Source organism: Actinoplanes sp. HUAS TT8 (assembly GCF_051380535.1).
Lineage (GTDB): Bacteria > Actinomycetota > Actinomycetes > Mycobacteriales > Micromonosporaceae > Actinoplanes.
Window position 1 is genome coordinate 10,920,506 of the sequence record NZ_CP195646.1, and the last position, 56,390, is coordinate 10,976,895.

The following is a 56,390-nucleotide window of genomic DNA, read 5'->3' on the forward strand; positions in this document are numbered from 1 at the left end:
CGACCGCGGCTTCCGGACGGGGCACGAAGTTCAGGGCAAGACCGCTGACCACGGCGTCGAAACGGGCATCGGCCAGCGGCAACCCGGCCGCGTCCCCGACCAGCCCCCACCGCCCACCGCCCTGCACCCGGCGCCCATCGGCCTGCACCTCGGGTGAGCCGGCCCGCGCCGGGGCCGGGCCGGCCTGCACCGGGGCTGGGCCGGCCTGCGCCGGGGCTGGGCCGGCCTGCGTTCGGGCGGTGTCGCGCCGTGATTGGTGTTTGTCGGCGGGCGGGCGGGATCCGCCCTGCCACGCCGAGAGGAAGCCGTGTGACCTGTCCACGCCCACGATCAGGGCCGGCTCCGGGATCTGCGCGGAGAGCGCCCCGGTCCCGCACCCCACGTCAAGCCACCGCCGTCCGCCCGGAACGCCGAGCCAGGCGACGAAAAGTTGCGCGACGTGGCGACTCCAGCGACCCATGTAGGCCTCGTACGCGTCGCCGGCCTGCCACGGAATGTCCGCCATCCCGTGAGCATAGGTCCGAGCCGCACCCGAGCTCAGATCTGGCGGTCGCGACCGGCGAAGTAGCCGGCGATGATCTGCGGAACCATCAGTCCGATCATGATGGCCAGCGGCGCCTTCCACCCGTCGGTCGCGTCGTGCAGCGCGCCGATCAGGATGGGCCCGGGGATGGCGATCAGGTAGCCGACCCCTTGGGCGAAGGCGGACAGCCGGACGACGGTTGCCGGCGTTCGCCCGCGGAGCGCGATCATGGTCAGGACCAGCGGGAATGCCGTGTTCACGATGCCCAGCAGGATGGCCCACAGCCAGGGCGCGGCGGCCGGATCAGCCCACAGACCGGAATAACCGGCAATACCGAAAAGCCCGAGACCGACGGCAATGCCGCTCTGGGACCGGACCCGACCGGCCAGTGCGGAGAGCGCCAGCCCGAGCGGCACCCCGAGCAGCGAGGTCGTCGCGAACAGCACGCCGGCGAGCTCGGCCGACAGCCCGGCGTCGCGGTAGATCTGCGGCAGCCAGCCGATGATCACGTACGCCGAAGTGGATTGCATGCCGAAGTAGACGGCCAGGGCCCAGGCGATGGGCTGCCGGATCACCCGGACCGGCGGGGCGGTCGTGACCGTGGTGCCGCGGGAGCCGCGTTCGCGGGCCAGCAGCAGCCACGGCGGCAGCGCGACCACGGCGGCCAGGGCCCAGCAGGCCAGGCCGAGACGCCAGTCCCCGAACTCGTCGGTGAGCGGCACGGTTGCCGCGGCGGCCACGGTCGCGCCGAGGTTCAGCGCCACCGTGTAGATGCCGGTGACCGGGCCGACCTGGTCCGGGAAACGGTCCTTGACGATCGACGGCAGCAGCACGTTGACCAGCGCGATGCCGGCCAGCGCGATCGCGCTGAGCAGCAGGAACACGGCCGAGTTGGGGGCGAACGCGCGGGTCGCGAGCCCGGCCGTGAGCAGGACGAGCCCGCCGGCGATCACCGGGGTGGTGCCGATGCGGCGGGCGATGCGCGGGGCGAGCAGGCCGACCGAGGCGAAGCAGAGCACCGGCACCGAGGTGAGCAGGCCGGCCACGGTCGCGCTCATGTGCAGGCCGCCGCGGATCTCGGTGAGCACGGGGCCGACGCTGGTCACCGCGAGACGCAGGTTCACCGCGGCCAGCACGAGCGCGACGAGGGTGAAGGCCCGCCCGCGGCGCGATGGGTTCAGTTGTTTCTCGAGCACGGCCACGGCACCATCATGGTCCCGGCGGCACATGAACGCGAACCGGGGTACACGTTCCGCCACCTGCGAAGAAGCCGGAGGGGGCATATGTCCCATCCGGCTTCCGGTCGTTACACGGGCCGCGTCGAGGCCCGCGCGAACGATCGAGCCGAGGCGATCAGGCCGGCGTGGCGGTCGGCTCCTGTTCCCGTTCGACCTGCTCGTTCCACTCCCGCTTGCTCGACTGCCAGCCGTCCTCGTTGAGGCCGTTCCGCCAGTACCCCGAGATCGACAACTGGTCCATGCCCAGCCCGAGGTCGACCCGCAGGAACGCCCGCAACGCCTTCACGAACCCGGCCTCGCCGTGCACGAACGCCTGGACCCGCCCGGCCGGGAACTCCAGCGTCCGGACCGCGTCGACCAGCGCCTCGCCGACCGGGCGGGCGCCCCGGTGCAGCCAGGTGATCTCGGCGTCGGCCGGCGCGTCCAGCTTCTGCTCCTCGTCCGGGCCTTCGACCTCGATGAACGCCCGCACCGGCGCGCCCTCGGGCATCGCGGCGAGAGCGGCGCCGATGGCCGGCAGTGCGCTCTCGTCCCCGGCCAGCAGGTGCCAGCCGGCGTCGGCGTCGGGCGTGTAGCCGCCGCCCGGACCCATGAACCGGAACACGTCGCCGGGCTTGGCCCGCGCGGCCCACGGCCCCGCGATGCCCTCGTCCCCGTGCACCACGAAGTCGACCCACATCTCCGGGATCTCGGGCAGCCACTTGCGAACCGTGTAGGTCCGCACGACCGGCCACGTCTCGCGCGGCATGCTCTCCCGGATCTTGCCCATGTCGAACGGCTCCGGGTAAGCCACGCCGGCCTGGGGGAAGAGCACCTTGATGTAGTGATCGGTGAAGCGGCCCGCATCGATCCGGGCGATGGCGTCGCCGCCGATCACCACCCGCACCATGTGCGGCGTGAGCTGCTCCACCCGGGTGACCACGCCTTCGTGGGCAGGTCGCGCCGGTCTGTTCGCCATGTCTGCACCTCACTGCCGGTGGGAGGATCTTCGGCAAGTAAGGCTACCCTTATTCCTGGCGTTCATCCGTCCCCGTCTCGCGGTTCCGGAATTCCCGACCAGGTTGCCAAGATCGCGCCAAGCGCTCCGCCGCGACTATATCCCCGCTGCTCAGAGCACCTCTGGTCAGAGTCCCGTCGCCCATCCGAAACGGCCGCCCGGACGACCCAGAACCATCCAAAAGATTAGAAACCCCAACCCCAAATTTCCCCGTACGGCCGGAGCCCCGCCCCCTCGCAGCTCCCGCCCACCCAGCCCAGCCGCCGAGCTCCCGCCCGCCGAGCTCCGCTCGACCGCAAGGCGCCCGCCGGCGCGAGGCACCCGTGCGCGCAGGGTGGGGGTGGCCGGGAACGGGAGCGGCGCCCCGGCCGTACGCGAAATGGTTCTTCGCGTTTGGCCGGGGCGCCGCCCTCGGAGCCTGTCGGTCAGTAGCGGCGGGGCCGCGACCGGGTGAAGGCGAAGCCGATGATGGCCAGCAGGACGATGACCGCGCCGCCGCCGAAGATCGCCGGGTGTTCGCTGACCAGCGTGAACGGGCCGCCCGTGGAGCTTGCCGGGGGTTCGGCCAGCTGGTCGCCGGTGGTGCTGGTCGGGGCCGCGTTGTCGGGCGCGCCGACGTCGACGCCGTAGTCGGCCGCGGCCTGGGCCTGCGGCGAGTCGGTGGTCTGGGGTTCCGGCGTGGCCTCGGTCGGGGTGTCGCCGGAGGACGACGAGGTGTCCGAGTCCGAGTTGGTGGCGGTGCCGGAGTTGGTGGTCGACTTGGTCGACTTCGTGGTGGCCGGCTTGGTGGTGGTCGTGGTCGCCGGCTGCGTCGTGGTCGTGGTGGCGGGCTTGGTGGTGCTCTTCGTGGTCGTCTCGGAGCCCGACTCGCCGCCGTTGGCGCCGACGGTGGTGCTGGGCTTGACCGTCGACTTCACGGTGGCGGTGGCCTTGGGCGTGGCGGTCACGGTCCCGGCGTTGGTGTTGTTGCCGGTGTTGCCGCCGTTGTTGTTGCCCCCGGTGTTGTTGTTACCACCGGTGTTGTTGTTGCCGCCCTGGTTGCCGTTGTTGTTCCCGCCGGTGTTGTTGCCACCGTTGTTACCGGTGTTGCCGCCGGTGTTCCCACCGTTGTTGCCCTGGTTGCCGTTGTTGCCCTGGTTGCCGCCGCCGTTGTTGTTGCCGCCCTGGTTGCCACCGTTGTTGCCGCCACCGGCGGCGCGGACGGTGATCCGCACGGCGTCGATCGCCGGCGTCTGGTTGGCCCGCTCCATCATCGGCGTACGGTGCGAGCCGTCACCGGCCCACGACGCGCACTGCGCGGTGCCCTCGGTCGGCAGCCCCGGCACCTGGATGGTCACCGAGTCGGGCGTCTTGCCGCCCTTGCTGTCCTCGGTGGCCACGAAGAACGCGGGAACCGGCGCCGGGTCGGGCGCCTCCTTGGTGCTGGCGAGCATCCGGCAGGCGGTGTGGAAGTGACCGCGGACGATGCCGTTCTGCAGGACGCTGGACTCCACGTAGTACCCACCCTGGCCGGCCGCGAGGAAGCGGTCGCGGATCAGGTTGCGGGTGCCGACCTTGAGCGTGAACGGCGTGTTGGGCGCGACGTCGGTCGGCGCCTCGAGGATCAGCAGGGACGCGTCGTTGGCGGCCGAGGCCACCTCACCGAACTCGGTGGAGACGCAACGGTCGCCCTTCTGGAAGCCGTCGTGCGCGGGCAGCTTGCTGTCGATGCAGGTGTCGGTGAGGATCGCCTGCCCGTTGACGATCTTGCCGGCGCCGCTCTGGCCGGCGGCCTTCGTCTGCGGCGTCTCGTCGGCGTGCGACAGCTGGGCGAACCCGATCGCCCCGCCGGCAGCGAGGACCACGGCCCCGACGGCCAGCAGCCGGCCGCGCTTCGATCCGGCGGCTGCGGGGCCGGAACGACGGTGACCCGTGCTCTCCATGGCGTGCCTTTCGACTTCTGTGTTCGCCATTGTGTGGCGCCGACGCCCAGACGTTAGGAGCAGCTCTCACAGAAATCAATTCCGGAACCACATTTAAGGTTTTTGGAATCAAAACTTAAAGAAAAAATATGCGAGGGTACGTGACCCCCTGGCATCAGCCGAACGGATGATGTCCCCGGTTCAACGATCTTCGTCGAAATTTCGCTGACCTGGACTAACTCAACCATAGCCCTCGCTCAGAGTAAACGTCCCGCAACACCTCGACGCGGTCGGTCATGATGCCGTCCACGCCCATGTCCAGCAACCTGCGCATTTCCGCGGGATCGTCGATCGTCCAGACGTGAATCTCCCGGCCGATTCTGCGGACATATTTCAGAAAGCGCGAAGTGAGCACGGTGACCGGGCCGTGGCGGACCGGGATCTGTACGGCGGCCACCGATTCGGGCAGGCGCAGCGGCACCCCGGCGATCGAGGCCAGGCGCAGCCGGGCCACGCCGCGCAGGCCGAGCGAGGTCGCCACCCGGGGGCCGGCCAGGGCCCGGACCCGGGTCAGCCGGGCGTCGCTGAACGAGGCGAGCAGCACCCGGTCACCGGCACCGGCCCGCCGGATCGCCGTGACGGCCGGCTCGACCACCGGGTCGGACTTCACGTCGATGTTGAACCGGATCTGCGGCCAGGCGTCCAGGACCTCGTCCAGGCGCGGGACCGCGGACTCGCCGCCGACCCGGATCGTGGCCAGGTCGGCCCAGGTCAGGTCGGCGACCAGGCCGGGCCGGCCGGCCAGGCGGTCCAGCCGGGCGTCGTGGATGACGACCGGGACGCCGTCGGCGGTGGCGTGCACGTCGGTCTCGACGTACCGATAGCCCATCGCGACCGCGCGCTCGAACGCGGCGGCGGTGTTCTCGTCGCCCTCCGCGGCCCCGCCGCGGTGGGCGAACGCGCGGGGTCGCGGCCCGTCCAGAAATGCAAGATCCACATGGGCAGTATGCCGGGGTTGTTGCACAGACGTAAAAGAAACCTCACCCCATTGACCGCCGACATTGCCATGATGATCATTGGTCGACGGCACGGTGGAGGGCGGCGCGAACTGGAAACGCTCGAGTACGACGTGGTGATCGTCGGTGGCGGCACGGCCGGTTCGGTGGTGGCGTCGCGTCTGTCCGCAGACCCGCAGCTCAGCGTGTGTGTGCTGGAGGGCGGACCGTCCGATGTGGGCGATGAGCGAGTTTTGCGTCTCCGGAACTGGATCAATCTGCTGGAGACCGAATTCGATTACGACTATCCGACCGTTCCGCAGCCGCGCGGCAACTCGCACATCCGGCACTCGCGGGCCCGGGTGCTCGGCGGATGCTCCTCGCACAACACCATGATCAGTTTTCGGCCGCCGGCCGAGGACTTCGACGACTGGGTGGCGGCCGGGGCGCAGGGATGGTCGTCCGAGGCGCTGGCCCCGTACTGGCAGCGGCTGGAGATCACCATCACGCGGGTCGCCGACAAGGACCGCAACCCGCTGGCCGAGGACTTCGTGACCGCCTGCCACACCGCGCTCGGCGTGCCCGTGCTCGACGACTTCAACGCGGGCCCGTTCACCGACGGCACCGGCTTCCTGCCGGTCGGCTACGACCCGGAGACCGGGTACCGATCGTCGGCGTCGGTCGCCTACCTCCACCCGCACCTGGACCGGCCGAACCTGACGATCATGACCGAGACCTGGGCCTACCACCTGGACCCGGAGCGCGGCGTCACCGTGCGGACGGCCGACGGGGACCGGTTGATCAAGGCGCGGCACGAGTACGTCCTCTGCGCCGGCGCCGTCGACACGCCGCGCCTGCTGCTGCTCTCCGGCATCGGGCCGGCCGACGACCTGAAGCGGCTCGGTCTGCCGGTGCGCCTGGACCTGCCCGGGGTCGGCGAGAACCTGCTCGACCACCCGGAGTCGCTGATCCTCTGGGAGGCCAGCCGCCCGCTGCCACCGATGTCGGTGATGGACGCGGACGCCGGGCTCTTCATCCGCCGGGATCCGGGCGCGACCCGGCCCGACCTGATGTTCCACCTTTACCAGATCCCGTTCACGTTCAACACCGAGCGACTCGGGTACGACGTGCCCGAACACGGCTTCGGGATGACCCCGAACGTGCCGCGCCCGCGCAGCGTCGGGCGTCTCACGCTGGCCGATTCTGATCCGTCGACCAAGCCGCTGCTGGACTTCCGGTACTTCACCGACCCGGACGGCTACGACGAGCGGACCATCGTGGACGGGCTGCGGCTGGCCCGCGAGGTGGCGGCGACCGAACCCTTCGCGTCGTGGATCGGGCGCGAGATCGCCCCCGGACCGCTGCTGCGCACCGACGAGGAACTCTCCGCGTACGGCCGAGCGGCGCACCACACCGTTTACCACCCCGCCGGCACGTGCCGGATGGGCGCCGCCGACGACCCGGGCGCCGTGGTCGGCCCCGACCTGCGGTTGCGCGGCTTCGACAACGTACGCGTCGCGGACGCCTCGATCTTCCCCACCATGCCCACGGTCAACCCGATGGTGATGGTGCTGATGATCGGCGAGCGGGCCGCCGACCTGATCCGGCCGAGGTGACCCGATGATCGCCGTGCGCCATCTGTGGAAAGTTTTCGGCCCACGCCCCGAGCGGGTCCCCGGGTCGCCCCTGGCCGAGCTGCCCCGGGCCGAACTGCGTGAGCGGACCGGCTGCGTGGCCGCGGTCCGCGACGTCAGCTTCGAGGTCGAGCGCAACGAGATCTTCGTGGTCATGGGACTTTCCGGCAGCGGGAAGTCCACCCTGGTCCGCTGCCTGACCCGGCTGATCGAGCCGACCGGCGGCGAGATCGAGATCGACGGCGAGGCGGTCCGGGCGATGAACGCCAAGCGGCTGCGCGAGCTGCGCCGGCATCGGGTCGCCATGGTGTTCCAGCACTTCGGGCTGCTGCCGCACCGATCGGTCCTGGACAACGCGGCATACGGCCTGGAGATCCAGGGCGTGGCCCGCGCCGAGCGGCACCGGCGGGCCGCCGACGTGCTGGAACTCGTCGGGCTGACCGGGCACGAGCAGCAGCTGCCCGAGGAGCTCTCGGGCGGCATGCAGCAGCGCGTCGGCCTGGCCCGGGCGCTCGCCACCGACCCCGAGGTGCTGCTCTTCGATGAACCGTTCAGCGCGCTCGACCCGCTGATCCGCCGGGACATGCAGGCCGAGGTGCGCCGGCTGCACGCCGAGGTGGGCAAGACGCTCGTCTTCATCACCCACGACCTGGCCGAGGCGCTGACCCTGGGTGACCGGATCGCGGTGCTGCGCGACGGCGAGCTGGTGCAGGTCGGCACGCCCGAGGAGCTGGTGGGGGCGCCGGCCGACTCCTACGTCGAGGACTTCGTCCGGGACGTACCGCGGGCCGACGTGCTCACCCTGCGCTGGATCATGCGCCCGGCCGAGGACGGCGAGGAGTGCGAGGACATGCCGCTCCCGCAGGACACGGTGATCCGGGACGCGGTGCCGCGGGTGCTGCGGGCCGGCCGCCCGGTCCCGGTCGTCGACGGCACGAAGCGGGTCGGCGTGGTCGACGCCGAACGCCTGCTCCCGGCCCTGCTCGGCCACCGCCGCCAGGTCCCGGCATGACCGCCCGCCCCGAGCGGCTGTCCGGCCCCGAGCGGCTGTCCGGCCCCGAGCGGCGGCGTCGCACGTGGGGGCCGGACGGGCCGGCCGAGGAGGGCTCACCATGACCGCGGTCGTCGCCCGGGTGGCGGAGGCGGCGGCCGGGGCGAGCGAACCCGAGCCAGGGCGGCGCCGTGCCGGCGGGACGCTTCAACGCCGTACCGTAATCGCGGTTTTGATCGTGGCGACCGTGGCCGCCTATCTCAGCTTCCGCACGACGGCGGCCGCGGACGACGCCGACGCGGCGGCCTTCCGGGTCCTCGGCGACGTGCGCGACTGGGTCGACGCGAACCGGGACACGCATCCGGTCTTCCTTTACGGCGTCAATTACCTCCGCCTCGGCATCCGGGTCCTCGTCGACACGATCCAGGCCGGCCTGACCGGCCTCGGGCTCGCCGGGCTGGTCGCGGTGGCCGGCGCGATCGCGTTCGTGCTCGGCGGCTGGCGCCCGGCGCTGCTGGCGGTCGCCGGCTTCCTCGGTTTCGGCGTGCTCGGGCTCTGGGACGAGAGTGTCGACACGCTCGCGCTCACGCTGACCGCGGTGCTGATCTCGGTGCTGATCGGGGTGCCGCTCGGCATCCTGGCCGCCCGGGTGCGCTGGGTGGGCGCGGTGCTGCGGCCGGTGCTCGACGTCATGCAGATCCTGCCGACCTTCGCCTACCTCGCGCCGATGACGCTGCTCTTCCTGATCGGCTCGCCGGCCGCGGTGGTGGCCACGCTGATCTACGCCGTGCCGGTGACCATCCGGATCACCGAGCTGGGTGTGGCCGGCGTGGCGCCGGGCGCGGTCGAGGCGGCGACCGCGCAGGGCTCGACCCCGTGGCAGCTGCTGGCCAAGGTCCGGCTGCCGATGGCCCGGCCGACCCTGGTCCTCGCGGTCAACCAGACGATCATGATGGCGCTCTCGATGGTCGTGGTGACCGCGCTCATCGATGCGCCCGGTCTGGGTGTGAACATCCTGCGGGCGCTGGAACGGGTGAACGTGGGCGCCGCCTTCGACGCCGGGCTGGCCATCGTGATCATGGCGATCGTGCTGGACCGGGTCACCACGGCCGCGGCCCGGCGACGTCACCGGGACTGGCGGATCGCCGCCCTGGTGCTGGTGGCGGGCGCGGCGGTCGCGGTCGTGAGACCAGGGCTGGAGCTGCCGGGCCTCTCCTTCGCCGAACCGGTCAACGACGCCACCGGCTGGATGGAACTGCACTGGTACGACGCGACCGAGTGGCTGAAGAACACGGCCAGCACGGTGCTGCTCAACCCCCTCGAAACCCTCCTGACGACCACGCCGTGGTGGCTTTTCACCCTGGTCGTGCTCGCCTTCGGCCTGCTGCTCGCGGGCTGGCGGGCGGCCCTGATCGCCGGTGCCGCCGCGGCCGGGCTGACCGGGCTGGGGCTTTACCAGCACTCGATGCAGACGCTGGCCACCGTGCTGGTCGCGACCGTGCTGACCATGCTGCTCGGGATCGCCGCGGGTGTCCTCTGCGCCCGGCACGACCGGCTGGCCGCGGTCACCCGGCCGGTACTGGACGCCGCGCAGACCATGCCCTCGTTCGTCTACCTGCTGCCGGCCGTGGCGCTCTTCGGCGCCAGCCGCTTCACCGCGATCGTGGCGGCGGTCATCTACGCCGTCCCGCCGGTGGTCCGGCTGGTCGAGCGCGGGATCCGGGACGTGCCGGCCACCGTCGTCGAGGCGGCGCTCTCGGCCGGGTCGACCCCGGGGCAGCTGCTCTGGAAAGTGCAACTCCCGATGGCCCGGGCCGGCCTGCTGCTCGCCGCCAACCAGGGGATCGTGATGGTCCTCGCGATGGTGGTGGTGGGCGGCCTGGTCGGGGCCGGCGCGCTCGGATACGACGTGGTCGCCGGGTTCTCCCAGCGCGAGGACTTCGGCCGGGGCCTGGCCGCCGGCTTCGCCATCGTGCTGCTCGGCGTCCTGCTCGACCGCCTCACTCAAGGGTTCCATCGCAAGAAGGGTCCTTCCTCATGAGAACCAAACCCCTTTCCCTCACTGTTGTCGTCGCGTTGCTGCTCGCAGGTTGCAGCGGCGCCAAATCCGATGCGGGCGGCACCGCGCCCGCGGCCGGAAGCAAGGGCACGGTCAACCTCGCGGTCAACCCGTGGGTCGGTTACGAGGCGAACGCCGACGTCATCGCCTACCTCCTCGAGAAGAAGCTCGGTTACACCGTGACCAAGAAGAACCTGAAGGAGGAGATCTCCTGGCAGGGCTTCGAGACCGGTGAGGTGGACGCGGTCGTGGAGAACTGGGGCCACGACGACCTGAAGAAGACCTACATCGACGAGAAGAAGGTCGCGGTGAGCGCCGGGCCGACCGGCAACACCGGGGTGATCGGCTGGTACGTCCCGCAGTGGATGGTCGACAAGTATCCCGACATCACCGACTGGAACAACCTCGGCAAGTACGCCGACCTGTTCAAGACCTCCGAGTCCGGCGGCAAGGGCCAGCTGCTCGACGGTGACCCGTCCTATGTCACCAACGACGAGGCGCTGGTGGCCAACCTGAAGCTGAACTACAAGGTCGTCTACTCGGGCAGCGAAGCGGCGCTGATCAAGGCGGCCCAGCAGGCCACCGCGCAGAAGAAGCCGCTGCTCTTCTACTTCTACGAGCCGCAGTGGTTGTTCGCCAAGGAGAAGTACGTCCGGGTCAAGCTGCCCGCGTACACCGCCGGGTGCGACGCCGACCCCAAGAAGATCGCCTGCGACTACCCCGATTACCAGCTGGACAAGATCGTCAGCAAGAAGTTCGCCGACACCAACAGCACCGCTTACCAGCTGATCAAGAACTTCAGCTGGACCAACGACGACCAGAACCTGGTCTCCGATTACCTCACCAACCAGGGCATGGACGCCGACGCCGCGGCCAAGAAGTGGGTCGACGAGCACGAGTCCACCTGGAAGGCGTGGATTCCGGCCGGGAGCTGAACGATGACCGGGCCGAAAGTCGTGATCATCGGGGCCGGCATCGTCGGCTGCGCCCTGGCCGACGAGCTGACCGCGCGCGGCTGGACCGACGTCACGGTCCTGGAACGCGGGCCGCTCTTCGTCACCGGCGGGTCCAGCTCGCACGCCCCGGGGCTGGTCTTCCAGACCAACCCGTCGCGGACGATGGCACGGATGGCCCGGTACACCGTGGAGAAATATGTCGCACTGGACTGCTTCCGTCCGGTCGGGAGCCTGGAGGTGGCGACGACCCCGGAACGGCTGGCCGAGCTGCATCGGCGTTTCGGCTTCGGCCAGTCGTGGGGGATCGCGTCGACGATCCTCGACCCGGCCACCACCGCCGGGATGTTCCCGCTGGTGGACAAGGACCGGATCCTCGGCGGGCTGCACGTGCCGAGTGACGGGCTGGCCCTGGCCGTGGCCGCCGGCCAGGCGCAGGCGGCCCGGGCGATCGAGCGGGGTGCCCGGTTCATCCCGCACGAGGAGGTCATCGAGATCTCGCCCGGCCGCGTGCGGACGACGAACGACGTCTACCGATCCGACGTCGTCGTCAGCTGCGCGGGTTTCTGGGGGCCGCGGATCGGCGAGCTGGCCGGGGTCACCATCCCGCTGCTCCCGATGGCCCACCAGTACGTCCGCACCAACGACACCGGCGCTCATGACAACCTCCCCATCCTCCGCCACCAGGACCGTGACCTCTACTTCCGGGCGCACGGCGAAGCGCTCGGCATCGGCTCCTACCTGCACGAACCCATGCCGGTGGACCTCGCCGACCTGCCCGGCGGTGACCACCCGTCGATGATGCCCTTCACCCCCGACAAGTTTCTGGAGTCGTGGGCCGCCGCCACCGATCTGCTGCCCGGGCTGGCCGATGCGGAGATCGTGGACGGTTTCAACGGGGTCTTCTCGTTCACCGCGGACGGGTTCCCGCTGCTCGGGGAGTCCCGGGAGGTGCCCGGGTTCTGGACCGCGGAGGCGATCTGGGTGACCCATTCGGCCGGAGCCGCCCGGGCCCTGGCCGAGTGGATGGTCACCGGGCGACCCGCGCTCGACCTGCACGAATGCGACCTCAACCGGTTCGATCGGGCGCAGTTGGCGCCCGCGTACGTACGGGAAAGGTCGGTTCGAAGTTTTGTCGAGGTTTATGACATCGTGCATCCACTGGACCCGCCGTCGGTGCGGAACGTGCGGGTGAGCCCGTTCCATGCCCGGCAGGTCGAGCTCGGTGCGGTCTTCGGCGAGACGGCGGCCTCCGGTTGGGAACGACCACTCTGGTACGCGACCAACCCGCCCCCGCAAGCACCCCGCCCGCGCGACGAGTGGTCGTCCCGGCACTGGTCCCCGATCGCCGAGACCGAGGCCCGGATCACCCGCGAGCGCGTCGCGATGTATGACATGACCCCGCTCACCCGCCTCGAAGTCACCGGCCCGGTCTCCTTCCTCCAGGGTCTGACCAGCGGAAACGTCGATCGCAAGGTCGGCCGCGTGGTCTACACGCTGATGCTCGACCAGGCCGGCGGTGTCCGCAGCGACATCACCGTGGCCCGGCTGGCCGAGGACCGCTGGCAGGTCGGCGTCAACGGCCCGCTGGACCTGGACTGGCTGCTGCGTCACGCCCCGGACGACGTCCGGGTCACCGACATCACCGGCGGCACCTGCGGCATCGGGCTGTGGGGACCGCTGGCCCGGGACGTGGTGGCCCCGCTGACCGACATCGACGTGTCGCCCGAGGCGTTCCGCTACTTCCAGTGCCGTCAGGGGTTCATCGGCACGGTCCCGGTGACCATGCTGCGGCTCTCCTACGTCGGCGAGCTGGGCTGGGAGATCTATGCCCGCGCCGATCACGGCCTCAAGCTGTGGGACACGCTCTGGGCGGCCGGTCGCGGGCCCGGCATGATCGCCGCCGGCCGGGCCGCGTTCCAGAGTCTGCGCCTGGAGAAGGGCTACCGGGCCTGGGGCGTGGACATGACCGCCGAGGACGACCCCTACCAGGCCGGGCTGGCGACCGGGCCGGAGCCCGACCGGCGGCTGACCTGCCTGGTGCTGGCCGACGTGGGCGCGGTGCCGGTGGGCCGGGAGCCGGTCTACGCCGACGGCACCGCGGTCGGGCACGTGACCAGCGCGGCGTTCGGGCACACGGTCGGGGCGCCGATCGCGTACGCCTGGTTGCCCGCCGGTCTTTCCGTGCCCGGCACCGAGGTGGAGATCGGATACTTCGATCGGCGGCTGACCGCCACGGTGGCGGCCGAGCCACTGTTCGATCCGTTGCACGAACGGTTGAGGAGCTGAGCATGCCCGCCTTCGATGTGATCGTTGCCGGACTCGGGGGCATGGGCAGTGCCACCGTCCACCACCTGGCCGCCCGCGGACTGCGGGTGCTGGGCCTGGAGAAGTACGGGCCGGGCCACGACCACGGAGCCAGCCACGGCGGTTCCCGGATCACCCGGCAGTCCTACTTCGAGGGCCCGGAGTACGTGCCGCTGCTGCTGCGCGCCTACGAGCTGTACGACCGCCTGGCCACCGACTCCGAGCGCGACGTGATCACGCTCACCGGCGGGATCATGGCCGGCCTCCCGGACAGCCGCACGGTCGCCGGGGCCCGCGCGAGCGCCGAGCAGTGGGGGCTCGAACACGAGCTGCTGGACGCCACCGACCTGCGCAAACGCTTCCCGACCACGAATCCGCACCCGGACGAGGTGGCGCTCTACGAGGCCAAGGCCGGCTTCGTGCGCCCCGAGCGCACCGTCCTGGCCCAGCTCGAACTGGCCGACCGGCACGGCGCCGAGCTCCGCTTCCACGAGCCGATGCTGTCCTGGGAGCCGGCCGGCGACGGCGTCCGGGTGATCACCGGCAGCGGCGTCTACTCGGCCGGGCAGCTCGTGATCACGCCCGGCCCGTGGGCCCCGGAGCTGCTGGCCGACCTGGGCGTCCCGTTCACTATTGAGCGGCAGGTGCAGCACTGGTTCCAGCCGCGCGGCGGCGTCGACGCGTTCCGGCCCGAGCGGCACCCGATCTACATCTGGGAGGACGCGTCCGGGGTGCAGGTCTACGGCTTCCCGGCGATCGACGGGCCGGACGGCGGCGCCAAGATCGCGTTCTTCCGGAAGGGCACCCCGACCACGCCGGACACCCTGGACACCGGGGTGCACGCGGGCGAGATCGCCGAGATGGCCGCGGCGGCCGGCCGGGTGCTGCCCGACCTGCCCGGCGAGCACCTGCGCGGGGAACCGTGCATGTACAGCACCACCCCGGACGAGCACTTCGTGATCAGCCGGCACCCGGCGCACGAGGCGGTGACCGTGGGCTGCGGGTTCTCCGGGCACGGATTCAAGTTCGTACCGGTAGTGGGGGAGATCCTGGCCGATCTGGCCACCACCGGCACGACCGCGCACGACATCGGCCTCTTCGACCCCGGGCGGTTCTCATGACGTCGCTGCTTCCGACCTTGGCCGGCCGCTACTACACCGACCCTTCGATCTTCGCGGCCGAGCAGGAGCTGATCCTCGAACGGATGTGGTTCTGCGCCGCTCACGGCTCGGACGTCGCTAATCCCGGCCAATTCCGTACGGTGACCGTCGGCCGGGAGAGCATCCTGGTCACCCGGGGGAGCGACGGCGCCGCCCGGGCCTTCCTGAACGTGTGCCGGCACCGCGGCGCGCAGCTGTGCGCGGAGGAGTCCGGCTCGGTCAAGCGCACGTTCCGCTGCATGTACCACGCGTGGGCCTACGACACCGACGGCAAGCTGGTGGCCGCGCCCAACCTGGTCAAGATGCCGGACGTGGACCGGGTGGAGTACGGCCTGCGCAAGGTCCACGTCCGGGAGTGGCTCGGCTACGTCTGGGTGTGTCTGGCCGACCAGCCGCCGTCGTTCGAGGACGACGTCATGGGCGCGTGCGTCGAGCGCCTGGGCGATCTGGCCTCGATCGACAACTACCAGCTGCCGGCCCTGGCCGTGGCGAAAAGGATCCGGTACGACGTCCAGGCCAACTGGAAGCTGATCATCGAGAACTTCATGGAGTGCTACCACTGCTCGACGATCCACCCCGAGCTGGTGCACGTGCTCCCGGAGTTCGCCGGCGGCTACGCGGCGCAGTACTACGTCGGGCACGGCGCCGAGTTCGGCCCGGACATCGCCGGGTTCACGGTCGACGGCAGTGCGGGCGCGGCGGCCATCGAGACGCTCGCCCCGGAGCAGGATCGCCGCTACTACGCGATCACCATTCGTCCGCAGGTCTTCGTCAATCTGGTACCCGACCACGCGATCGTGCATAGGATGTATCCGCTGGCCGCGGACCGTACGGTCGTCGAGTGCGACTGGCTGTTCCGCCCGGATGTGGTCGCTTCGGGCGTCGACCTGGATCCGTCGGTCGAGCTGTTCGATCGGGTGAATCGTCAGGATTTCGACGCCTGCGAGCGATGCCAGCCGGGAATGTCGTCTCGGGCTTACGTGGACGGCGGCGTGCTGGTTCCGAGCGAGCACCATATCGCGAACTTCCACCAGTGGGTTCGGGATCGGCTCAAAGGGAAGAAATAACCACAACTCGCACACGTGGCTCCAAAGACTGTCCTAGCTTAGGCCAGGTCTTAGTCGGGCAAATCGACTGAAATGGAGCATGTCGTGCGTCTCTCTGGTCGCTCGAGAATGGCGCGGGGTGGCCTGGTGGCCTCCGCCGTGCTGTCCATACTCGCCTCGGCGTTGTCCACCGGCGCGGCCGCCGCGCCCCGAGCTCCGCACCCGACCCATCCGATCACCGACGGGCGCGGGGACAACCTCGAGCTCAACGGCACCGCCTCGATGACCACCCGGACCAGCACCGGCAAGCGCGTCATTCAGCTGACCACCGGGGGCTACAAGCAGATCGGGTCGGCCTGGTCCGCCGACCGGATCGGCCTCGACCGCTCGTTCGAGACCTCGTTCAAGGCGTTCCTGCACCACAACCGGCCGGGCGGGGACGGCATCGCGTTCCTGGCCCAGGGGTACGGCCCGCGCGCGCTCGGCGGCTGGGGCGGCGGCCTCGGCTACCGCGGCCTGCGCCGGAGCGTGGCCGTCGAGTTCGACACGTACCAGAACTCGCCCGACCCGAACAGCAACCACCTCGCGGTGGTCCTCGGCGGCAACCCGGACCGGCACCACAAGACGGCGACCGCGTCGATCCCGCTCTACGGCAAGCCGTTCGCGGCGCGGATCAGCTACGACGCCGGCACCCACCGGCTGCGCGTCTACGTTCGCGGGCTCTACCGGACCGCGAAGGAGAAGCTGATGCTCGACGACCAGGTCGACGTCGCGCACTGGGCCGGCATCCGGGACGGCTGGATCGGTTTCACCGGTGCGACCGGTGACCGGGTCTCGCACCAGGACGTCTACGACTGGACGGTCGACGCGCCGAAGGCGTGACGCCTCCGCCGGCGCCGTTCACCGCGGCGCCGGCTGCCCCTCTCCCGGGCGATCGCCCGGAATCTTGTGCGACCCGCACCCATGCGCCCGGCCCGCCGAGGCCGCCTCCACCCTGTTCGATCGGAGACACCCATGCCCACGGTCGACCGTGTGCTCCCCACCGAGACCGGCACCGAACAGATCACCGTCGTGCCGCCGGTTCAACCCGAGTCCGAGCCCGAGCCGATCGTGAGCGTCGTCGTACCGGCGCTCAACGAGGCTCGCAACCTGCCGCACGTCTTCGAACGACTTCCGCAGGTGGACGAGGTGATTCTGGTCGACGGAGGTTCCATCGACGACACCGTGGCCGTGGCGCGGCGCCTGCGCCCGGACATCCGCGTCGTCACCCAGAACCGCAAAGGCAAGGGCAACGCCCTGGCCTGCGGATTCGCCGCGTGCACCGGCGACATCATCGTGATGATCGACGCCGACGGGTCGACCGACCCGGGCGAGATCCCCAGCTTCATCGCGGCGCTGCGCGCCGGCGCCGACTTCGCCAAGGGCTCGCGCTTCCGCCCGGGCGGCGGCAGCGCCGACATCACCCGGTTGCGCCGGGCCGGCAACAAGATGCTCAGCGTCCTGGTCAACATGCTTTTCGGTACGAGGTACAGCGACCTCTGCTACGGCTACAACGCGTTCTGGTCGTGTCATCTGGACGTCTTCGACCTGGACAGCACCTCGCCCTTGCCGGCCGGCGGTGACGGGCGGCTGTGGGGTGACGGGTTCGAGATCGAGACGCTGCTGAACCTGCGGGCCGCGCGGGCCCGCCTGGCCATCGAGGAGGTGTCCAGCTTCGAGCACAACCGGATCCACGGGGTGAGCAACCTGAACGCGTTCACCGACGGCATCCGGGTGCTGCGGACCATCGCCCGGGAGTGGCCGCGAGGATTCAAGCGTGGCTCCCGGCAGGTCGCCGGGCGGTCCGCACGATGAGGATCGGCGTCGTCAGCAACGCCTACCACCCCGACATCGGCGGGGTGGAGACGCACGTCCGGCGCCTGTGCGACGGGCTGGTCGCGGCCGGCGACGACGTCGAGGTGCTCACCCAGCACGCCACCAGGCCCACCGGGACCGAGGCCGGCGTGCTGGTCCGGCGTTTCCCGCTGACCGTGCCGGCCAGCAACTACCGGGTCTCGCTGCCGCTGTGGCGATGGGTCCGCGACCACGCGGTGGAGTACGACGTCCTGCACACGCACAGCTATCACGCGCTGGTGTCGCTGGGCGCCGCCCTGGTCCGGCACCCGACGCCGCTGGTCTTCACCCCGCACTATCACGGAACCGGGCATACCCGTATTAGAGCCGCATTACACCCAGCGTACCGTCCGATCGGCCGGCGGATCATGAGCCGGGCCGGCCGGATCATCTGCGTCACCGCCGCCGAACGTGACCTGGTCCTGCGCGACTTCCCGGAAGCGCACGGCCGGGTCATGGTCATCCCGAACGGGACCGACCCGCGCCCGGTGGTCCCGGGCAAGCGGGCCGGGGTGCGCGGCATCCTCTGCGTCGGCCGGTTGGAGCACTACAAGCGGATCGACCGGGTGATCCGGGCGATGGCACCGCTCGGACCGTCATACCGCCTGGACATCGTCGGCGACGGGCCGGCCGCCTCCTCGCTCCGGCAGCTCGCCGGCCGCCTCGGGGTGGCCGGCCGGGTCGTCTTCCACGGGCGGCTCGACGACGCCGCGTTCGCCGGCTGCCTGGCCCGGGCGTCGGCCGCGGTCTCGGCCTCGGCGCACGAGGCGTTCGGGATGACCGTCGCCGACGCGCTCGCCGCCGGCATCCCCACCGTCGCCGCGCCGATCCCGGCCCACCGGGAACTGGCCGCGATGGCCGGCAGCTCGGCCTGGGTGCGGCTGGCCGACCCGGAGGACGGGCCGGCCCTGGCCGACGCGCTGCGCGACGCGGTCGCGGCCGGTCGCTCGGCCACCCCGGCACCGCTGCCGACCTGGGACGACGTGGTCACGGCGACCCGGGAGGTGTACTCGGCGATCACCGGGATGCCGACCATCCGCGCGGGAGCGGGAGGCCGGTGAGCGCGGTCACCGCCCGGCCGGCGCCGGGACTCACCGGGTCGTGGCGCGGCGACTCGCGCGTACGCCTGGCCGAAGCGGCCTGGTGCGCGACCACCCTGACCGCCGCGGGGGCGGCCGGGGCGGCGGCGATCGTGATCGCCTACCAGCGGGCCGAGTGGGGCCGGAGCGGGCAGTTCGGCTGGTTCTGGGCGGGGATGCTGCTGTTCACGCTCCCGGCCGGGTACTGGGCGCTGCGCCGCGGCACCTCGGCCCGGCTGCGGCTGGCCGTGCTGATCGGCTACGGCGCCTTCACGTACCTGCCGAAGATGCTGCGCCACCCGAGCGGCCCGCTCTACCACGACGAGTACGCCCACTGGGGTCAGAGCCACAGCATCCTGGTCGACGGCCGGCTCTTCGAGATGAACCCGATCGTCCGGGTCATCGGCGACTACCCCGGCCTGCACGCCTGCGTCGCGTCGCTGGCCCTGCTCACCGGACTGAGCATCTGGCAGGCGGCGCTGTTCGTGCTGACCACCGCGCACGTGCTGCTCACCCTCGGGGTGGCGGTGCTGGCCGGGCAGCTGCGGCCGGACCCGCGGATCGCCGCCGCGGCCGCCATCGGCTACAGCCTGAACAGCTCGTTCCTGTTCTTCGACACCCAGCTCGGCTACGAGTCGCTGGCCATCGGCATCCTGGTCTGGGCGCTGGCCGCCGCGGTCCGCGCGCTGCGGGCCACCACCGTGCCGGCCCGCCTCGGCTGGTCCGCGCTCACCCTGCTGCTGGCCGTCGCGACCACCGCCACGCACCACCTCACCGCACTCTGGCTGACCGGCGTGATCGGCCTGTTCGCGCTGGTCTGCACGATCCACTCGATCGCCACGCGGGAACTGATCACCCCGGCCCGGGCCGCCTGGGCGCTGACCTCGGGCACGGCGCTGATCGTGGCCGGCTGGCTCGGCCTGGTCGCGCCGCGGACCAGTGACTACCTGGATCCGTACCTGGGAAGGGCTCTTGACCAGATCAGCGGCCTGGCCGGGGGCGACGACGGCGGCCGGGAGCTGTTCAGCAAGTCGGTGCTGCCCTGGTGGGAGCAGACCGCGGCCTACATCGCCCCGGGCCTCGCCCTGATCGCGATGGTCGCCGCGATCATCCTGTGGTGGCGCCGCCGCCACACCGACGAGCCGGTCACGCACGCCGCGACCACCGCGATGCTGATGGTGGCCGCGCTCTACTTCCCGGCGACGCTGCTGATCCTCACCCCGGCCGGGGCCGAGGGCGCGCGTCGCTCCTGGGCGTTCAGCTACCTGGGCCTGGCCATCGCCGCCGCGCCGGTGGCGGTGGCGCTGATCGACCGGGTGAGCCGGCTGCGGCCCCGGATGTCGACGGCCGGGATGGCCGCGGCCGGGACCGGGCTGGCCGCGATCTGCTCGGTGCTGCTGGTCGGCAACAACGCGGCCGGGATGAACCCGTCCTACCGCTTCCCCGGGCCGCCGGTCTACGGCTCGGACACCCGGGCGGCCACGCCGGAGGTGCTGGCCGCCGCGCACTGGCTGCTCGACACCCAGGGCCGCGGGATCCGCCTGGTGGCCGACCGTTATTCCGGGCTCATCCTCGGCTCTTTCGGGGAGCAGCAGCCGACCACCGGATCGGAGAGCTTCCCGGCGTACGACCTCTACCGCGCTCAGCCCGGCAAGCCGATCTCGCCCGAGCTGCTCGCCCAGCTGCGCGACTGGCGTTTCGAGTTCCTGGTCGTGGACCGCCGGATGGCCGAACAGGTGCCGGACATCAACATCTACTTCGAGACGAACGAGCCGCTGCGCCACGACGGGGTGCCCGCCTTCGACCGCGCGCAGCTGACCAAGTTCGACACCATGCCCTGGCTGATCAAGGTCTACGACGGTCCGCACCTGGCGATCTACCGGTTCGACTTCGGCCGCCTGGAGCAGCCGGCCCCGGGGGGAGCCCGATGATGAGGACGATCCTGCGGCCGCTCGTGACCGCGTACGCGAGCCTCTCGGTCCTTCTCCCGGCGGCCGGGCTGCCCTGGCCGTTGCTGTTGCCGGCCTGCCTGATCGGCCTGCTCGCGGTCGGTGAGCTCTGGGTCCGCGCGGTCACCGGCCGCCCGGCCGAGTCCGGCATCCCGGCCGTCCGGGCCGGTCTGGTCGTGCTCACCGGCCTGCTCACGCTGCCCGCGGTGGCGCTGCTGCTGCACCCGCTCGGCGCGCGGGTCGAACCGGTCCCGCTGATCGCCGGAACCGCGCTGCTGGCCACCGTGCTGGCGGCGATCGGTCTGCTCCGGCTCTACGTCAGCCGCCGGGCCGATCGCGGTGAGGCGGACGACGAGCCCGGCGTCCCGGCCCAGCGCGTGGCCGGGCCGCGGCCGGAGGCGACCGGGACGCGGGCGCGAGCCACCGCCCGGACCGCCGCGGCGATCCTCATCCCGATCGCGTTGTCCCTGGTGGTGGGCGGGGTCGCGATCCGCACGGTGGAGCGCGGCGCGCACCCGGAACTGCCCGGTTACCTGACCGTGGCGCTGAACGGCTGGGCCGCCGGCATCACCGACCCGGTCGCCGTGCCGGCCCACGGCCTGTCCGTCCCGGTCCGGATCACCAGCTCCGGACTGCCGACCAGCACCGAGATGCTGCGCCTGCGGGTCGGCGGCTCGGTCGTGGCGACCCGGCCGGTGACCGTGATGACCGGCAAGGTCTACGCGCTCAGCGTCCGCGTCCCGGCCCTGCCGCCGGACGGGTGCGCGCGTCCGATCGGGATCAGCGTGGGCTCGGCCGGCACGATCTTCTACGCCCGGGCCCAGACCGTACGGGGGCGCACCGCGTGCTGATCACCGCGACCCGGCGGGTCATGAACGACTCGCTGGCCCGCAACAGCCTGCTGATCATGGCGACCACGGTCGTCAACGGCGGTCTCGGCTACGTCTACTGGATGCTGGCCGCCCGCGCGGTCGCACCCCAGCAGGTCGGCACCGCCACCGCACTGATCTCGGCCGCCACCGCGCTCAGCATGATCGCCAACCTGGGCGCCGGGCACATGTTCATCCAGCGGCTGCCCGGCAGCGACCCCGGCCGGTGGGCCCGGATCGTCGGCGGTGGCCTGCTGGCCGGCTGCCTGGCGACCGCGTCGGCCGCCGCCGCGGGGGCGGTGCTGGTCCCGATGGCCGCCGCGAACTTCGGCTTCCTGCAGCGCCCGGCCGGCGCGGTGGCGCTGGTCTGCGCGGCGACCGCGATCACCGCGACCACGCTGCTCGACAACGTCTACGTGGCCCATCGCGCCGGGCACGGCATGTTCGTACGCAATCTGGTCCTGGCCGCCGGGAAGATCGTCGCCCTGGTCGCGATCCTCGGCCTGGGGGCGCACTCGGCGGGCGCCGTGGTCCTCTCCTGGACCGTGCCGACGCTGCTGGTCAGCGCCGCCACCGTGCTCTTCGGGCTGGGCCGGCTGCGGCCCGGCGCCCGGCTGCGGCTGACCGGTCTGGCCGCCGAGCTCCCGCACCTGCGGGCCGCCCTGACCGGGCACCACCTGATCAACCTGACCCAGGCCGGCCCCGCCGCGCTGCTGCCGGTGCTGGTCACCGCCCGGCTCGGGGCCGGCGCCAACGCGCACTTCTACCTGGCCTGGATGACCGCGTCGATGCTGTTCATGGTCTCCCCGGCGGTCGCCTCGGCGCTCTACGCGGAACGCACCAACGCGGCCGGGGTCGGCCTGCGCCGGGCCGCGACCGTCGTCCTGTCCATGGTCGGCGTTCCGGCGGCGCTGCTGCTGACCGAAGGTGATCGGATCCTGGCCCTGTTCAGCGCCGCCTACGCGGCCGAGGGCGGGCTGCTCCTGAAGATCCTGGTGCTGGCCGCGATCCCGGACGCGATCACCAACCTGGCCGTGGCGCACTGGCGCTCGCAGGGCGAGTTCCGGCTCTGCCGGCGGCTCAACGTGGCCCGGGCCGTCACCTGCCTCGCCCTCTCCTGGCTGCTGCTGCCCGGCGCCGGGGTGACCGGGGCCGGCATCGCCTGGCTGGCCGGTCAGGCCGTCTCGGCGCTGCTCGTCGGCGCGGTCGCCCTCAGTCTCAAGAAAGCCGCTCCCGCATGAAGATCCTGCAGCTCACCAACCTGTACACGCCGGTCATCGGCGGTCTCGAACGCAGCATCGCGACCAGCAGCGAAGAGCTGGTCCGGCGTGGCCACCAGGTCACCGTGCTCACCCTCGCGACCCCGGCCGCCGCCGGCGACGAAACCATCAACGGGGTACGTGTCCACCGCGTCCGCAGCGTCGCCAACACCCTGGTCCCGGGGCTGAACGAGGACCCGCGCAAGCCGTTCCACCCGACCCTGCCCGACCCGCTGACCTCGACCGGCATCGCCCGGCTGCTGCGGACCGAGCACTTCGACGTGGTGCACAGCCACGACTGGCTGATGTACAGCTACCTCCCGCTGCGGCGGGCCCGGTTCGGCCGGCCGCACGTGCACACCGCCCACGACTTCGGGCTGACCTGCGTACGCAAGACGTTCGCCCGCGACGGCCGGCCGTGCCCCGGCCCGAGCCTGGCCCGGTGCGTGAGCTGCGCCTCGGCCCAGTACGGCGGCCCCCGCTCACTGGTGCTGACGGCCGGGCTGCACGCCCACCGGCACCGCGGCATCGACGCGCTCACCGCCATCTCCACCTCGGTGGCCCGGGCCCTGGGCCAGGCCAACCTGCCCGGCGACCTGCCCGTCCAGGTCGTCTCCAGCCTGGTCCCGGACGGGCTGGACACGCTGGCCCGGGACACGCCCCGGCCGGACTGGCTGCCGGACGGCGACTACCTGCTCTTCGTCGGCGCGCTCGGGCCGCACAAGGGGATCGGGGTGCTGTTCGACGCGTACCGGAAACTCGTCGACGGCTGGACCGGGACCCGCCCGGCCCCGGCACTGGTCTGCCTCGGCACCCGCCGCGACGACACGCCGCCGCTTCCGCCCGGCACGGTGATCCGCCACGACGTGGCCCACCCGCAGGTGATGGCCGCCTTCCACGGCGCCGCGGTCGGCGTGGTGCCGTCGCTCAACGAGGGGATGGGCCAGGTCGCGGTCGAGGCCATGCTGGCCGGCGCGCCGCTGGTCGCCTCGGCCGCCGGTGGGCTCACCGACGTGGTCCAGGACGGCGAGAGCGGCCTGCTCGTGCCGCCCGGCGACGTGGACGCGCTGCACGCCGCGCTGCTGCGGGTGCTCACCGACGACGACCTGGCCGCCCGGCTGCGCGCCGCCGGACGGCAGCGCGGGCTCGACTTCACCGCGGCCCGCGTCGTCCCGCAGATCGAGGAGGTCTACCGTGCCTGCATCGCGGCGTCTTAGGGTGGTGGTCGCCGGTTCCGGGTGGCACTTCCTCTCCGGGATCAGCTATTACACGTGCCGGCTCAGCAACGCGCTCCAGGAGCGCTTCGACGTGAGCGCGATCCTGATGCGGCGGCTGCTGCCGGAGCGCCTGTACCCCGGACGCGATCGTGTCGGGCAACAACTGAGCGATCTTCGGTACGACGAGAGCGTCCCGGTCTTCGACGGGGTCGACTGGTGGGGGCTGCCGAGCCTCGCCCGGGCCGTCGCCTTCCTCCGCGAGCAGCGGCCGGACGTGCTGGTGCTGCAGTGGTGGACCGGCGCCGTCCTGCACTCGTACCTGGTGCTCGCCATGGCCGCCCGGCGGCTCGGGATCCGGGTGGTGATCGAGTTCCACGAGGTGCAGGACACCGCGGAGCTGCGGCACCGATGGGCCGCCCGGTACGTGCGCGGGGCGATCCGGCCGCTGCTCACCCGGACGTCCGGGGTCGTCGTGCACTCGGCGTTCGATCGGGAGGCGCTGGCCTCGGCGTACGACCTGGGCGGGGTGCCGGCCGAGATCGCGCTGCACGGGCCGTTCGACCATCACGTGGTGTTCGATGATCGGCCGACGCGGCCCGACGGGGTGGTGCGGCTCCTGTATTTCGGGACGATTCGCCCGTACAAGGGCCTTGAGGATTTGATCGAAGCCTTTGCCGCGGTGGGGCCCGGCTACCAGCTGACCGTCGTGGGGGAGACCTGGGAGGGCTGGACCTTGCCGGCCGACCTGATCGCCGCGTCCCCGGCCCGCGACCGGATCACGTTCGTCAACCGCTACGTGCCGGACGCCGAGGTCAACGAGTACTTCGCGGCCGCCGACGCCGTCGTGCTGCCCTATCGCCGCAGTTCGGCCAGCGGCCCCCTGCACATCGCGATGAGCCACGGCCTGCCCGTCGTCGTCACCTCCGTCGGCGGCCTGGTCGAGGCGGCAGGCCCGTACCCGGGAACGGTTTTCGTCCCTCCCGGTGACCCGGCCGAACTCGCCGCCGGAATCGGCCATGCCGCCGGCCTGATTGGCCGGCGGCATGCGGATCCGTCATCGTGGGACCGGACGACGGACGCCTACGCCCGCCTGTTCGACCGGATCGGCATCGGTCAGGACAACGCCACGTCGTCGAACCAGACGGTGCCCTTGTTGTCGCCCGACTTGAGGTGAAGCTGGACGCCGGCCGCCCCGGCCGGGGCGGTCGCGTCGACGGTCAGCTTCGTCCAGCCGGTCGTGCCGGTCGCCAGCGGCCTCGACTGGGCCTGACCCAGCCACCGGTCATCGGCGTCGAACCAGCTCAGCGCGATCTCGGTGGTGCCGGTCAGGCCCTGCCCCTTGGCCCAGGCCTCGGCGTGCCACCGCTGGCCGCCCTGCACCGGGCTGACCGGCGCGGTCCGGATCGACGGCAGGCCGCTGTCGGTCCGGCCGGTCCCGCTGAACCGCACCGACCCGGCGCCGCTGTGAGCGGCCCCGGTGACCCGCTCGGCCCCGCCCTGCTCGGCCAGGTACGGACGCCACGGTGAATTGGTCGCACTCGCCTCGAAGCCCAGGTCGAGCACGCTGTTGGTGAGGGACTGACCCGACCAGTACGTCTTGACGACGGCCGCCGCCGCCTTGGCCGTGCCGTCCGCCCGGTACAGGCCGAACTTGTACTGCGCCGGGATCCGGGACACCGCCGAATTGCTGGGGATGGCGCCGTTGGCGAAGTCCGACAGCGTCCACGGCGCGACCGAGCCGACCCCGGCCACCTTGGCCGCCGCGAACACCCGGGCCAGGTACGCCGCCTGGTCGCCCTCACTCGCGCCGGACGTGCTCAGCCCGGTCTCGCCGATCACGATCGGGAGCGGACCGGCCGCCGCCTGCGCCCGGCGGATGTCGGCCAGCGCCCGCTCCGAATTGCCGTAGAAGTGGAAGTCCAGGAAGTCGAGCGGGGTGGCGGCGAACGTGGTGCGGACCTGGGCCAGCCCGTTCCAGCCGTTCGTGCCCGACACCGACATGCTCAGCGGCATCGTCGGCACGGCCGCCCGGAGCGCCGGGATGATCTTCCGGGCCCAGGCCACGGCCCGGGCATCGGTCGGGTCGAACTCGTTCTGCACCTCCACCGCGAGCACGCGGGGATCATTCGCGTACGGCGTGAGCACCGCCTTCGCCCACGCCGCGCTGCCCGCCGTGTCGGTGTAGCCCTCCCACCAGTCGAACATGGTCAGCTTCACGGTCAGCCCCTGACCGTCCGCGATGCTGATCAGCTTGGCCAGCTTGGCCGCGTAGTCGGCCTTGGGCGTCGGATAGCCGAACGTGCCCGGGAAGACGATCACCCGCACGTTGTCCGCGCCCAGCGCCTTCGCCTTGGTCAGATCGGCCTCGATCTTGGCCGCGTCGAAGTTGGTCCACATCGCCGACCAGCCCGCGTTCGACGGGTAGTAGTTGATCGTCCGGGCGTTCCGCACATCGGCCAGCCGGCCGGCCAGCGTCGGCGCGGTCGCCTTCTTCACCGGCTTCCTGGCCGGAGTGGTGGGCAGCTTGGCCGCGGCCATGGCGGCCGTCGGGGAGGACTTCTTCGCCGGCGCCGCGGCGTGTTTCGCCGCGGCGGACGCCACCCCGGCCGGCGTCAGGACCGACAGGACGAGTGACGAGGCCAGGATGGCGGCGCGTCGACGGCCGAAAGACATGGGGGGAGCCCTTCACAACGGTTGCCTTGGGTGGCCCCTCCATTCGGCGCGACGGCACGTTGCCATCAGGTAACCCGTCGATGCAGTGCGGTTGCCTCTCGTTGCGGTTCGGGAGCGGACGATTCATTTCCTTCGGCGCGGCCGATGGTCGGCCGCCGCGGTGCGGAGACTACGAAGCCGGGTAGTGCCGCGGCGTGTACACGATCGTCTGACCATTTCCCCTGGTCATCGCCTTCGTCTGGGACGAGCCGACGATCAGCAGGCAGCGCATGTCGACCGTCGCCGGATCCAGCTCCCCCAATGTGGTGATCCGCACCGACTCCTCCGGGCCGCCGACGTCGCGCCCGACGATCACCGGGGTGGTCGCCGCGCGGTGCTCCAGCAGCACCTCGCGCGCCCGGACCAGCTGCTCCTTGCGGGTCTGGGACGCCGGGTTGTAGATCGCGATCACCAGGTCGGCGGCGGCCGCGCCGGCCAGCCGGGACTCGATGACCGACCACGGCTTGAGCCGGTCGGAGAGCGACATGACACAGAAGTCGTGCCCCAGCGGCGCACCCGCCCGGCTCGCCACGGCCTGAGCCGCGGTCAGACCGGGCACGATCCGGACCGGCACGTCCTTCCACTGCGGATCCTCGGCGACCTCCAGCACCGCGGCGGCCATCGCGAAAACCCCCGGATCACCCGAGGAGACCACCGCCACCCGGCGCCCGCGCCGGGCCAGATCCAGGGCGAACGCGGCCCGCTCGGCCTCGACCTTGTTGTCCGAGGCGTGCCGGGTCTGGCGCGGGTCGACCGGAACCCGGTCCACGTAGGTCTTGTAGCCGACCAGATCGTCGGCCTCGGCCAGCGCCTCCCGCGCCTCCGGGGTGAGCCACCCCGGCGCACCCGGGCCCAGCCCGACGACGGTCACCCCGCCCGGCCTCTCCGCCCGCGGAGAGTTCTGGACGAACGCCGTCGCCGCCGGACTCGGAAGAAGAGCCAGCGAGAAGTACGGCACCGTGGCCGGATCGATCTCGGACAGCCGGCCGGACCGCTCCGCGGCCATCGTCGCCCGCTCCACGTAGAAGGCGTCCCCCAGCCGGCCCGCCTTCTCCAGCGCCGACCGCACCCCGGTGAACGTGCGGCCCAGCTTCATCACGGCCGCCGAATCGGTGTCGGCGAGCCGGCGCGCCAACTCGTCCGGCGGCAGCGTGCCGGGCAGCACGGTCAGCACCTCGTCACGCTCCATCAGCGGCCGGCCGAGCACCGCCGAGGCCGCGCTCACCGACGTCACACCGGGCACGACGGTCGTCTCGTAGCGGTGCGCCAGCCGCTTGTGCATGTGCATGTACGACCCGTAGAAGAACGGGTCACCCTCGGCCAGCACCACGACGTCGCGCCCGGCGTCCAGATGCGCGGCCAGCCGGGCCGCGGCCTGCTCGTAGAACTCGTCGATCGCGCCCTGATAGCCGCCCGGATGGTCGGTGGTCTCGGTGGTCACCGGATAGATCAGCGCCTCCTCGACCTGCCCGTCCCGCAGATACCCGGCCGCGATCGCCCGCGCATTGCTCCGCCCGTGCCGGGCCGCGTGGTAGGCCACCACGTCGGCGCCCTCGATCAGCCGGGCCGCCTTCACCGTGACCAGCTCGGGGTCGCCGGGCCCGAGCCCGACCCCGTAGAGCCGCCCGGCCACCACGTCGTTCGTCATCGTCCTGGTTCCGCTTCATGTCGCCGCTCACCCCGGCCGTTGCCGGGCTTCCGTCCCGCTCTCACCCAGCTGCGTCCCGGGCTGCATCCGTGCGCGCCCAGCCGCTTCCGGGCTGCGCGTCGCCGCTCTCGTCCGGCGCGTTATTCGGTCTCCGAGGCCAGGGCGTTCACCGCGGCCGCGGTCATCGCGCTGCCGCCCCGGCGCCCGCGCACGATCAGATACTCCAGGCCGGACTCGGCGAGCGCCTCCTTGGACTCGGCCGCCCCGATGAACCCGACCGGGATCCCGAGCACGGCGGCCGGCCTCGGCGCCCCGGCCGCGACCATCTCCAGCAGGCGGAACAGCGCGGTCGGCGCGTTACCGATGGCCACCACCGCCCCACCGAGCCGATCACCCCAGAGATCCATCGCCGCGGCACTGCGGGTGTTCCCGATACGGGCGGCGATCCCCGGCACGCTCGGATCGCGCAACGTGCAGACCACGTCGTTCCCGGCGGGCAGCCGCGCCCGCGTCACCCCGGACGCCACCATCTCGGCGTCACAGAGAATCGGCGCCCCACCGACCAGCGCCTTGCGCGCCGCGACGGCCACTCCGGGGCTGAACCGGACATCCCCTGCCAGATCCACCATCCCGCAGGCGTGGATCATCCGCACCACCACCCGGGCCACATCCTCCGGCAGCCCACCGAGATCCGCCTCGGCCCGAATCGTGGCGAACGACCGCCGATAGATCTCCGCGCCGTCCCGCTCGTACTCCATCAGCCTCTCCTAGCCCCCGCCACCAGCTCACCGAGCCGAGCCACGTCCCCCGAGCCCGCACCCGTCCCGCCGCCGGCTCCGTTTTCGACCGTGCCGTCGGCGGCCCGGCGGGTCACCTCATAGCCGCCGCCGGTCGCCTCGACCCGGACGTGCGGGGCCGCCGGACTCCCGCAAGCACGCCCGCAGCCCACCCAATGCACCGGAAGACCATCCACGAACCGCGTCGCCCGGTCGGCGTCGGCCCGCACATCGGCCAGGGATCTCGCGCAGCCGGGCCGCCCCGCGCACGCGCTGACCCCGGTCCACCGCGAGGTGCCGGTCACCACCAGACCCACCGCGGCCAGACGCTCGACCCAGGCCCCGGCCGCGGCCTCGTCAAGGCCCGGCACGAGAACCCCACGCCAAGGCGTGACAACCAGACGCTCCGCGTCTTCAAGAGCCTTCAGCTGTACGCCCTCAAGCCGTCCCAGAGGCACCGACGCCCCCGCCGCGAACTGACCATTTCCGGTCACGACGCCGACAAGCGCCGCCGGCTCCACCACCTCGGCCGCGCTCACGACCGGAACGCTGACCGCCGTGATCCCCAGCGCCGTCGCGACCCGATCCGACACCCGCGCGGGCCCGTCGGCCAGCTCCCGCAACCGCCAGGCGGATCCGCCGCCGGCCGACGCAGCGCTGCCCGGCCCACGCTGCTCCGACCGCTCGGCCAGGAACGCGTGCCCGGTCGCGATCAGCGCCTCGACAGCCCGCCCGGCCGGCACCCGCAGCCCGGTGTCATGCCCCCCGAACCGCAGCGCAAACGACCCCGCCCCGAGCGCCCCCGACGCGGCCGGGCTCGCCCCGGCTGGGCCGGGCCCGGATGACCCCGGCGCGGGGACGGCGGCCACGTCCGCGGCGAGGGGCACGTGACCGATGGCGAACAGAAACTTGCCGGGCAACGCGGCCAACCCCGGATCGGCGCAGATCGCGGCGTCCAACCCCTCGACCAATCGACGAAGGTGGTCGTCGGCGAGCGGCGGGGCGGCAATGTTCCGTACCGAATCGTGGGTTGCCGAAGGCAGCAGGCCGGCGGCGCGCAAGCGGCCCGCCAAGGTCTCCACCCGATCAGCTGGAAGTGCCCTGAGCTGCAGGTTGGCCCGCGAGGTCAGCTCCAGCCGACCGTCCCCGAACTCCTCGGCGAGCTCGCGCAGCGACCGCAGCTGAGCCCCGCCGAGGAGACCCCCGGGCAGCCGGACACGCGCCAGCAGCCCGTCGGCCGCGGCGTGGAGCCGCAGCGCGCCGGGGCAGGCGTCGGTGTCCGACTGACGAAGGTTTGCCACGGCCCGGATACTACGGGCGGCCCCCGACAGAACCGCCGCCTCGGGTCGGCAGCATCACAACCCGGCCGCCCACAACGGTCGAGTAGCGTGTGGCGCAACAAGTGAATTCGAGCGGCGACGCCGCGGAGGAAGCCGGTGCGAGTCCGACGCGGTCCCGCCACTGTCACCGGTCTGAGCCGGCCGAAGCTCAGCCCGGGAGCCAGGAACTCCGGTCGCCGTGATGACCCGGGGCGCGGACCCCGAGGGGGAGCGCACGCGTGTTTCTGCTGCTGTCGACGTCCGACACGGACCTGCTCAGCGCCCGGGCGAGTGGTTCGGCCTGGCGGCTGGGCAACCCGGCCCGGACCGGGGTCGACGATCTGCCGGCCCTGCTGGACGGGGTCGAGCTGGTCGTGGTCCGCATCCTGGGCGGCCGTCGGGCCTGGGAGGAGGGCCTGGACACGCTGCTCGGCGGCGAGGTCCCGGTGCTGGTCCTGGGCGGCGAGATGCTGCCGGACGCCGATTTGATGAAGCTGTCGACGGTCCCGGCCGGCATCGCCGCCGACGCGCACACGTACCTGGCTCAGGGCGGCGCGGAGAACCTGGCCGCCCTGCACGACTTCCTCTCGGACACGGTGCTGCTCACCGGCAACGGTTTCGCGCCCGCGACCGAGAGTCCGCAGTGGGGCATCCTGCCGCGCGAGGCCCGGCCGGCCGAGAAGAAGCCCACCGTCGCCGTCCTCTACTACCGGGCCCACCACATGGCCGGCAACACCGCTTTCGTCGAGTCGCTCTGCCAGGCGATCGAGGCCAAGGGGGCCCACCCGCTGCCGATCTTCACGGCGTCCCTGCGCACCGCTTCGCCCGAGTTGCTGGCCGAGCTCCGCAAGGCCGATGCGCTGGTGGTGACCGTTCTCGCGGCCGGCGGCACCCGCCCGGCCACGGCGAGCGCGGGCGGCGACGACGAGGCGTGGGATGTCGGTGTGCTGGCCGATCTGGACGTGCCGATCCTGCAGGGTCTCTGTCTGACCAGTTCCCGCGCGGTCTGGGAGGCGAGCGACGACGGCCTGTCCCCGTTGGACGCGGCGACGCAGGTGGCGATCCCGGAGTTCGACGGCCGGATCATCACGGTCCCGTTCTCGTTCAAGGAGATCGACCCCGACGGCCTTTCGGTCTATGTGGCCGATCCCGAGCGGGCCGCCCGCGTCGCCGGTATCGCTACCGCTCACGCGCGTCTGCGCCACATCCCGCCGGCTGAGCGGAAGATCGCGCTGATGCTGTCGGCCTACCCGACCAAGCATGCGCGCATCGGTAACGCGGTCGGCCTGGACACCCCGGCGTCGACCGTCGCGCTGCTCGCCGCGATGCGCGAGAAGGGCTATAAAACCGGAAACTTCACCGAGTACGACGGCGACGGCCTGATCCACACCCTGATCGCGGCCGGCGGACAGGACCCGGACTGGCTCACCGAGGAGCAGCTGTCCGGAAATCCCGTGCGCATTCCGGCGTCCCGCTACAAGTCGTGGTTCAGCACGTTGCCGGCCGACTTCCGGGAGAGCGTCGAGCGTCACTGGGGCCCGCCCCCCGGTGAGCTGTATGTCGACAACGACGACATCGTGCTGGCCGCCCTCCGCGACGAGAACGTCGTCGTCATGGTCCAGCCGCCGCGCGGTTTCGGTGCCAACCCGGTCGCCATCTACCACGACCCGGACCTGCCGCCGAGCCACCACTACCTGGCCGCCTACCGCTGGGTGGCCGACGAGTTCGGCGCGCACGCGGTCGTGCACGTCGGCAAGCACGGAAACCTGGAGTGGCTGCCCGGCAAGAACGTGGGCATGTCCGCGTCCGACGGCACCGACGCGGCCCTCGGCGACCTGCCGCTGATCTATCCGTTCCTGGTCAACGACCCGGGCGAGGGCACGCAGGCCAAGCGCCGGGCGCACGCCACGCTGGTCGATCACCTGATCCCGCCGATGGCGCGCGCCGAGTCGTACGGGGACATCGCCCGCCTCGAACAGCTCCTCGACGAGCACGCCAACATCGCCACCCTCGACCCGGCCAAGCTCCCGGCGATCCGCGCGCAGATCTGGACGCTGATCCAGGCGGCCAAGATGGATCACGACCTGGGCCTGTCCAATCGGCCCGACGACGAGCAGTTCGACGACTTCATCATGCACATCGACGGATGGCTGTGTGAGGTCAAGGACGTGCAGATCCGCGACGGCCTGCACGTGCTCGGCGCCGCTCCGGAGGGCGAGGCGCGGATCAATCTGGTGCTCGCGATGCTCCGCGCCCGCCAGATGTGGGCCGGTCAGGTCGCCGCCCTGCCCGGTCTCCGCGAGGCGCTCGGCCTGTCCGAGGACGCGTCCACCGCCGAGACCGACGCGATCGAGGAGCAGGCCCGCGCGCTGGTCACCGCCATGGAAGAGGCCGGCTGGCCGACAGAAATTCCCAACATAACCGACAATTCTGACGTACGGCGGGTGCTGGCGTTCGCTGCTTCCGAGGTGGTGCCGCGGCTCGCCCGGACCACCGACGAGCTCACCAACGTGCTCCACGCGCTCGACGGCGGCTACGTCCCGGCCGGTCCCAGCGGTTCCCCGCTCCGCGGCCTGATCAACGTGCTCCCCACCGGCCGCAACTTCTACTCGGTCGACCCGAAGGCGATCCCCAGCTCCCTGGCCTGGGAGACCGGCCAGGCGATGGCCGACTCGCTGCTCGACCGCTACCGCAAGGACTACGGCGACTGGCCGAAATCGGTCGGCCTCTCGGCCTGGGGGACCAGCGCGATGCGCACCGCCGGTGACGACATCGCCGAGGTGCTGGCGCTGATCGGTGTCCGCCCGATCTGGGATCCGGCCTCGCGTCGCGTCACCGGCCTGGAACCGATCACCCGCGCCGAGCTGGGCCGGCCCCGGATCGACGTGACGGTCCGCATCTCCGGCTTCTTCCGGGACGCGTTCCCGCACGTGGTGGCCCTGCTCGACGATGCCTTCACGATGATTGCGGCGCTCGACGAGCCGGAGAACTACGTCCGCGAGCACGCCCTGCGCGATCAGGGCGAGCACGGCGACTGGCGGCGGGCCACCATGCGGATCTTCGGGTCGCGGCCGGGGGCGTACGGTGCCGGGATCCTGCCCCTGATCGACAGCCGGAACTGGCGGGACGACGCCGACCTGGCCGAGGTCTACGCGGTCTGGGGCGGCTTCGCCTACGGCCGTGACCTGGACGGGGTGGCGGCCCGGGGGGACATGGAGAACGCGTACCGCCGCATCGACGTCGCCGCCAAGAACATCGACACCCGCGAGCACGACATCGCCGACTCCGACGACTACTTCCAGTACCACGGCGGCATGATCGCCACGGTGCGCGCGCTCACCGGGAAGGCCCCCGCGGCGTACATCGGCGACTCGACCAACCCGGACGCCACCCGGACCCGCAGCCTCACCGAGGAGACCGCGCGGATCTTCCGCGCCCGGGTGGTGAACCCGCGCTGGATCGCGGCCATGCGCCGGCACGGCTACAAGGGCGCGTTCGAGCTGGCCGCGACCGTCGACTACCTGTTCGGGTACGACGCCACCGCCGGCGTCGTGACCGACTGGATGTACGAACAACTGGCCACCACGTACGCGCTGGACGCGGAGAACCAGGAGTTCATGAAGAAGTCGAACCCGTGGGCGCTGCACGGCATCACCGAGCGCCTGCTGGAGGCGGCCGACCGCAAGCTGTGGGATTCCCCGACGCCTGAGACGCTGGCCGCACTCCAGCAGCTCTACCTGGAGACCGAAGGCGATCTCGAGGACAACTGATTTCCGGGACCCGTCAGCCCCAGTTCATCGGGGCCTGCTGCTTGGTGGTCACGTTGATCCGGTTGAAGAAGTTGCTGGTGGCGATCCACAACACGATCGCCGCCAGCTGATCCTCGGTGAAATGCTTGGCCGCCTCGTCCCAGATCGCGTCCGGAACCGGGTCCGGGTTGTCGGCCAGCCGGGTCGCGTACTCGCTGAGGGCGAGCGCGGCCCGCTCCGGCTCGGTGAAGTACGGCGTCTCACGCCAGACCGGCACCGCGAACAACCGGTCGTCGGACTCACCGGCCTTGCGCAGGCTCCTCGCCCCGGCGTCGACACACGGGCCGCAGCCGTTGATCTGGCTGGTCCGCAGGTGCACCAGCTCCAGCACGGCGTCCGGCACCCCGGCCGAGTGCGCCGACTTGTAGAGCAGGTTGACCGCCTTGACCACGTCCTCCTGCGGACCGGCCGCGTTGGTGAGTCGTGAACTCATGATCTTCTCCTGTCACATCCGTGGGTGTTGCTCCGTCGAGCACGTGACGCACCGGATCGCGAGAATGTGACAGGGGGGCCGATGGATTCCTTCGACGAGCTGCTGGCGGCCGAGTTCGAGACCAACCGGGGACGGCTGCGCGCGGTGGCCTACCGGATGCTCGGCTCGGGCGCCGAAGCCGACGACGCGGTGCAGGAAACCTGGCTGCGGCTGAACCGGACCGGCGGCGAGACCGTCGACAACCTGCCGGCCTGGCTGACCACCGTCGTCAGCCGGGTCTGCCTGGACATGCTGCGCTCCCGGGCGTCCCGCCGCGAGGAACCGCCGGTGGCCGAACCGCCGGGCGCCGAAGACCCGGAACGAGAAGCACTGCTGGCCGACTCGGTCGGGGCGGCGCTGCTGGTCGTGCTCGAGATGCTGACACCGGCCGAGCGGCTCGCCTTCGTCCTGCACGACATGTTCGCGGTCTCGTTCGACGAGATCGCCCTGGTCGTCGACCGCACCCCGGCCGCCGCGCGCCAGCTGGCCAGCCGCGCCCGGCGCCGGGTCCACGGCGGCTCACCGGCCGGCGCGGCCGACTTCGCCCATCAGCGCGAGATCGTCGACGCGTTCCTGGCCGCCGCCCGCCGCGGCGACTTCGAAGGACTGCTCACCCTGCTCGACCCGGACGTGGTGCTGCGGATGGGCGACGGCGCGGCGCAGCTCGGCGACGGCACGCCGGCCGAACAGGCCGCCCGCTTCTTCGCCGGCCGGGCCCACGGCGCGAAGCCGGCCACCATCGACGGCGCCCCCGGCGCTGTGGTCCACACCCCGTTCGGCGTGACGATCGCGCTCTGCTTCACGGTCGCCGGCGACCGGATCATCGCCCTCGACGCCATCGCCAACCCCGACGCCTCCATCACCATCAGCCTCCTCAACTGACCACCCCCACCACCAGCCGCCCCCAACGGCCACCCCATGCAGGCCGGTCGAACCAGCCCCGAGCACCAGCCAGCTTGCTCCAGCTGGCGCTGAGGGTCGTGTCCGGCGGGCTGAACCAGCCCTGAGCACCAGCCGACTTGCTCCAGCTGGCGCTGAGGGCTGTGTCGGGCCGGTTGGAGCAGCCCTGAGTGCCAGCCGGCTTGCTCCAGCTGGCGCTGAGGGCTGTGTCGGGCCGGTTGGAGCAGCCCTGAGTGCCAGCTGGCTGGCTTCGGCTGGTGCTGAGGGTTGTGTTGGGCGGGTTGGAGCAGCACTGAGTGCCAGCTGGCTGGCTGGGGCTGGGGCTGGGGTTTCTGGGCTAGTCGGTGGGGCGGCGGAGCAAGTAGGTGTCCATGATCCAGCCGTGCTGTTCCCGGGCTTCGGTTCGGGTGCGGACGATGTCGTCGGCTACGTCGGCGACCCGGCCGGAGGCGAGCAGCTCGTCCTCGGTGCCGATGTAGGCGCCCCAAAAGATGTCGGCGTCCGGATATTTCGTGAACGTCTGGTGGGCGTCGAGCATGACGACCACGTCGTCGACGCCGTCGGGCCAGCCCTCGGCGAGACGCCGGCCGGTGGTGACCTGGAAAGGCTGGCCGACCTTGTTCAGGCCGATGCGGTGCTTCGCGGCGAGAGCGGAGACGCTGCTGATGCCGGGGATGACCTCGTACGCGAAAGTCGTTGATCCTCGCTCGAGGATCTCCTCCAGGATGGCGATCGTGGAATCGTAGAGCGACGGATCGCCCCAGACCAGGAAGGCGCCGGTCTCCTCGTCCTTGAGGTTCTGGCTGATCAGGTCCTCGATCACCTGGGAGCGGCGGGTGCGCCAGTCGGCGATCGTGCCGGTGTAGTCGGCCGGGGTGCGGTCGCGGTCCGGGTCGTGGCCCTCGATGATCCGCTTGTGCGGGTGCGAGTACGCCCGGATGATGCGTTCCCGCAGGTCGATCAGGCTCTGCTTGGTCTCGCCCTTGTCCAGCAGGAAGAACACGTTGGTCCGGCCGATCGCCTTGGCCGCCTGCAGGGTCAGATGGTCCGGGTCGCCAGCACCGATCCCGATCACGTAGATCTTCCGCACCCACTGAGTCTGCCCCACCCCGTTCCGCGCGCGTGGAGCGGCTCGCCCCTCCCGGTTGTGCGCGCGTGGAGCGGCTCGCCCCTCCCCGTGAAGGGGCGAGCCGCTCGCAGCGGGTTCCGGCGCCCGGCAGCTACCCGGGGTGTCGGGCGGGAGTTGCCATCAGCGCGGGTGAGACCGGGACCGGCCTGACCGCCCGACGGGCGCATGCCTCCGCACGCATGCACCCGCCCGGTTGGTGACTTGGGCGGTGACGGCGGCGGTGGGTTGACGGCGGGGCCGCGGTGACGGTGACAGTGGGGTCGCGGTGACGATGCGGTGGAGGTGGAGGAGGCGGTGACAACGGGGTCGCGGTGGCGGTGGTGGCGGCGGAGACGGAGGCGGAGTTTGTCAGGGGCAGGATGGCTCAATCGGGGAGGATCGGGACGGAGGGGTGCATCTCGCGGCCGAGCATGTCGGCGCGGCGCAGGGAGAGGGCGCCGAAGCGGTCGCGGACCCGGTCCACGGCCGCGTCCAGGCCGTCCTCCCGGGGTGGGTCGAACGGGAGCTCCAACTGGACCGCGCCGTCGCCGTCCAGGTTGCTGACGGCGACGCCGACCAGGGTCAGGCCGCGCTGGTCGATCAGCGGGCGGGCCTCGCGCAGCAGTTCGACGGAGGTGCGCAGGATGGCGCCGGTCTGCATGGTGGCTTTGAGCAGGCTGCGGGAGCGGGTCACCCGCTCGAAGTCGTCGAACCGGAGTCGCACCGTGATGGTCCGCCCGGGCCGGCGGGCCCCGCGCATCCGGTGGGTGACGCGGTCGACGAGGGCGGCCAGCACGGCTTCGACCTCGGCGAACGAGCGCTGCCCGCGCCCCAGCGCGCACTGCGCCCCGATCGATCCGCGTCGCGCGCCGGTGGTCACCCGCCGCGGGTCGTGGTTGTGGGCGAGCGCGTGCAGGTGCCGCCCGGCGTGCGCGCCCAGCATGGCGACGAGTGCGGCCTCGCCGACCCGGGCGACGTGCCCGACCGTGTGGATCTGTCGTTCCCGGAGGCGGGCCGCGGTTTTGGGCCCGACGCCCCACAGTTTTTCCACCGGGAGGGGGTGCAGGAATTCCAGCTCGGCGCCGGGTGGGACGACGAGCAGACCGTCCGGTTTGCCGACGCCGCTGGCGACCTTGGCCAGGAATTTGGTGCGGGCGACGCCGACCGTGATCGGCAGGCCGACCCGGGAGCGCACCTCGGCCCGCAGGCGGCGGGCGATCTCCTCCGGTGGGCCGCTGATCCGTCGCAGGCCCTCGACCTCCAGGAACGCCTCGTCGATGGAGATCGGCTCGACGATCGGTGTGGTGTCCCGGAACACCGCGAAGACCGCTTTGCTGGCGGTCGAGTAGGCCCCCATCCGCGGGGGCACGACCACCGCGTGCGGGCAGAGCGCCCGGGCCCGGGCCAGGCTCATCGGGATGCGCACGCCGAAGGCCTTCGCCTCGTACGACGCCGCGAGCACGACGCCGCCGCCGACCAGGATCGGCCGGCCGCGCAGCGCGGGGTCGTCGCGCTGTTCGACCGACGCGTAGAACGAGTCCAGGTCGGCATGCAGGATCACGCGACCGAGCCTAGTACATATGTTCGAACGTCGGGGGTATGCGCGGTCACATTCGGCCCCGGGAATCGCCGAGCGAGATTCCCGGTTCTCTAAAGTTGAGTCACCCACGCTCAAGTAAGGAACGAGGAACCACCCATGTTGCTCACCACTCCGACCGTCCGCGACCTCGAGCGTCTGACCGCCCGGGTCTTCGAGAGCTCGACCCGGACCGCGGGCGCGCGCCTGGACGCGTACCGGGAGAACGACACCTTCTTCATCGACATCGACCTGCCCGGTGTCGACCCGGCCTCCATCGACATCACCGTCGACGGCAAGGTCCTGACCGTTCGCGCCGAGCGCACGCGCGTCGCGCGCGAGGGCGTCCGCTACGTGATCGCCGAGCGTCCGGTGGGTGCGTTCAGCCGTCAGGTCCAGCTCTCCGACAAGCTGGACACCGACCGACTGGAGGCGCAGTACGACAAGGGCGTGCTCACGCTGAGCATCCCGGTCCTGGAGGAGCGCAAGCCCCGCAAGATCGAGGTCGTCGCGACCGCCTAGTGGTCGAACTGGATCCAGTTCACGTTCATGAACTCGCTGTCGTCGGGCGCGGTGAACGTGATGTAGACCGTGTGCGTCCCGGTCACCGGGGTCAGCGCGGCGACGTCGGTGCGCCACGTCTGCCACCCGCCGGTGTTGCTCACCGACAGCTCGCCGACCGGATCGGCATCAGGGGTGTCCAGCCGGACCTGAATCCGGCCGGACACCCCGGCCGCCGACGCCACCCGGAACTTCGCCTTCGTCGCCGGCACGTCGCCGAAGACGAAGTTGTCGAAGCGCAGATGGTCGCCCCGGTTGATCCAGCCGACGTTCTGCCCGCCGCCCTCGTCCTCGGTGTCCTGGGCCTGGATGCCGGCCAGCTCGTTGGCCGACTCGGCCTGCAGCACCTGGTACTTCACCGGGGTCGGGGCGGGCGTGGTCGGTGTCGGCTCGGCCGGGACCGAGGGCGCCGCCGACGAGGGCGGCGCGACCGGTCCGGCAGCGGACGCGGCCGATGACGGCGTGTCCTGCCAGCGGCCGATGCCGTAGCCGACCAGCAGGAGGGCCAGGCCCCCCACGCCGATCAATGCGCGGTTACGGTTCGTCCAGCTACGGGTGCGGTAGACGGTCGGAGTTCGCTGATCCACCCGGCAAGGGTAGTCAGCCGTTTCCGCCGGGAGCCAGCGCCTCGATCATCTCGGTACCCAACCGGGCCGCGAGCTCCGGATCCGCGTCCGGTCCGCCGATCCGCGGATCCCAGTTGGGCTCGTAGAACAGCTCGGTCGCACCCGCCTCGGCGTAGCGCCGGGCGCCGGCCCGGATGTCGGCCCACGAGCCGGACAGCGCGATCGCCGGATCCCGATCACCCGGCTGGACCACGGCGCGGACCACGATCCGTACCTCCGCGGGGTTCTTCCCGGCCTCGGCGGCCGCCTCCCGGACCACTCGCGCGCCGCGCTCGATGTCCGCCAGGCTCGCGCGGCTGCTGCTCACCCAGCCGTCGGTCAGCCGGCCGGCCCGCCGCAGCGCGATCTCGGCCGTGCCGCCGAGCAGGATCGGCGGCCCACCGGCCTGGACCGGGCGCGGTCGCATCCGGCTCGGCGGCACCCGGTAGTACTTCCCGGCGAAGTCGGACTCCTCGTCGGCGAAGAGGGTCCGCAGCGCGGCCAGGTACTCCTCGGTCCGGCGGCCCCGCGGGTTCGGGTCGGCGTTGGTCGCCACGAACTCCGGCTCCGACCAGCCGGTGCCCAGCCCCAGATCGAAGCGCCCGCCGGTGAGCCGGTCCAGGGTGCTGACCTGTTTGGCGAGAAAAGCCGGGGCGACGTACGGCAGATTGATCACCGAAACGCCCAGCCGGATCCGTGACGTGGCCGCACCGGCCCAGGTCAGCGCCACGATCGGGTCGAGCACGCTCTGATAGATCGGCGCCAGGTGCTGATCCCGGCCGACGAGCAGCCGCTGGAACGCCCACAACCCGTGATAGCCGAGCTCCTCGGCCCGCTGCGCGATCGACGTCAGCGTCTCCGGCCGCGCCCACGCGCCCGACACCGGGCAACCGAAACTGATCAGCATGGGTGCAGGCTAGTGCTCGTCGTCCGGATCGGCCGACGGTTCCCGGGGCGTGGGCGGCCAGGCCCGGGCCGGGACCGACCGGATCGGCACCGGCGTGGTCACCGCCCGGATCGGCGGATCGACCGTCGCCGCGGGTGGGACGGTGGTCGGATCGGTCATCGCGCGCTCCTTTCGCGACCACCGATGATTCCCGTGATCCGCGCGGAAATGGATACCCCGACCGAGCGACAGGCCCGGGTAGGTTGGGGCCGTGACCACTCTCGCCGATGCCTGGGAACTGAGCCGGAGCGACACCGGCCTGGCCATCGTGTCCACCGCCCGCGCCGACCGCACCGTCCAGTCCACCCTGGTCAACACCGGTCTGATCGACCACCCGGGGGACGGGGGGCCGGTGCTGGCGTTCGTCACCTACGGGCCGGTGAAGCTTCGTAACCTGCGGGACCGCCCCGATCTGGCGATCGCCTTCCGCAGCGGCTGGCGCTACGCGACCGTCGAGGGCCGCGCCGAGCTGGCCGGTCCGGACGATCCGCAGCCGTGGCTCGACCCGGAACGCCTGCGCCGGCTGCTGCGCGAGATCTTCACCGCGGCCGGCGGCACCCACGACGACTGGGACGCCTACGACCGGGCCATGGTGGCCGAGCGCCGGACCGCGGTTCTGGTGCGCCCGACCAGGGTCTATCCATAATCCGCGGCCTGCGGGTCCGGGTGGCGGCGCTGGCCGCCGCCGTCGGGTGCGTGCTGCTGGCGTTCGGGATCCGGATCCTCACCGGCAGCCCGCTGCTCAGCACCGGTCTGGTCGAGCAGGCCAGCGGTACGGCGTTGTACGCCGCGGCGGTGTTCTGCGGCGTCATCGTCCTGTGGCCGCGGATGCCCGTCCGATGGGTGGCGCTGATCACCGCCGGTTACTGCTGGGCGGTCGAGTTTCTGCAGCTCACCGGCGTGCCCGCGGAGCTTTCGGCGCGCAGTGTGGTGGCCCGGCTGGTGCTCGGCGTGAGTTTCGACCCGTCCGATCTGGCGTGGTACCTCGTCGGTGTCGCGGTGCCGGCTGCGATCGTGGTGCTGCTTCGCCGTACGCGAAAGCCTCCTGTTCCTCAAGAAGGAGAAGCTTCGGCCGTACGGAAAAATTGGGGTTGATCTTTTTATGGTGGGAAACTGCCAGGCGTGAGCGATGGCTGGGATCCCCATGTGCACGTCGAGGTGAACGTCGTCCGGGCCGGCAAGGACGTCCGGAATCTGCTGGCGTCCACGTTCGGGCTGGTGTCGGACCTGCCGGCCGAGGTCGAGACCGGTTGTGGTCAGCGGGTGGCGTTCGTGATGACGTCGCCGCATCCGGAACGGGTGACGTGCCTGCCGTGCCGGGAGTTCGCCAGCGACAAGCATCGCCAGTTCGCGGATCAGCTGGTCAACCTGTTCCGGATGTCGCCCGGGGCCGGGCTCGCGCCCGGTCTGAACGTGACCGCGGAGGATGCCGCCCAGGCCGTCGCCCGTTACCGCGACCTCGCCGAGCGGTTCGCCGGCAGAGGTTAGGGTGGCCGCGTGACATCGACGCCGGAGACTGCCGAGTGGGGCCGGACGCCGGTCGTGCGACGGATGTCGAGGCTGCTCGGCGTGTGGGTGGCCGGGTCGATCCTGCTGTTCCTGCTCGGGATGCGGGATCTGGTCACCTTCGACGACGTGCCTCCGGCCCATGCCGTACGCGGTGGATGGTTCCTGCTCGGATGCGCGTTCCTGCTGGTCGTGGCCCCTCTGGCGGCGACCGTGATCGGCGCCTCGGGCGGGCAGAACGTGTATGCCGGGGTGTGCGCCGTGCTCGCCCTCGGCGGGCTGGTGCTCGGCGGGCTGGTGGCGGTCCGCGGGCTGCAGGAGACCGGGGCGATCACCCGGCCGGCCGAGGTCGTGCCCACGCCGCGAGTTTCGCACTGTGTCGAGTTCAGCGGGGGCGACACGCGCTGTCCCGGTGGATGATGGACGGCATGGCGGCTGAGAAGGAAGAGCGGGACGGTGTTCCGCTGACCAATTTGGATCAGGAGCTCTTCCCGGGGGCGGGGGCCACCAAGCGGGACCTCGTCGACTACGTCGACGTGATGTCCGGCCGGCTCGTGGCCGTGCTCCGGGGGCGGCCGCTGTCGGTGATCCGGGTGCTGCGTGGCCAGGATCAGTTCATGCAGAAGAACCTGCCCAAATACACGCCGGACTGGGTGCCCCGGACCTCGGTGTGGGCCGAGGCGTCGCACCGCGAGGTGGTCTACGCGCTCGGCGATGACCGGCGGACACTGCTCTGGTTCGGCAATCAGCGTGCCGTCGAGTTCCACCCGGCGCTGGCCCTCGCCGAGACACCACATCGGCAGACCCACCTGATCATGGATCTGGATCCGCCCGAAGGGGGCGGGTTCGGCTCGGCCGTGCGGGCCGCCCGGCTCGTCCGGGAAGCGCTGGCCGGGGCCGGGATGAGCGGGGCGGTGAAGACCAGCGGGTCCAAGGGCGTGCACGTGTTCGTGCCGCTGGCCGGGGACCCGGCGCCGGAAGACGTGGCGGCGGCCCAGCGGGCGGTGGCGGCCCGCGCCGAAAAACTCGACCCCGAACTGGCGACGACCGCGTTCATCCGGGAGGACCGGCACGGGAAAGTGTTCCTGGACGCCACCCGGGCCGGCGGGGCCACCGTGGCGGCGGCCTACAGCCCGCGGATCCGGCCCGGCGTGCCCGTCTCGTTCCCGGTGGACTGGGACGACCTCGACGACGTGACGCCCGGCGACTTCACCGTGCACACCGCGCCCGGCCTGCTCGGGGACCGGGATCCGTGGGCGGCGGCGATGCCCGCGGCACAGGAACTCGACGCCGGGCTGATCGCCGAGGGACACACCATCCCGGTGGCCCGGGTCCAGGCGATGCACGAGGGAAAACGGCGGGCCAAGGCCAAACGCGACGCGGTCTAGCTCCGGTCGAACAGGCGCCCGATCAGCGCCGACTGGCCGGCTGCCAGCACGTGAGCCTGGGCCAGGGGCAGCCAGTAGCACTCGAAACGGATCGGCGGGCTGTCGCCGTCACCCCGCTCCTCCGAGAACCAGCGCGCCGGAACCTCGGGCGAGTCGACCGACAGGTGGTAGAAGTGCCGGACGTGGATCGCGTCGGCGTACGGGCGCATGTCGAACTCGCTCGACCCGAGGTAACGCTCCACCCGTAGACCGTGCAAGCCGGTCTCCTCGACGGCCTCGCGGAGCACGGCCGCATCGGCGAGTTCGCCGGCCCGCACGGTTCCGGCCGGGACCTGAAGTCCGGACTGATCGAAGGCATCGTCGTCGGCGTGCCGGAAAACGACGAGCCGGTCGTCCCGGACGATGTAGGCGACGACCTTTTGGGGCCTGTGCACCGCCGGACCATAGGGCCTCTGAACAGGGAGATGCAACCAGCCGGTAAGGGAAGCTACCGCCGATGAGCGGGTCGGATCTGGTGTGATCGGAAGTCAGACGTGGTCACCGCCGAACTGTGCATGATCGGGATCATCCGTGTAATCCGCGGCGTACGCGCTCGGCTTCCACGTCGTATCCACGCGCGTCCCGCTCGTAGGACTCCGCCGGCGAGGTCAGCAGTTTTCTGGTCCGAGGCCAGGCCGCCGCTTCGCCGGCCTGACACCGGTAATCCTTGGCCAGCAGCCGCTCCTGGTCACCGCCGTCGTAGACGCCCCGCCTGGTGACACCTCTCTGGTTGTAGATGCCGGTGTGCAGGCCGTTCATCAGAGGATCGCTGCGGAGATTTTCGAGTAGTTCGCGTATCAGCCTCGGTGGGAAGAGGCCGTCAGGGTCCGGAGGCGCATAGGCAAGAATCTGTCCGATCTGGCTGTCGCCGGCTCGCTGTCGGCCGAGGGTGCTCAACTGGTTGCGGGCGTCCTCGACCCACCGATGCAGCAAACCCGCGTCAAGGGTTCCATCCGCGCGGGCACCCGGGCATCTACGCCAGTCGTACAGAACCTCATAGGCGCGATGGGCGAGATCCGGCCGCGCCAGACCCGGCTCATGGCGACCGGAATGAAACGGGCGGGCTTGGACGCCGTACGGGAAACCGGTCTTGATCTTGAAGTTGGGTCGGCCGGCCCTCGCAGGTGCGAGAGCCGGCCGGTCCGGAAGTGATCAGGCGACGGGTGCTTCGGCGCCCTCCAGGAACAGGCGACCGGCCTCGGCCGCCGGCACCGGCCGGGAGAAGTAGTAGCCCTGGGCGAACATGCAACCCATCTCGCGCAACGCCGCCAGCTGCCCGAACTCCTCGATGCCCTCGGCGACCGTGGACATGCCCAGGCTCTTGCCGAGGCGGACGATGGTGTCGGTCAGGGCGGTGTCGTCGCCGATGACGCCGAGGCGTTCGACGAACGAGCGGTCGATCTTCAGCGTGTCGACCGGGAAGCGGCGCAGGTAGGCCAGCGACGAGTACCCGGTGCCGAAGTCGTCGATGGCCAGGGTGAGGCCGAGCGCCTTGAGGCGGACGAGCTGTTCCAGGTTGGCCTCGGTGTCGGTCATCAGCACCGATTCGGTCATTTCCAGGCAGAGCCGGTCGGCCGGCATGCCGGTCTCGGCCAGGACCGCGGCGACCGTCTCGGCGAAGTCGAGCTGGTCGAACTGGCGGACCGAGACGTTCACCGACATCTTCAGCGGGCGTCCGCCGGCCGCTTCGCTCCACTCGACCGCCTGGCGGCAGGCTTCCCGGAGGACCCACAGGCCGAGCGGCACGATCAGGCCGGTGGCCTCGGCGATCGGGATGAAGTCGAGTGGGTTGATCATGCCGCGGGTCGGGTGCGGCCAGCGGACCAGGGCTTCGAAGCCGACCACCTGGTTGGTGTCCAGGTCGATGGTGGGCTGGTAGTGCAGGCGCAGGTCGTGGTTCTCGCAGGCGGCCCGCAGGTCGTTCTCCAGTTCGAGGCGTTCGATCAGGCCGTCCCGCATCTGGGTGCGGTAGCTGGTGAAGGCGCTGCCGCCGGCCGCCTTGGCGTGGTGCATGGCCAGGTCGGCGTTGCGCAGCAGCTGCTCGGCGCGGTCCTCGTCCTCGTCGTCGAGCAGGGCCGCCTGGGCCAGGCCGATGCTGGCCCGGACGTGGATGTTGCGGGCACCGACCTCGACCGGCAGTTCCAGGTCGTCCAGGATGCGACGGGCCACGAATTCGGCTTCCTCGCTGGACGCGGCCTCGATCAGCACGGCGAACTCGTCGGCGCCGAACCGGGCGACCACGTCCTCGCCGCGTACGCAGCCCTTGATCCGGTCCGCGACCTGCACCAGCAGCTGGTCGCCGGCCAGGTGGCCGAGGCTGTCGTTGACCCGCTTGAAGCCGTCCAGGTCCAGGTGGAGCACGGTCAGCCCGTCGGTCCGTTCCAGCGCGGCGGCGGTCTTGTCGCGGAACAGCGCGCGGTTGGCTAGCTGGGTCAGCGAATCGTGGTACGCCTCGTGGATCAGCTGTTCCTGCAGCTCCTTGCGCTCGCTGATGTCCCGGGTGTTGAGCACGAAACCGTTCACGTGCGGGTCGTCGACCAGGTTGGTGACGATCATCTCGGACGGGCGCTTCCGGCCGTCCTGGTGCGTGTGGATGATCTCCAGGGTGACCGAGGAGTACGGCCGGACCGCGACCTGCCGCATCGCCTGGGAGAGCCGGATGGCGACCTCGGGGGCGAGCACCTCGGTGTAGTGCCGGCCCAGGAACAGTTCGGGCCGGTAGCCGAACACGCGCTGCATGGATTCGCTCTGGAACGTCACCGTGCCGCCCGCGTCGAGCACCGTGACGACGTCCGAGCTGTGCCGGATCAGTGCGTGGAACTGCTGCTCACGGGCGTAGAGCTCGGCGGTCCGCTCCTCGACCCGGGCTTCCAGGCCACGGGTCAGGTCGCGGTTCTCCAGCAGCGTCAGCACCTGGCGGCCGATCAGAAGCAGGATCAACACCGATCGGCTGTACGCGACGAACGGGCTGCTGTGCCCGGTGGCGATGTGGAACAGGACGCTGGCGAAGAGCGCCGCCCCGACCGCGATGTAGGGCAGCATCACCCCGCTCATCTGCATCCGGCTGCTGAATTCGCTCTTCAGCGGTTCGGCGTCCTTGGGGCGGGCGGCCCCGACGATGACCAGCGCGAAGCCGAACATCCAGCCCAGGTCGACGATCATGCCGGACCGGTAGTCGTCGATCATGCCGAGGTAGGCGTAACCGATGTCGGAGAACGCGAAGCCGATCACGCCGAGCCCGAAGAACATCAGGTCGGCCGAGCAGCGGAACCGGGCCCGCCGCTGCGGCAGCATGTAACCGATCATCGTGGCGATCACGATGTCGCCCAGCGGGTAGATCAGCTTCATGTAGAACGCCAGCCCGGTGTCGCCCGGCCCGTACTGCGGGTCGACCACGAACACCCAGCTGACCAGCACCAGCGAGGTGGCCACGAGCAGCCCGTCGAGGATGCTGCGGGCCCGGTTGGCCAGCGGCTGCGAGGCGCTCGGCAGGATCAGCAGACCGACCGGGACGAGCAGGATCATGCCCAGGTAGCCGGCGTCGGCCAGGGACGGGACCGGCAGGTCACCGCCGTGCGGGAAGGTCTGGGCCAGCGTGTACGCCTGGCCCAGGCCCCAGCTCAGCACCCCGGCCCCGAGGACCGCCCAGCCCCAGCGGTGCCGGCCGGTGTAGCGGCGGCTGCGCACCAGACAGGTGACCGCCGCCGCGAGCGGGAGGATCGTCAGAGCCCAGGTGGATATGTCGTTGGCCACGTCGGGACCGCCTACTTCGGCGCCGATCAGCACGGCGAGAACGGTGAGGACGGACGCGACGGCGATGCAGACCCGGAGCCAGTGGCGGATGTCCACCGGTCCCTCCGCGTTGTCGATGTTCATCTCGACGCCTCCGCCCTCAAAATGTGATCAACCGGGAGCATCGGGCTGCGGGGTTCCGGTATTAGGAAGCGGGCGGGTGCAATGCGGTTACACCAGGCCGTCCTCGTACGCGACGATCACCAGCTGGACCCGGTCGCGGACGCCCAGCTTGCCGATCGCACGGGTGATGTGGGTCTTCGCGGTCAGCGGGCTGATCACCAGGCGTGACGCGATCTCGTCGTTGGAGAGGCCGCGGGCGACCAGCTCGACGACCTCGCGCTCACGCTCGGTGAGAACCGACAGGCGATCGCTCGTGCCGGTCGACGGGACCGGCCGGTGGGTGAACTGGCCGACCACCCGGCGGGTCACGCTCGGTGACAGCAGGGCGTCGCCGCCGGCCACCACCCGGACCGCCGTGCGCAGGCCGTCCGGGTCGATCTCCTTGGTCAGGAAGCCGCTGGCCCCGGCGGCCAGGGCGGCGAAGACGTACTCGTCGGTCTCGAACGTCGTCAGGATGACGATCCGGGGCGTGGGATCCTCGGCCAGGATCGCCCTGGTGGCGGCGATGCCGTCCAGTCCCGGCATCCGGATGTCCATCAGGATGACGTCCGGGCGCAGCGCGCGGGCCGTGCGGACCGCCTCGTCGCCGGTCGAGGCCTCGCCGACGACCTCGATGTCCTTGGCCCGGCGCAGAAGACTGCGGAAACCGGCGCGGACCAGTTGCTGGTCGTCGGCGAGGAGCACGGTGATGGGCATGTCCGGTCCCTGAGGTCGTCGTTCACGATCTGATCAAAGGCAGGCTTGCGCGTACGACGAAGCCCCGCTCGTCCGGCCCGGCGGTCAGAGCCCCGCCCAGCGCCGCCACCCGCTCGCGCATCCCGGCGATCCCGTGCCCGTCCGGGACCGCCTCCGACCCCGGCCCGTCGTCCCGCACGTCGACCAGCACCTCGTCCGGGGCGTAACGGAGGGTGACCGTCACCTGGGTCGCCCCGGCGTGCCGGACCGCGTTGGTCAGCGCCTCCTGCACGACCCGGTAGACCGCGGTGGCCACCGGCGCCGGCACCTCGACCGGGTCGCCGAACTCGTTCACGGTCACCGGAAGCCCGGCCGCCCGCACCTGATCGGCCAGCCGTTCCAGGCTGGCCAGACTCGGCACCTCGCCCTCACGCAGCACGCCGACGAGCGACTTCAGGTCGGTCATGGCCTGCCCGCGGACCTGCTGGGCCAGTCGCAGCGAGGCGCGGGCCTCCTCCGGGTCGTCGTCGAACGCGTCCAGGGCCACGTTCAGATGGACGCCGACCACGGCGAGCGTGTGCGAGACGACGTCGTGCAGGTCACGGGCGATCTCCACCCGCTCCTCGGCCCGCCTGCGCCCGAGCTCCAGCTCCTGCCAGCGGGCGTTGTTGCGCCAGGTGATCGCCGCGGCCAGCACCGCGCCGACCCACAGCGCCTCGCCGCACCAGTGCGCGAACACCCAGTCCGAGGAGCGCTGGGTCGCCCCGTAGTCCCAGAGCAGCCCCCAGGTCATCGCGGCCGCACCGGTGATCACCGCGGTGCGCACGTGACCGGCCAGGACGGTGAGGATCAGGGCGGCGGTGGCCGGCCAGACCCAGCCGGCCTCGATCAGGTGAGCCGGCCGCCAGGCGGCGATCGTCAGCACCGAGAGGATCAGCACGGAACGCGGCCAACGGCGGGCCGCGAAGACCAGCCCGGCCAGGAACACGGCCAGTGAGACGGTCATCACAGTCTGGGCGTTGCCGCCGGTCATGGCGAGGCCGGCGGGCACCCCGAGGAGGGTCGCGGCGGCTCCGATATAGATGAAGTTCATGCTCAGGACGCTAGGGTCCGGACCGGGCCCGCCGCGTCGTCCAGCCGCTGTCACCCGCATGGACTCCTCCCGCGTACGAGCTACACCGTTCGATGTATGCGGTCCCTCTGGTTAAGGTAATCGAGTGACCGCCGCGGAACTGCTCGCCGCCTCCGGCCGCTTCCCGATCGCGCCCGGCCTGACCGATTCCGAACTCACCGACGTGGAGGCCGAGTTCGGCTTCACGTTCGCGCCCGACCACCGCGAATTCCTCGCGGCAGGCCTGCCCACCGGCATCGGCTGGCCCGATTGGCGCGGTCGTGACCGCTCCGCGCTGCGCTCGGCCCTGACCGCGCCGGTCGAGGGCGTCCTCTTCGACGTGGCCGAGAACGATTTCTGGTACGAGGGGTGGGGCGCCCCGTACGGGGACCGGGTCGCGACGGCCCGCGCCGGGCTGATGATCGCGCCCCGGATGATTCCGCTCTACGCCCACCGCTATCTGCCGGCGGCCATCCCGGGGCATCCGGTGCTCTCGATCTACCAGACCGATGTGCTCTGCTACGGCGTCGACATCCCGGACTGGCTGAACCGCGAGTTCGGCCTGGGTGACCCGGCCGCCCGACGGGTCCGCCCGACCGTTCCGTTCTGGAGCGCCCTGGCGTCCTGACACGGGACAGCGATCACGGCCCGTGATGATTACAGTGTTACAGGTGTCCGAGATTCCGAGTCTTCACACCTGGGCGGGCGGCGACGCCGCGTTCGAACGCCTGATCAACGCGTTCTACGACCGGGTCGAGCACGACGACCTGATCTCATCCCTGTTCCCGGGCGGGGTCTCGGCCGAGCATCGGGAACACGTCACCGCCTGGTGGATCGAGGTCTTCGGCGGACGTGCCACCTACACCGACGAGCTCGGCGGCTACCACCGCATGGTCAACAAGCACGTCGGCCTCGGCATCACCCCCGAGCAGCGCTTCCGGTTCGCCTCGCTGATGAGCCTGGCCGCCGACGACGCCGGCCTGCCCGCGGACCCGGAATTCCGGGCCGCGTTCGTCGGCTACGTCGAATGGGGCACCCGCATCGCCCTGGCCAACTCGGCCCCCGGCGCCGACGTGATCCAGCAGGCGCCGGTCCCGCACTGGGGCTGGGGCGTCGCCCCGCCCTACCGCCCGGGCGACTGATCCGTGATGCCCAGCTCGGTGAGCAGCTGCTCGATCCGCACGCGGATGGCGTCGCGGATCGGGCGGACGGCGTCCAGGCCCTGCCCGGCCGGATCGTCCAGCTTCCAGTCCTCGTAACGCTTGCCCGGGAAGAACGGGCAGGCGTCACCGCAGCCCATGGTGACGATGACATCGCTGGCCTCGGCCGCGGCGTGATCGAGCCGCTTGGGCTGCTCCCCGGTGATGTCGACGCCGGCCTCGGCCATGGCCTGAACCGCGACCGGGTTGATCCGCTCGGCCGGTTCGGAACCGGCCGAGCGGACCTCCACCCGGTCGCCGGCGAGGTGGCGCAGCCAGCCGGCGGCCATCTGCGAGCGGCCCGCGTTGTGGACGCAGACGAACAGGACGCTGGGTTTGGTGGTCACGATCTCTTCTCCGGTGTCAGTCGGCAGTTTCGGTTGACGATGGGGTGGTGCTCGACGTCGGTTTCAGCTGACGACGGGGTGGTGCTCGACGTCGGTTTCAGCTGATGAGGGGGCTGCGGCGCTCGACGAGGATGACGTCTCGCCAGGTGCCGTGATGCCGGCCGACACGTTCGCGGGTGCCGACGACGCGGAAGCCGCAGGCGGCGTGCAGGGCGAGGCTGGCCGTGTTCTCGGGGAAGATCCCGGATTGAACGGTCCAGATCCCGGCCGCCTCGGTCGCACCGATCAGCGCGCCGAGCAGGGCCCGCCCGATGCCGCTCCCGCCGTGATCGGGGTGAACGTAGACGGAGTGCTCGACCACGCCGGCATAGACACAGCGGTCGGAGACCGCGCTGCAAGCGGTCCAGCCGAGCACCTCCCCGCCACTATCGAGGGCGACGAAGCGGAACGAGGGCAACCGAGCGGCCGTGAACCGATCCCAGGTGGGTGGCTCGGTCTCGAAGGTGGCGTTACCGGTCGCGATGCCGAGCCGGTAGATCTCCAGAACCTGAGCGGCGTGCTCATCGGTCATCGCGACGATCCCGATCATGACGTGACCCTTTCCGGCTCGGGGAACCACCAGACGGCCGCGGCCAGGGCGAGCATCCCGCCGACGAGCTGCGCGGCGACGAATCCGGGGACGGACGCGGGCGCGACACCGGCGAAGGTGTCGCTGAACATCCGGCCGACGGTGACGGCCGGGTTCGCGAAACTGGTCGAGGACGTCCACCAGTAGGCGGCACCGATGTAGGCGCCGACCGCGGCCGGGGCGGCGCTCGCGCGGCCGGACCGGTTGAGCGCGGCGATGAGCAGGACCAGGCCGGACGTCGCGACCACCTCGGCCAGCCAGAGGTGCGCGCCGGCGCGCGCCGTCTCCGCCCGCGAGACCGCGGGCAGGCCGAACATCAGATTCGCGAGGACCGCCCCGCCGATCGCCCCGGCCGTCTGCGCCGCGACGTAGGCGCCCAGGTCACGGCCGGTCAGCCCGGCGCCGGCGCGGCGCCCGGACCACCAGTCGGCGACCGACACGACCGGATTGAAGTGAGCACCGGAGACCGGCCCGAAGGTCAGGATCAGGGCACCCAGCGCGAGGGCGGTCGCGATCGCGTTCTCCAGCAGCTGCACGCCGACGTCCTGCGGTGACAGGCGGGCGGCGGCGACACCCGAGCCGATCACCGCGGCGACCAGCAGTCCGGTGCCGGCCAGCTCGGCACTGGCGCGGCGGGCCAGGCTCACGCGCTCGCCGTCTCGACGGCCGGATCGAGGAACTGCGAGAGCAGCGCGAGCTTGGCCGGGATGATCCAGTAGTAGACCCAGGTGCCGCGCCGCTGGCAGTCGACCAGGCCGGCCTCGCGCAGCTGACGCAGGTGGTAGGAGATCGTCGGGCCGGTCAGGTCGAACGCGCCGGTGATGTCGCAGACGCACACCTCACCGCCCTTACGGGCCGCGATGAGCGACAGCACCCGCAGCCGGACCGGGTCGCCGAGCACCTTGAACGAGCGGGCCAGCTCGGCGGCGCCGTCCGGGGACAGTGCCTCGCTGACCGTCGGCTCGCAGCAATCCGGCTTCTCTTGCTTAGACACCCCTCTAGGTTGACAGATCTCTAGGCAGTGACGCAAGCTGCTTAGAGAGTCATCTAGACAAGTGGAGGTGTGAGATGTCCCGTGTCCAGCTCGCGCTACGGGTCTCCGACCTGGAGGCGTCGGTCGCGTTCTACACCAAACTGTTCGGCACCGAGCCGGCCAAACGCCGCCCCGGATATGCGAACTTCGCGATCGCCGAGCCCCCGCTCAAGCTGGTCCTCCTGGAAGGCGAGCCCGGCCGCCCGACCGTGATGGATCACCTCGGCGTCGAGGTCGAGACGTCCGACCAGGTCGACGCCGCGACCCGCCGTCTGACCGAGTCCGGCCTGATCACCCTGACCGAGGACGACACCGAGTGCTGCTACGCACTGCAGGACAAGGTGTGGGTGCGCGGCCCCGGCACCGAGCCGTGGGAGGTCTACGTGGTCAAGGCCGACTCCCCGGTCGGCGACAAACCCATGCCCACCCCCGACGCCTGCTGCGCCGGCTGACCCCTTTCAAGATCAAGCCCATTCTCCGGTACGGCGTCCAAGCCCGCCCGTTCAACGTTTCTCGCCCTCGCGGTGGCCGCCGAGTCCGGAGTCCTAGGGGCGGACGAACTGGGTGGCCGCCTGGGCCAGCGCGGCCTGCAGCGTCGCCGGGTCGGGGCTGGTCGAATAGCTGCGCAGGGCCGCGTTGACCGCGCTCTGCCAGGCCTGCGAGCAGCCCGACCCGTGGGCGCACGACGGCACCTGGGTGGCCGACTTCCAGTCGGTCATGGCCGACTGCTGGTACGGCGAGAAGCCGCTCGACGGCACGTCCACACGCGCCGGGATCGAGCCTTTGGCCTCGTTGAACAGCTGCTGGCCGGTCGCCGAGCTGACCGTTTTCAGCCAGCACTCGGTGCCGGTGATGTTGGAGGCGCCGGTGGACAGGGTGAACGAGTCGGCCAGCCATTGGAAGGTGTTTCCGTTGCCGGGGAACGTGAACCATCCGTACCCGGGAAAGTTCTTTGCCTCCAGGTCGGCGGCGGCCCAGTCGCCCATCAGCTGATAGCCGGCCTTGCCGTCGATGAGGAGGCGTTCGGCCTGCGGCCAGTCGAGGGTGTCGCGGTCCAGGTTGCCGTAGCCGAGCAGGGTCGTGAAGTCGTTGACGGCCTTGGTGACCGGGGCGCCGCGCCAGTCGGTGCGGCCGGTGAAGAGGCCGGCGAAGTTGTCCGGGCCGAGGTCGGTGATCAGGACTGCTTCGAGGAGCATCAGCTGGGTCCAGTCGCGGCCGAGGGCGAGCGGCGCCTCGACCCCGGCCGCTTTGAGTTTGGCCAGGTTGTCGATGAACGCGGGCAGGTCCTTGGGCGGTGTGGTGATCCCGGCGCCGGCCAGCACGGCCGGGTTGGTCCAGACGACGTTGGCGCGGTGGATGTTGGCCGGCACCGAGTAGATCTTGCCGCGCACGGTGAGGTCGTCGATCAGGCCGGCCGGGAGGACGTCGCGCAGGCCCCAGCTCTCGTAGTAGGCGGTCAGGTCCTCGACCTGGCCGGCGTCGATGTAGTCGAGCAGTTCGGCGCCGGCGTGGGCCTGGAACGTGTCCGGCGGGTCGTGCCGGGCCATCCGCCGGGTGAGTTCCTGTTTGGCGTTGACCCCGGCACCGCCGGCCACCGCGCCGTTCTCGAAGCGCTGGCCCGGGCAGTCCGCGTCGAACCGGGCGACGAGCGCGTCCAGCCCGGCTTTCTCCCCGCCCTCGGCCCACCAGGTGAACACCTCGACGGTCGCGGGCGGCGGTGTGTCGTTTTTGCCCGAGCCGCAGGCGGAGGCGGTCAGCAGCGCGGCTGCTGCGATAACGGCCACCATACGCATGCCGCCCAGAGTATTACCGAACGGTTAAAAGCGCCGCACCCGAGACGGCCGCCGGAAGATCCCGCCGGCCCCGGAACGGCCCGAGCAGGATGATCAGGCCGGCCAGCGCATAGGTCACGGTCATGATCAAGATCGAGACCCGATTTCCGTACGCCGTGGCGAGCACCCCGCCGAGGACGGCGCCGAGCGGAATCGTGCCGAAGTTGACGAACTGCATCGCGGTCAGCACCCGCCCGAGCAGCTCGGCCGGCACGTAGGCCTGCCGGAAGCTGCCCGCGATCACATTGCCGGCGACCACGAACGCGGCGATCAGCGCCGTCCCGGTGGCGAACGCGGTCAGCCCCGCGCCCGGGCCGGTCAACGGGATGAGCAGCGACGAGAAGCCGGCCGCGGCCTTGACCGCGCGCAGGGCACGGGCGGCGCCGAAACGCCGTACCAGGAAGGGAACCGCGCTCGCGGCGGCGACCCCGCCCAGCCCGGAGGCCGACAGCAGGAGCCCGACCGTGCCGGTGCTGACACCGACGTCGCGGACCAGGAAGACCACGATGATCGCGCCGTACCCGTTCAGCGCCAGGTTGCTGACCGCGCCGTGCGTCATGAGGTTGCGCAGGTAGCGGTCCCGGCCGAGCCAGCGCAGGCCGGCCCGGATCTCGCGGGCGATGCCGTCCCGGGCGGCCCGGGCGACCGGCTTCTCGGGGCGGCGGATCGCGACCAGGCCGAGGAACGAGACGGCGAAGCTGGCCGCGTCGATGACCAGGCCGGTGACCGCGCCGGCGGTCGCGGCGAGGAGCCCGCCGAGCGCCGGGCCGGCGATCTGGGCGGCCGAGCTGCTGCCGTTGGCCAGCGCGTTGGCCTGGATCAGCTGGTCCGGGCCGAACATGGCGGGCAGATAGCCGGTGTACGCGACCTCGAAGAAGACCGCCGCGACGCCGGTGAACAGCGCGACGATCAGCAGGTGGACGATCGTGAGCCGGCCCGCCCAGGCGGTCAGCGGGACGCTGGTGACCAGCAGCGCGCTGACCACGTCGCAGGCCAGCATCACCGGGCGTTTCGCGACCCGGTCGACCCAGGCGCCGGCCGGCAGGCCGATCAGCAGCCAGGGCAGCCAGGCGGCGGCGGTGAGCAGGCTGACCGTGAGCGCGTCGGCGTCCAGCACCTGCACGGCGATCAGCGGCGTGACCACCGAGGCGACCGCGCTGCCGAGCCGGCTGACGGTCAGGCCGCCCCAGAGTTTGCGGAAGTCGTTGTCGGCGAGCAGCGACATCACGGCCTCGCCGGGAATCCGCGGCCCAGCACGAAGACCGGCTCCCGGTCCTCCCGTTCCGGGCGGCCCCGATACTTCGTGAGCAGCGCGTTGATCTCGTCGCCGAGCTCGGCCAGCTCCTCGGGGGAGAGGCGCAGCCAGGCGTCGGTGGCGAACGAACTGGTGCCCCACGGTTCGGTGCGCGACGCGGGACTGCCGATCCAGGAGTGGATCAGGTCGAGCTGGCGCTGCAGGCCGATCGCGTCGGCGGCGTCGGCGGCCTCCGGCGAGAAGTCGGCCGGGTTCCACTCGATGCGCGGATCGGCCATCCGCCACCAGTGCTCCTTGCGGTTGCGGGCCAGCTCGGGGGCCTCCTCGATGAGGCCGGCCTCGGCCAGCACGCGCAGGTGGTGGCTCACGTTGGCGACCGCCTGACCGGTGGCGCGGGCCAGGGCGCTGGGCATCGAGGGGCCGTCGACCCGCATCGCGTCGAGCAGCCGGCGGCGCAGCGGGTGGGCGACGGCCTTGAGCGCGGCCTCGTCTCTGATCTCAGCCATGACGCCAGCATGCATGGTAAAGAGTTGTTGCGCAACAGCTCTTTACTAATCCGGGAGTTGTTGACAAAGATGTCCACGCCGGGCTTATCCCGGACATAGGTACATGACAGTGCTCGCACAAATGTCGATGTTTCGCTTTCCGGCGTCATCTCAGGCGGCATTCAGGAAAGGCGGCACACTCGTGACTGAGCAGGAGCAGGACAACGCGGCCTACGTTCGCGAGGTCCACGACAAGGGTCTGGCGTTCGACCTCGGCACGATGAACCGGCGGCGGATGCTCACCCTGATCGGCGGCGCCGGCGCGGCCGTCATGGTCACCGGAGCGATCGTCGGCACGTCCGGGACGGCCTCGGCGGCGACCCTCGAAGAGGTCGAGTCGGAGACCGCCGGGCCGTACCCGGCCGACGGCTCCAACGGTGTCGACGTGCGCACCGAGTCCGGCATCGTCCGCAGC

General features: G+C 71.3%; 52 protein-coding genes, 2 pseudogenes and 1 riboswitch (2 of these 55 running past the window's edge). Of the genes and pseudogenes, 27 read left to right on the plus strand and 27 right to left on the minus strand.

The genetic code is table 11. The annotated features are described in order from the left end of the window. From ACSHV8_RS48815 to ACSHV8_RS48835, 5 genes and pseudogenes are all read right to left on the minus strand, one after another. A protein-coding gene (locus ACSHV8_RS48815; RefSeq protein ID WP_436527304.1) for a class I SAM-dependent methyltransferase crosses the window boundary here: on the minus strand, positions 1 to 505 show its 5' portion. Its footprint begins 434 nt before the window's first position; only the first 505 of its 939 coding nucleotides appear in the window; its start codon is at positions 503 to 505; its stop codon lies off the left edge, out of view. 32 nt (positions 506 to 537) lie between these two features. Beyond that, complete coding sequence (locus tag ACSHV8_RS48820) at positions 538 to 1,725, minus strand: CynX/NimT family MFS transporter (protein ID WP_436527305.1); 1,188 nt, start codon at positions 1,723 to 1,725, stop codon at positions 538 to 540. Positions 1,726 to 1,876: 151 nt separating this feature from the next. After that, entirely contained in the window at positions 1,877 to 2,719 is an 843-nt protein-coding gene (locus ACSHV8_RS48825; RefSeq protein ID WP_436527306.1) for a siderophore-interacting protein, read from the minus strand. A 1,235-nt stretch (positions 2,720 to 3,954) separates the two neighbouring features. Further along, positions 3,955 to 4,494, minus strand: a pseudogene (locus ACSHV8_RS48830) (hypothetical protein); the annotation flags it as partial. Between the two features lie 400 nt (positions 4,495 to 4,894). After that, positions 4,895 to 5,656, minus strand: a complete 762-nt coding sequence (locus ACSHV8_RS48835) for a glycerophosphodiester phosphodiesterase (protein WP_436527307.1) — start codon at positions 5,654 to 5,656, stop codon at positions 4,895 to 4,897. Positions 5,657 to 5,728: 72 nt separating this feature from the next. Between ACSHV8_RS48835 and ACSHV8_RS48840 the strand changes: the two genes are divergently transcribed. From ACSHV8_RS48840 to ACSHV8_RS48910, 15 genes are all read left to right on the plus strand, one after another. Next, the gene (locus tag ACSHV8_RS48840; protein ID WP_436527308.1) at positions 5,729 to 7,270 is read left to right on the plus strand and encodes a GMC family oxidoreductase; all 1,542 of its coding nucleotides are present in this window, start codon (positions 5,729 to 5,731) and stop codon (positions 7,268 to 7,270) included. A gap of 4 nt (positions 7,271 to 7,274) precedes the next feature. After that, a complete protein-coding gene (locus ACSHV8_RS48845) occupies positions 7,275 to 8,300 on the plus strand; it encodes a quaternary amine ABC transporter ATP-binding protein (RefSeq protein WP_436527309.1) in 1,026 nt (341 codons plus the stop codon). Between the two features lie 100 nt (positions 8,301 to 8,400). After that, positions 8,401 to 10,320: an ABC transporter permease gene (locus ACSHV8_RS48850; RefSeq protein WP_436527310.1), complete on the plus strand. Its 1,920-nt coding sequence runs from the start codon at positions 8,401 to 8,403 to the stop codon at positions 10,318 to 10,320. Then, positions 10,317 to 11,273: a glycine betaine ABC transporter substrate-binding protein gene (locus ACSHV8_RS48855; protein WP_436527311.1), complete on the plus strand. Its 957-nt coding sequence runs from the start codon at positions 10,317 to 10,319 to the stop codon at positions 11,271 to 11,273. Before ACSHV8_RS48850 ends, ACSHV8_RS48855 begins: the two co-directional genes overlap by 4 nt. Before the next feature lie 3 nt (positions 11,274 to 11,276). After that, on the plus strand, positions 11,277 to 13,580 hold the full coding sequence (locus ACSHV8_RS48860) for a GcvT family protein (protein WP_436527312.1): 2,304 nt from the start codon (positions 11,277 to 11,279) through the stop codon (positions 13,578 to 13,580). A 2-nt stretch (positions 13,581 to 13,582) separates the two neighbouring features. After that, a complete protein-coding gene (gene solA / locus ACSHV8_RS48865; protein WP_436527313.1) occupies positions 13,583 to 14,719 on the plus strand; it encodes an N-methyl-L-tryptophan oxidase in 1,137 nt (378 codons plus the stop codon). Beyond that, complete coding sequence (locus tag ACSHV8_RS48870; RefSeq protein WP_436527314.1) at positions 14,716 to 15,825, plus strand: aromatic ring-hydroxylating oxygenase subunit alpha; 1,110 nt, start codon at positions 14,716 to 14,718, stop codon at positions 15,823 to 15,825. Before solA ends, ACSHV8_RS48870 begins: the two co-directional genes overlap by 4 nt. Positions 15,826 to 15,951: 126 nt before the next feature. Next, positions 15,952 to 16,686, plus strand: a complete 735-nt coding sequence (locus ACSHV8_RS48875; protein ID WP_436527315.1) for an L-type lectin-domain containing protein — start codon at positions 15,952 to 15,954, stop codon at positions 16,684 to 16,686. A 132-nt stretch (positions 16,687 to 16,818) separates the two neighbouring features. Next, on the plus strand, positions 16,819 to 17,658 hold the full coding sequence (locus ACSHV8_RS48880; RefSeq protein ID WP_436527316.1) for a glycosyltransferase family 2 protein: 840 nt from the start codon (positions 16,819 to 16,821) through the stop codon (positions 17,656 to 17,658). Next, positions 17,655 to 18,758: a glycosyltransferase family 4 protein gene (locus ACSHV8_RS48885; protein ID WP_436527317.1), complete on the plus strand. Its 1,104-nt coding sequence runs from the start codon at positions 17,655 to 17,657 to the stop codon at positions 18,756 to 18,758. Before ACSHV8_RS48880 ends, ACSHV8_RS48885 begins: the two co-directional genes overlap by 4 nt. Further along, a complete protein-coding gene (locus tag ACSHV8_RS48890) occupies positions 18,755 to 20,707 on the plus strand; it encodes a hypothetical protein (RefSeq protein ID WP_436527318.1) in 1,953 nt (650 codons plus the stop codon). The genes ACSHV8_RS48885 and ACSHV8_RS48890 overlap by 4 nt, the downstream gene beginning before the upstream one ends. Beyond that, the gene (locus ACSHV8_RS48895; protein ID WP_436527319.1) at positions 20,707 to 21,576 is read left to right on the plus strand and encodes a hypothetical protein; all 870 of its coding nucleotides are present in this window, start codon (positions 20,707 to 20,709) and stop codon (positions 21,574 to 21,576) included. The genes ACSHV8_RS48890 and ACSHV8_RS48895 overlap by 1 nt, the downstream gene beginning before the upstream one ends. Further along, positions 21,570 to 22,835: a lipopolysaccharide biosynthesis protein gene (locus ACSHV8_RS48900; protein ID WP_436527320.1), complete on the plus strand. Its 1,266-nt coding sequence runs from the start codon at positions 21,570 to 21,572 to the stop codon at positions 22,833 to 22,835. The genes ACSHV8_RS48895 and ACSHV8_RS48900 overlap by 7 nt, the downstream gene beginning before the upstream one ends. Further along, a complete protein-coding gene (locus ACSHV8_RS48905) occupies positions 22,832 to 24,070 on the plus strand; it encodes a glycosyltransferase family 4 protein (RefSeq protein WP_436527321.1) in 1,239 nt (412 codons plus the stop codon). The genes ACSHV8_RS48900 and ACSHV8_RS48905 overlap by 4 nt, the downstream gene beginning before the upstream one ends. Beyond that, positions 24,048 to 25,244: a glycosyltransferase gene (locus ACSHV8_RS48910; protein ID WP_436527322.1), complete on the plus strand. Its 1,197-nt coding sequence runs from the start codon at positions 24,048 to 24,050 to the stop codon at positions 25,242 to 25,244. Before ACSHV8_RS48905 ends, ACSHV8_RS48910 begins: the two co-directional genes overlap by 23 nt. Here ACSHV8_RS48910 and ACSHV8_RS48915 read toward each other — a convergent pair. The 4 genes from ACSHV8_RS48915 to ACSHV8_RS48930 all read right to left on the minus strand — a co-directional run bounded on the left by ACSHV8_RS48915 (position 25,184) and on the right by ACSHV8_RS48930 (position 30,507). Then, positions 25,184 to 26,743 carry a cellulase family glycosylhydrolase gene (locus ACSHV8_RS48915; protein ID WP_436527323.1) on the minus strand — a complete coding sequence of 520 codons (1,560 nt, stop codon included), beginning with the start codon at positions 26,741 to 26,743 and terminating at the stop codon, positions 25,184 to 25,186. The genes ACSHV8_RS48910 and ACSHV8_RS48915 overlap by 61 nt on opposite strands. A gap of 169 nt (positions 26,744 to 26,912) precedes the next feature. Next, positions 26,913 to 28,430: a precorrin-2 C(20)-methyltransferase gene (locus ACSHV8_RS48920; RefSeq protein WP_436527324.1), complete on the minus strand. Its 1,518-nt coding sequence runs from the start codon at positions 28,428 to 28,430 to the stop codon at positions 26,913 to 26,915. Positions 28,431 to 28,570: 140 nt separating this feature from the next. Continuing rightward, a complete protein-coding gene (locus tag ACSHV8_RS48925) occupies positions 28,571 to 29,188 on the minus strand; it encodes a precorrin-8X methylmutase (RefSeq protein WP_436527325.1) in 618 nt (205 codons plus the stop codon). Further along, complete coding sequence (locus ACSHV8_RS48930) at positions 29,188 to 30,507, minus strand: precorrin-3B synthase (protein ID WP_436527326.1); 1,320 nt, start codon at positions 30,505 to 30,507, stop codon at positions 29,188 to 29,190. The genes ACSHV8_RS48925 and ACSHV8_RS48930 overlap by 1 nt, the downstream gene beginning before the upstream one ends. A 125-nt stretch (positions 30,508 to 30,632) precedes the next feature. Beyond that, positions 30,633 to 30,716: riboswitch (cobalamin riboswitch) on the plus strand. 48 nt (positions 30,717 to 30,764) lie between these two features. Here ACSHV8_RS48930 and cobN point away from each other — a divergent pair. Then, positions 30,765 to 34,295 (plus strand): cobaltochelatase subunit CobN, encoded by a 3,531-nt coding sequence (gene cobN / locus ACSHV8_RS48935; protein ID WP_436527327.1) that lies wholly within the window; start codon positions 30,765 to 30,767, stop codon positions 34,293 to 34,295. A gap of 13 nt (positions 34,296 to 34,308) precedes the next feature. Here the strand turns inward: cobN and ACSHV8_RS48940 are convergent, their stop codons facing one another. Continuing rightward, positions 34,309 to 34,767: a carboxymuconolactone decarboxylase family protein gene (locus ACSHV8_RS48940; protein ID WP_436527328.1), complete on the minus strand. Its 459-nt coding sequence runs from the start codon at positions 34,765 to 34,767 to the stop codon at positions 34,309 to 34,311. Between the two features lie 81 nt (positions 34,768 to 34,848). On the opposite strand from ACSHV8_RS48940, the gene ACSHV8_RS48945 reads away from it, so the two are divergent. Then, entirely contained in the window at positions 34,849 to 35,688 is an 840-nt protein-coding gene (locus tag ACSHV8_RS48945; protein WP_436527329.1) for a sigma-70 family RNA polymerase sigma factor, read from the plus strand. A gap of 355 nt (positions 35,689 to 36,043) precedes the next feature. Here ACSHV8_RS48945 and cobF read toward each other — a convergent pair whose 3' ends face one another. Continuing rightward, positions 36,044 to 36,796 carry a precorrin-6A synthase (deacetylating) gene (cobF, locus tag ACSHV8_RS48950; RefSeq protein WP_436527330.1) on the minus strand — a complete coding sequence of 251 codons (753 nt, stop codon included), beginning with the start codon at positions 36,794 to 36,796 and terminating at the stop codon, positions 36,044 to 36,046. Positions 36,797 to 37,199: 403 nt separating this feature from the next. Then, complete coding sequence (gene dinB, locus ACSHV8_RS48955) at positions 37,200 to 38,375, minus strand: DNA polymerase IV (RefSeq protein WP_436527331.1); 1,176 nt, start codon at positions 38,373 to 38,375, stop codon at positions 37,200 to 37,202. 135 nt (positions 38,376 to 38,510) lie between these two features. On the opposite strand from dinB, the gene ACSHV8_RS48960 reads away from it, so the two are divergent. Continuing rightward, positions 38,511 to 38,912, plus strand: a complete 402-nt coding sequence (locus ACSHV8_RS48960) for an Hsp20/alpha crystallin family protein (RefSeq protein ID WP_436527332.1) — start codon at positions 38,511 to 38,513, stop codon at positions 38,910 to 38,912. On the opposite strand, the gene ACSHV8_RS48965 is transcribed toward ACSHV8_RS48960, so the two are convergent. The 3 genes from ACSHV8_RS48965 to ACSHV8_RS48975 are packed head-to-tail and all read right to left on the minus strand — an operon-like array spanning position 38,909 to position 40,622. After that, on the minus strand, positions 38,909 to 39,538 hold the full coding sequence (locus ACSHV8_RS48965) for a carbohydrate-binding protein (protein ID WP_436527333.1): 630 nt from the start codon (positions 39,536 to 39,538) through the stop codon (positions 38,909 to 38,911). The genes ACSHV8_RS48960 and ACSHV8_RS48965 overlap by 4 nt on opposite strands. A 13-nt stretch (positions 39,539 to 39,551) precedes the next feature. Further along, on the minus strand, positions 39,552 to 40,463 hold the full coding sequence (locus ACSHV8_RS48970; protein ID WP_436527334.1) for a TIGR03619 family F420-dependent LLM class oxidoreductase: 912 nt from the start codon (positions 40,461 to 40,463) through the stop codon (positions 39,552 to 39,554). A 9-nt stretch (positions 40,464 to 40,472) separates the two neighbouring features. After that, on the minus strand, positions 40,473 to 40,622 hold the full coding sequence (locus tag ACSHV8_RS48975) for a hypothetical protein (protein ID WP_436527335.1): 150 nt from the start codon (positions 40,620 to 40,622) through the stop codon (positions 40,473 to 40,475). Positions 40,623 to 40,713: 91 nt separating this feature from the next. Between ACSHV8_RS48975 and ACSHV8_RS48980 the strand changes: the two genes are divergently transcribed. From ACSHV8_RS48980 to ACSHV8_RS49000, 5 genes are read left to right on the plus strand one after another with little or no spacing between them, the layout of a single operon-like run. Continuing rightward, positions 40,714 to 41,148, plus strand: coding sequence for a TIGR03618 family F420-dependent PPOX class oxidoreductase (locus ACSHV8_RS48980; RefSeq protein ID WP_436527336.1), 435 nt, complete (start codon positions 40,714 to 40,716; stop codon positions 41,146 to 41,148). Between the two features lie 20 nt (positions 41,149 to 41,168). Continuing rightward, entirely contained in the window at positions 41,169 to 41,597 is a 429-nt protein-coding gene (locus ACSHV8_RS48985) for a DUF2809 domain-containing protein (protein ID WP_436527337.1), read from the plus strand. A 27-nt stretch (positions 41,598 to 41,624) separates the two neighbouring features. Beyond that, positions 41,625 to 41,990: a hypothetical protein gene (locus tag ACSHV8_RS48990; protein WP_436527338.1), complete on the plus strand. Its 366-nt coding sequence runs from the start codon at positions 41,625 to 41,627 to the stop codon at positions 41,988 to 41,990. A gap of 9 nt (positions 41,991 to 41,999) precedes the next feature. Further along, positions 42,000 to 42,428, plus strand: coding sequence for a hypothetical protein (locus ACSHV8_RS48995; RefSeq protein ID WP_436527339.1), 429 nt, complete (start codon positions 42,000 to 42,002; stop codon positions 42,426 to 42,428). 8 nt (positions 42,429 to 42,436) lie between these two features. Further along, entirely contained in the window at positions 42,437 to 43,396 is a 960-nt protein-coding gene (locus ACSHV8_RS49000) for a DNA polymerase domain-containing protein (RefSeq protein WP_436527340.1), read from the plus strand. On the opposite strand, the gene ACSHV8_RS49005 is transcribed toward ACSHV8_RS49000, so the two are convergent. The 5 genes from ACSHV8_RS49005 to ACSHV8_RS49025 all read right to left on the minus strand — a co-directional run bounded on the left by ACSHV8_RS49005 (position 43,393) and on the right by ACSHV8_RS49025 (position 49,118). Next, a complete protein-coding gene (locus ACSHV8_RS49005) occupies positions 43,393 to 43,830 on the minus strand; it encodes an NUDIX hydrolase (RefSeq protein ID WP_436527341.1) in 438 nt (145 codons plus the stop codon). The two genes, ACSHV8_RS49000 and ACSHV8_RS49005, sit on opposite strands and share 4 nt — an antisense overlap. A 130-nt stretch (positions 43,831 to 43,960) precedes the next feature. Beyond that, positions 43,961 to 44,194: a hypothetical protein gene (locus tag ACSHV8_RS49010; RefSeq protein ID WP_436527342.1), complete on the minus strand. Its 234-nt coding sequence runs from the start codon at positions 44,192 to 44,194 to the stop codon at positions 43,961 to 43,963. A 393-nt stretch (positions 44,195 to 44,587) separates the two neighbouring features. Then, positions 44,588 to 47,311: a putative bifunctional diguanylate cyclase/phosphodiesterase gene (locus tag ACSHV8_RS49015; protein ID WP_436527343.1), complete on the minus strand. Its 2,724-nt coding sequence runs from the start codon at positions 47,309 to 47,311 to the stop codon at positions 44,588 to 44,590. Between the two features lie 87 nt (positions 47,312 to 47,398). After that, entirely contained in the window at positions 47,399 to 48,046 is a 648-nt protein-coding gene (locus ACSHV8_RS49020) for a response regulator (protein WP_436527344.1), read from the minus strand. 22 nt (positions 48,047 to 48,068) lie between these two features. Next, the gene (locus ACSHV8_RS49025) at positions 48,069 to 49,118 is read right to left on the minus strand and encodes a sensor histidine kinase (RefSeq protein ID WP_436527345.1); all 1,050 of its coding nucleotides are present in this window, start codon (positions 49,116 to 49,118) and stop codon (positions 48,069 to 48,071) included. 124 nt (positions 49,119 to 49,242) lie between these two features. Here ACSHV8_RS49025 and ACSHV8_RS49030 point away from each other — a divergent pair, with 124 nt between their 5' ends. Together ACSHV8_RS49030 and ACSHV8_RS49035 are read left to right on the plus strand one after the other, a co-directional pair. Continuing rightward, positions 49,243 to 49,764 (plus strand): hypothetical protein, encoded by a 522-nt coding sequence (locus ACSHV8_RS49030; protein ID WP_436527346.1) that lies wholly within the window; start codon positions 49,243 to 49,245, stop codon positions 49,762 to 49,764. A gap of 43 nt (positions 49,765 to 49,807) precedes the next feature. Beyond that, positions 49,808 to 50,278, plus strand: coding sequence for a group II truncated hemoglobin (locus ACSHV8_RS49035; RefSeq protein ID WP_436527347.1), 471 nt, complete (start codon positions 49,808 to 49,810; stop codon positions 50,276 to 50,278). Here ACSHV8_RS49035 and ACSHV8_RS49040 read toward each other — a convergent pair. The 4 genes and pseudogenes from ACSHV8_RS49040 to ACSHV8_RS49055 form a co-directional block, all read right to left on the minus strand. Then, the gene (locus ACSHV8_RS49040; protein WP_436527348.1) at positions 50,260 to 50,682 is read right to left on the minus strand and encodes an arsenate reductase ArsC; all 423 of its coding nucleotides are present in this window, start codon (positions 50,680 to 50,682) and stop codon (positions 50,260 to 50,262) included. The two genes, ACSHV8_RS49035 and ACSHV8_RS49040, sit on opposite strands and share 19 nt — an antisense overlap. Positions 50,683 to 50,779: 97 nt before the next feature. Beyond that, positions 50,780 to 51,271: an N-acetyltransferase family protein gene (locus tag ACSHV8_RS49045; protein WP_436527349.1), complete on the minus strand. Its 492-nt coding sequence runs from the start codon at positions 51,269 to 51,271 to the stop codon at positions 50,780 to 50,782. A gap of 17 nt (positions 51,272 to 51,288) precedes the next feature. Beyond that, positions 51,289 to 51,957: pseudogene (locus ACSHV8_RS49050) on the minus strand (aquaporin); the annotation flags it as partial. Further along, complete coding sequence (locus tag ACSHV8_RS49055; RefSeq protein WP_436527350.1) at positions 51,954 to 52,304, minus strand: ArsR/SmtB family transcription factor; 351 nt, start codon at positions 52,302 to 52,304, stop codon at positions 51,954 to 51,956. The pseudogene ACSHV8_RS49050 and the gene ACSHV8_RS49055, both read right to left, overlap by 4 nt. A gap of 74 nt (positions 52,305 to 52,378) precedes the next feature. Here ACSHV8_RS49055 and ACSHV8_RS49060 point away from each other — a divergent pair, with 74 nt between their 5' ends. Then, positions 52,379 to 52,795 (plus strand): ArsI/CadI family heavy metal resistance metalloenzyme, encoded by a 417-nt coding sequence (locus tag ACSHV8_RS49060; RefSeq protein ID WP_436527351.1) that lies wholly within the window; start codon positions 52,379 to 52,381, stop codon positions 52,793 to 52,795. A 93-nt stretch (positions 52,796 to 52,888) separates the two neighbouring features. Here the strand turns inward: ACSHV8_RS49060 and ACSHV8_RS49065 are convergent, their stop codons facing one another. Genes ACSHV8_RS49065 through ACSHV8_RS49075 form a run of 3 tightly spaced genes read right to left on the minus strand, consistent with a single transcriptional unit; the run spans position 52,889 to position 55,936 of the window. Next, positions 52,889 to 54,136 carry an ABC transporter substrate-binding protein gene (locus ACSHV8_RS49065; protein ID WP_436527352.1) on the minus strand — a complete coding sequence of 416 codons (1,248 nt, stop codon included), beginning with the start codon at positions 54,134 to 54,136 and terminating at the stop codon, positions 52,889 to 52,891. 13 nt (positions 54,137 to 54,149) lie between these two features. Next, positions 54,150 to 55,400: an MFS transporter gene (locus tag ACSHV8_RS49070; protein ID WP_436527353.1), complete on the minus strand. Its 1,251-nt coding sequence runs from the start codon at positions 55,398 to 55,400 to the stop codon at positions 54,150 to 54,152. Beyond that, entirely contained in the window at positions 55,400 to 55,936 is a 537-nt protein-coding gene (locus tag ACSHV8_RS49075; protein ID WP_436527354.1) for an ArsR/SmtB family transcription factor, read from the minus strand. The genes ACSHV8_RS49070 and ACSHV8_RS49075 overlap by 1 nt, the downstream gene beginning before the upstream one ends. Before the next feature lie 181 nt (positions 55,937 to 56,117). Here ACSHV8_RS49075 and ACSHV8_RS49080 point away from each other — a divergent pair, with 181 nt between their 5' ends. After that, positions 56,118 to 56,390, plus strand: the beginning of a protein-coding gene (locus ACSHV8_RS49080; RefSeq protein ID WP_436527355.1) for an intradiol ring-cleavage dioxygenase. The gene runs 771 nt beyond the window's last position; 273 of the gene's 1,044 nt are visible here — the first part of the coding sequence; its start codon is at positions 56,118 to 56,120; the stop codon falls past the right edge of the window.

Coding starts and splice junctions, on each gene's coding strand:
- ACSHV8_RS48825 (WP_436527306.1), bottom strand. CDS start 2,719: ATGGCGAACAGACCGGCGCGACCTGCCCACGAAGGCGTGGTCACCCGG.
- ACSHV8_RS48840 (WP_436527308.1), top strand. CDS start 5,729: ATGATCATTGGTCGACGGCACGGTGGAGGGCGGCGCGAACTGGAAACG.
- ACSHV8_RS48845 (WP_436527309.1), top strand. CDS start 7,275: ATGATCGCCGTGCGCCATCTGTGGAAAGTTTTCGGCCCACGCCCCGAG.
- ACSHV8_RS48850 (WP_436527310.1), top strand. CDS start 8,401: ATGACCGCGGTCGTCGCCCGGGTGGCGGAGGCGGCGGCCGGGGCGAGC.
- ACSHV8_RS48855 (WP_436527311.1), top strand. CDS start 10,317: ATGAGAACCAAACCCCTTTCCCTCACTGTTGTCGTCGCGTTGCTGCTC.
- ACSHV8_RS48860 (WP_436527312.1), top strand. CDS start 11,277: ATGACCGGGCCGAAAGTCGTGATCATCGGGGCCGGCATCGTCGGCTGC.
- solA (WP_436527313.1), top strand. CDS start 13,583: ATGCCCGCCTTCGATGTGATCGTTGCCGGACTCGGGGGCATGGGCAGT.
- ACSHV8_RS48870 (WP_436527314.1), top strand. CDS start 14,716: ATGACGTCGCTGCTTCCGACCTTGGCCGGCCGCTACTACACCGACCCT.
- ACSHV8_RS48880 (WP_436527316.1), top strand. CDS start 16,819: ATGCCCACGGTCGACCGTGTGCTCCCCACCGAGACCGGCACCGAACAG.
- ACSHV8_RS48885 (WP_436527317.1), top strand. CDS start 17,655: ATGAGGATCGGCGTCGTCAGCAACGCCTACCACCCCGACATCGGCGGG.
- ACSHV8_RS48895 (WP_436527319.1), top strand. CDS start 20,707: ATGAGGACGATCCTGCGGCCGCTCGTGACCGCGTACGCGAGCCTCTCG.
- ACSHV8_RS48905 (WP_436527321.1), top strand. CDS start 22,832: ATGAAGATCCTGCAGCTCACCAACCTGTACACGCCGGTCATCGGCGGT.
- ACSHV8_RS48915 (WP_436527323.1), bottom strand. CDS start 26,743: ATGTCTTTCGGCCGTCGACGCGCCGCCATCCTGGCCTCGTCACTCGTC.
- ACSHV8_RS48920 (WP_436527324.1), bottom strand. CDS start 28,430: ATGACGAACGACGTGGTGGCCGGGCGGCTCTACGGGGTCGGGCTCGGG.
- ACSHV8_RS48925 (WP_436527325.1), bottom strand. CDS start 29,188: ATGGAGTACGAGCGGGACGGCGCGGAGATCTATCGGCGGTCGTTCGCC.
- ACSHV8_RS48940 (WP_436527328.1), bottom strand. CDS start 34,767: ATGAGTTCACGACTCACCAACGCGGCCGGTCCGCAGGAGGACGTGGTC.
- ACSHV8_RS48945 (WP_436527329.1), top strand. CDS start 34,849: ATGGATTCCTTCGACGAGCTGCTGGCGGCCGAGTTCGAGACCAACCGG.
- ACSHV8_RS48960 (WP_436527332.1), top strand. CDS start 38,511: ATGTTGCTCACCACTCCGACCGTCCGCGACCTCGAGCGTCTGACCGCC.
- ACSHV8_RS48970 (WP_436527334.1), bottom strand. CDS start 40,463: ATGCTGATCAGTTTCGGTTGCCCGGTGTCGGGCGCGTGGGCGCGGCCG.
- ACSHV8_RS48975 (WP_436527335.1), bottom strand. CDS start 40,622: ATGACCGATCCGACCACCGTCCCACCCGCGGCGACGGTCGATCCGCCG.
- ACSHV8_RS49000 (WP_436527340.1), top strand. CDS start 42,437: ATGGCGGCTGAGAAGGAAGAGCGGGACGGTGTTCCGCTGACCAATTTG.
- ACSHV8_RS49010 (WP_436527342.1), bottom strand. CDS start 44,194: ATGAACGGCCTGCACACCGGCATCTACAACCAGAGAGGTGTCACCAGG.
- ACSHV8_RS49015 (WP_436527343.1), bottom strand. CDS start 47,311: ATGAACATCGACAACGCGGAGGGACCGGTGGACATCCGCCACTGGCTC.
- ACSHV8_RS49020 (WP_436527344.1), bottom strand. CDS start 48,046: ATGCCCATCACCGTGCTCCTCGCCGACGACCAGCAACTGGTCCGCGCC.
- ACSHV8_RS49025 (WP_436527345.1), bottom strand. CDS start 49,118: ATGAACTTCATCTATATCGGAGCCGCCGCGACCCTCCTCGGGGTGCCC.
- ACSHV8_RS49045 (WP_436527349.1), bottom strand. CDS start 51,271: ATGATCGGGATCGTCGCGATGACCGATGAGCACGCCGCTCAGGTTCTG.
- ACSHV8_RS49060 (WP_436527351.1), top strand. CDS start 52,379: ATGTCCCGTGTCCAGCTCGCGCTACGGGTCTCCGACCTGGAGGCGTCG.
- ACSHV8_RS49065 (WP_436527352.1), bottom strand. CDS start 54,136: ATGCGTATGGTGGCCGTTATCGCAGCAGCCGCGCTGCTGACCGCCTCC.
- ACSHV8_RS49070 (WP_436527353.1), bottom strand. CDS start 55,400: ATGTCGCTGCTCGCCGACAACGACTTCCGCAAACTCTGGGGCGGCCTG.
- ACSHV8_RS49075 (WP_436527354.1), bottom strand. CDS start 55,936: ATGGCTGAGATCAGAGACGAGGCCGCGCTCAAGGCCGTCGCCCACCCG.